Annotated in this window: 41 protein-coding genes, 1 other RNA gene and 2 pseudogenes (2 of these 44 running past the window's edge); 3 read left to right on the plus strand and 41 right to left on the minus strand. The window is 27.9% G+C overall.

Annotated features, from left to right (window positions below):
• From OIF33_RS00375 to OIF33_RS00470, 20 genes are all read right to left on the minus strand, one after another.
• A protein-coding gene (locus OIF33_RS00375) for an amidohydrolase (RefSeq protein WP_322502240.1) crosses the window boundary here: on the minus strand, positions 1 to 1,049 show its 5' portion. 286 nt of this gene lie to the left of the window's left edge; only the first 1,049 of its 1,335 coding nucleotides appear in the window; the start codon lies at positions 1,047 to 1,049; its stop codon lies beyond the left edge, outside the window.
• 117 nt (positions 1,050 to 1,166) lie between these two features.
• A complete protein-coding gene (locus OIF33_RS00380; protein ID WP_322502241.1) occupies positions 1,167 to 2,873 on the minus strand; it encodes an adenine deaminase C-terminal domain-containing protein in 1,707 nt (568 codons plus the stop codon).
• Between the two features lie 15 nt (positions 2,874 to 2,888).
• Positions 2,889 to 3,935, minus strand: a complete 1,047-nt coding sequence (locus tag OIF33_RS00385; RefSeq protein ID WP_322502242.1) for an ABC transporter substrate-binding protein — start codon at positions 3,933 to 3,935, stop codon at positions 2,889 to 2,891.
• Positions 3,936 to 3,975: 40 nt separating this feature from the next.
• Positions 3,976 to 5,007, minus strand: a complete 1,032-nt coding sequence (locus OIF33_RS00390) for an ABC transporter ATP-binding protein (protein WP_322502243.1) — start codon at positions 5,005 to 5,007, stop codon at positions 3,976 to 3,978.
• A 34-nt stretch (positions 5,008 to 5,041) separates the two neighbouring features.
• Positions 5,042 to 5,824 (minus strand): ABC transporter permease, encoded by a 783-nt coding sequence (locus OIF33_RS00395; protein WP_322502244.1) that lies wholly within the window; start codon positions 5,822 to 5,824, stop codon positions 5,042 to 5,044.
• A 1-nt stretch (position 5,825) separates the two neighbouring features.
• The gene (locus tag OIF33_RS00400) at positions 5,826 to 6,656 is read right to left on the minus strand and encodes an ABC transporter permease (RefSeq protein ID WP_322502245.1); all 831 of its coding nucleotides are present in this window, start codon (positions 6,654 to 6,656) and stop codon (positions 5,826 to 5,828) included.
• 491 nt (positions 6,657 to 7,147) lie between these two features.
• Entirely contained in the window at positions 7,148 to 8,296 is a 1,149-nt protein-coding gene (fliB, locus tag OIF33_RS00405; RefSeq protein WP_322502246.1) for a flagellin lysine-N-methylase, read from the minus strand.
• A gap of 473 nt (positions 8,297 to 8,769) precedes the next feature.
• Positions 8,770 to 9,735 carry a tRNA-dihydrouridine synthase family protein gene (locus OIF33_RS00410; RefSeq protein ID WP_322502247.1) on the minus strand — a complete coding sequence of 322 codons (966 nt, stop codon included), beginning with the start codon at positions 9,733 to 9,735 and terminating at the stop codon, positions 8,770 to 8,772.
• 111 nt (positions 9,736 to 9,846) lie between these two features.
• On the minus strand, positions 9,847 to 11,217 hold the full coding sequence (locus tag OIF33_RS00415; RefSeq protein WP_322502248.1) for an MATE family efflux transporter: 1,371 nt from the start codon (positions 11,215 to 11,217) through the stop codon (positions 9,847 to 9,849).
• Positions 11,218 to 11,697: 480 nt separating this feature from the next.
• Positions 11,698 to 13,020, minus strand: a complete 1,323-nt coding sequence (locus tag OIF33_RS00420; protein ID WP_322502249.1) for an FAD-binding oxidoreductase — start codon at positions 13,018 to 13,020, stop codon at positions 11,698 to 11,700.
• A 217-nt stretch (positions 13,021 to 13,237) separates the two neighbouring features.
• On the minus strand, positions 13,238 to 14,497 hold the full coding sequence (locus OIF33_RS00425) for a cytochrome P450 (protein ID WP_322502250.1): 1,260 nt from the start codon (positions 14,495 to 14,497) through the stop codon (positions 13,238 to 13,240).
• A gap of 492 nt (positions 14,498 to 14,989) precedes the next feature.
• Positions 14,990 to 15,601 (minus strand): hypothetical protein, encoded by a 612-nt coding sequence (locus tag OIF33_RS00430; RefSeq protein ID WP_322502251.1) that lies wholly within the window; start codon positions 15,599 to 15,601, stop codon positions 14,990 to 14,992.
• Positions 15,602 to 15,963: 362 nt separating this feature from the next.
• A complete protein-coding gene (locus tag OIF33_RS00435; RefSeq protein WP_322502252.1) occupies positions 15,964 to 16,611 on the minus strand; it encodes a cupin domain-containing protein in 648 nt (215 codons plus the stop codon).
• Between the two features lie 301 nt (positions 16,612 to 16,912).
• Complete coding sequence (locus OIF33_RS00440; protein WP_322502253.1) at positions 16,913 to 18,094, minus strand: NupC/NupG family nucleoside CNT transporter; 1,182 nt, start codon at positions 18,092 to 18,094, stop codon at positions 16,913 to 16,915.
• A gap of 543 nt (positions 18,095 to 18,637) precedes the next feature.
• Positions 18,638 to 18,979 carry a PqqD family peptide modification chaperone gene (locus tag OIF33_RS00445; RefSeq protein ID WP_322502254.1) on the minus strand — a complete coding sequence of 114 codons (342 nt, stop codon included), beginning with the start codon at positions 18,977 to 18,979 and terminating at the stop codon, positions 18,638 to 18,640.
• Positions 18,972 to 20,894, minus strand: a complete 1,923-nt coding sequence (locus OIF33_RS00450; protein ID WP_322502255.1) for an OPT family oligopeptide transporter — start codon at positions 20,892 to 20,894, stop codon at positions 18,972 to 18,974. The genes OIF33_RS00445 and OIF33_RS00450 overlap by 8 nt, the downstream gene beginning before the upstream one ends.
• Before the next feature lie 788 nt (positions 20,895 to 21,682).
• Entirely contained in the window at positions 21,683 to 25,228 is a 3,546-nt protein-coding gene (locus tag OIF33_RS00455) for a beta-N-acetylglucosaminidase domain-containing protein (RefSeq protein ID WP_322502256.1), read from the minus strand.
• Between the two features lie 367 nt (positions 25,229 to 25,595).
• On the minus strand, positions 25,596 to 26,690 hold the full coding sequence (locus OIF33_RS00460; RefSeq protein ID WP_322502257.1) for a peptidase S41: 1,095 nt from the start codon (positions 26,688 to 26,690) through the stop codon (positions 25,596 to 25,598).
• Between the two features lie 132 nt (positions 26,691 to 26,822).
• Complete coding sequence (locus OIF33_RS00465) at positions 26,823 to 26,975, minus strand: hypothetical protein (RefSeq protein WP_322502258.1); 153 nt, start codon at positions 26,973 to 26,975, stop codon at positions 26,823 to 26,825.
• A 227-nt stretch (positions 26,976 to 27,202) separates the two neighbouring features.
• Entirely contained in the window at positions 27,203 to 28,594 is a 1,392-nt protein-coding gene (locus tag OIF33_RS00470; RefSeq protein ID WP_322502259.1) for an MFS transporter, read from the minus strand.
• Positions 28,595 to 29,001: 407 nt separating this feature from the next.
• On the opposite strand from OIF33_RS00470, the gene OIF33_RS00475 reads away from it, so the two are divergent.
• Complete coding sequence (locus OIF33_RS00475; protein WP_322502260.1) at positions 29,002 to 29,751, plus strand: GntR family transcriptional regulator; 750 nt, start codon at positions 29,002 to 29,004, stop codon at positions 29,749 to 29,751.
• Between the two features lie 171 nt (positions 29,752 to 29,922).
• On the opposite strand, the gene OIF33_RS00480 is transcribed toward OIF33_RS00475, so the two are convergent.
• From OIF33_RS00480 to OIF33_RS00505, 6 genes are all read right to left on the minus strand, one after another.
• Positions 29,923 to 30,567 carry a helix-turn-helix transcriptional regulator gene (locus tag OIF33_RS00480; RefSeq protein WP_322502261.1) on the minus strand — a complete coding sequence of 215 codons (645 nt, stop codon included), beginning with the start codon at positions 30,565 to 30,567 and terminating at the stop codon, positions 29,923 to 29,925.
• Between the two features lie 168 nt (positions 30,568 to 30,735).
• On the minus strand, positions 30,736 to 31,923 hold the full coding sequence (locus OIF33_RS00485; protein ID WP_322502262.1) for a M20 family metallopeptidase: 1,188 nt from the start codon (positions 31,921 to 31,923) through the stop codon (positions 30,736 to 30,738).
• A gap of 454 nt (positions 31,924 to 32,377) precedes the next feature.
• Positions 32,378 to 34,276 (minus strand): FUSC family protein, encoded by a 1,899-nt coding sequence (locus tag OIF33_RS00490; RefSeq protein ID WP_322502263.1) that lies wholly within the window; start codon positions 34,274 to 34,276, stop codon positions 32,378 to 32,380.
• A 47-nt stretch (positions 34,277 to 34,323) separates the two neighbouring features.
• Complete coding sequence (locus tag OIF33_RS00495) at positions 34,324 to 34,731, minus strand: MarR family winged helix-turn-helix transcriptional regulator (protein WP_322502264.1); 408 nt, start codon at positions 34,729 to 34,731, stop codon at positions 34,324 to 34,326.
• A gap of 206 nt (positions 34,732 to 34,937) precedes the next feature.
• Positions 34,938 to 36,770 (minus strand): ABC transporter ATP-binding protein, encoded by a 1,833-nt coding sequence (locus OIF33_RS00500; protein ID WP_322502265.1) that lies wholly within the window; start codon positions 36,768 to 36,770, stop codon positions 34,938 to 34,940.
• 3 nt (positions 36,771 to 36,773) lie between these two features.
• The gene (locus tag OIF33_RS00505) at positions 36,774 to 38,492 is read right to left on the minus strand and encodes an ABC transporter ATP-binding protein (RefSeq protein ID WP_322502266.1); all 1,719 of its coding nucleotides are present in this window, start codon (positions 38,490 to 38,492) and stop codon (positions 36,774 to 36,776) included.
• 426 nt (positions 38,493 to 38,918) lie between these two features.
• On the opposite strand from OIF33_RS00505, the gene OIF33_RS00510 reads away from it, so the two are divergent.
• Positions 38,919 to 39,386 (plus strand): DUF1097 domain-containing protein, encoded by a 468-nt coding sequence (locus OIF33_RS00510; protein ID WP_322502267.1) that lies wholly within the window; start codon positions 38,919 to 38,921, stop codon positions 39,384 to 39,386.
• A 191-nt stretch (positions 39,387 to 39,577) separates the two neighbouring features.
• On the opposite strand, the gene OIF33_RS00515 is transcribed toward OIF33_RS00510, so the two are convergent.
• The 9 genes and pseudogenes from OIF33_RS00515 to OIF33_RS00555 form a co-directional block, all read right to left on the minus strand.
• On the minus strand, positions 39,578 to 40,783 hold the full coding sequence (locus tag OIF33_RS00515) for a class I SAM-dependent rRNA methyltransferase (RefSeq protein ID WP_322502268.1): 1,206 nt from the start codon (positions 40,781 to 40,783) through the stop codon (positions 39,578 to 39,580).
• Between the two features lie 229 nt (positions 40,784 to 41,012).
• The gene (locus tag OIF33_RS00520) at positions 41,013 to 41,843 is read right to left on the minus strand and encodes a hypothetical protein (RefSeq protein WP_322502269.1); all 831 of its coding nucleotides are present in this window, start codon (positions 41,841 to 41,843) and stop codon (positions 41,013 to 41,015) included.
• Between the two features lie 74 nt (positions 41,844 to 41,917).
• A complete protein-coding gene (locus tag OIF33_RS00525) occupies positions 41,918 to 42,481 on the minus strand; it encodes an NAD(P)-dependent oxidoreductase (protein ID WP_322502270.1) in 564 nt (187 codons plus the stop codon).
• Between the two features lie 303 nt (positions 42,482 to 42,784).
• Positions 42,785 to 43,140: pseudogene (gene tnpA / locus OIF33_RS00530) on the minus strand (IS200/IS605 family transposase); the annotation flags it as partial.
• Positions 43,141 to 43,283: 143 nt separating this feature from the next.
• Positions 43,284 to 45,179: a DUF262 domain-containing protein gene (locus OIF33_RS00535; protein WP_322502271.1), complete on the minus strand. Its 1,896-nt coding sequence runs from the start codon at positions 45,177 to 45,179 to the stop codon at positions 43,284 to 43,286.
• Positions 45,180 to 45,702: 523 nt separating this feature from the next.
• Entirely contained in the window at positions 45,703 to 47,379 is a 1,677-nt protein-coding gene (locus OIF33_RS00540) for a hypothetical protein (RefSeq protein ID WP_322502272.1), read from the minus strand.
• 604 nt (positions 47,380 to 47,983) lie between these two features.
• A pseudogene (gene tnpA / locus OIF33_RS00545) lies at positions 47,984 to 48,450 on the minus strand (IS200/IS605 family transposase).
• A gap of 72 nt (positions 48,451 to 48,522) precedes the next feature.
• Positions 48,523 to 48,883, minus strand: a transfer-messenger RNA (tmRNA) gene (ssrA, locus tag OIF33_RS00550).
• Positions 48,884 to 49,202: 319 nt separating this feature from the next.
• On the minus strand, positions 49,203 to 49,781 hold the full coding sequence (locus OIF33_RS00555) for a xanthine phosphoribosyltransferase (protein WP_322502273.1): 579 nt from the start codon (positions 49,779 to 49,781) through the stop codon (positions 49,203 to 49,205).
• Positions 49,782 to 49,953: 172 nt separating this feature from the next.
• On the opposite strand from OIF33_RS00555, the gene OIF33_RS00560 reads away from it, so the two are divergent.
• Positions 49,954 to 50,934, plus strand: a complete 981-nt coding sequence (locus OIF33_RS00560) for a tetratricopeptide repeat protein (protein WP_322502274.1) — start codon at positions 49,954 to 49,956, stop codon at positions 50,932 to 50,934.
• A gap of 84 nt (positions 50,935 to 51,018) precedes the next feature.
• Here the strand turns inward: OIF33_RS00560 and OIF33_RS00565 are convergent, their stop codons facing one another.
• The 6 genes from OIF33_RS00565 to OIF33_RS00590 form a co-directional block, all read right to left on the minus strand.
• Positions 51,019 to 51,612: a hypothetical protein gene (locus OIF33_RS00565; protein WP_322502275.1), complete on the minus strand. Its 594-nt coding sequence runs from the start codon at positions 51,610 to 51,612 to the stop codon at positions 51,019 to 51,021.
• 240 nt (positions 51,613 to 51,852) lie between these two features.
• Positions 51,853 to 52,323, minus strand: a complete 471-nt coding sequence (gene smpB, locus OIF33_RS00570) for an SsrA-binding protein SmpB (RefSeq protein WP_322502276.1) — start codon at positions 52,321 to 52,323, stop codon at positions 51,853 to 51,855.
• A gap of 680 nt (positions 52,324 to 53,003) precedes the next feature.
• Positions 53,004 to 55,262, minus strand: coding sequence for a ribonuclease R (rnr, locus tag OIF33_RS00575; protein WP_322502277.1), 2,259 nt, complete (start codon positions 55,260 to 55,262; stop codon positions 53,004 to 53,006).
• A 247-nt stretch (positions 55,263 to 55,509) separates the two neighbouring features.
• On the minus strand, positions 55,510 to 55,740 hold the full coding sequence (gene secG, locus OIF33_RS00580; protein ID WP_322502278.1) for a preprotein translocase subunit SecG: 231 nt from the start codon (positions 55,738 to 55,740) through the stop codon (positions 55,510 to 55,512).
• 138 nt (positions 55,741 to 55,878) lie between these two features.
• Entirely contained in the window at positions 55,879 to 56,436 is a 558-nt protein-coding gene (locus OIF33_RS00585; RefSeq protein ID WP_322502279.1) for a tryptophan transporter, read from the minus strand.
• Between the two features lie 1,000 nt (positions 56,437 to 57,436).
• On the minus strand, positions 57,437 to 57,671 hold the 3' portion of the coding sequence (locus OIF33_RS00590; protein ID WP_322502280.1) for a hypothetical protein. Its footprint extends 71 nt past the window's final position; only the last 235 of its 306 coding nucleotides appear in the window; its start codon lies off the right edge, out of view; the stop codon is at positions 57,437 to 57,439.

A 57,671-nucleotide genomic window follows, 5' to 3' on the forward strand; every position in this document is an offset into this window, starting at 1 on the left:
ATAGTTCCCATTTCTACTAACTCTACTGATGGCAATACTGTTCTATCATTATTGAATAATTTATGGATTTTTCCTACCTGTGACATTTGAGTTAATATATCTAAAGTGTTTCCACTCATAGGACCATCAGTTCCAAGCCCCACATTTATTCCTGATTCTTTAAACTTTAATATAGGAGCTACTCCTTTTGCTCCCTTAGCATTTGCCCCAATATTATGAGATACTTTAGCACCATTTTTCTTTAAAATCTCTATATCATAATCATTAACTAAAACTGCATGAGCTGCTATAAAATTAGAGTCTAAAACTCCAAGCTTATCTAAATATCCAACAGGAGTAAGATTATATTTTTCTATACACTCCTTTAACTCATAATCCATTTCTGATAAATGCATAGTAATAGGAACATTATATTTTTTACTGATTCTATAAGCCTCTTTTAAGGATGCATCCGTATTAGTGTATGGTGCATGAGGCGCTATTCCTGGAGTTATTAAATCATCATCTTTCCATTTTTCTATGAAATCTATTGAATAATCTAAACCACCAAAAGCCTCTTTAGAATCTGGTGAAGGAAAATCTACTATTGTTTCACATAGTATACCTCTCATATTTAATTCTTTTGCGGCCTTAGCTACCTCATCCTCAAAATAATACATATCACAAAAAGTGGTTACTCCTCCTAATAGCATTTCTGCTATGGCATATTTAGCTCCTATATAAGTTAATTCTTCATCAACTAATCTTTGTTCTAAAGGAAATAAATATCTCTTTAATCTATCCTTACAATCATCAGCTAAACTTCTAAAAGGTACCATAGAGCCATGAGTATGACAATTTATCATACCAGGCATTAAGATTCCCTCTTCTCCATCTATTACTTCAACTTTATATCCATCTCTTTTAAATATTTCCTCTTTACTTACATCATCTCCAACATATATTATTCTATTTCCTTCAAAAGCAACTATCCCATTCTCTATAATTTCTTTATTTTCATTCATAGTAAGAACCGTAATATTTTTTACCAAAGTTACTCTTTTATCCATATTTTATCCTCCAAACATTTACTAAAAATAAATTAAAAATAAGAGGCTGTATCCCCCTATGATACACCCCCTTACTTTATTTTTATCCTAATTTCCTATACTTCAAAGCAGAGTTTTTTATTTAAATAAAGAAACAATACTACACTTTTTAACGTCTATTAATCCCTTATCTGTTATCTTTAAAGCAGGGCTTACTGGTAACGACAAGGTACTAAATGACATAATTTCATTCATATGATTATATCCTAAATCTCTCATAGCATTTCTAACTTCCCCTAGTTTTTCTCCTATGATTTCAATAGGCTCATCACTAACTATTCCGCCTATTGGCAGTTCTAATTTAGCAATTACTTCATTATTATTTGAGACTACATATCCCCCCTTAGAATATATAACCTCATTAGCTGCTATAACCATATCCTTAATATTTCTACCCATCACCATAAGATTGTGATGATCATGAGCCCAAGTAGTTGCTATTGCTCCTTCTTTTATAATTTCCCCTTCTACTAATCCAAAAGCTATATTGTTACTTTTACCATATCTTTCAAAAACAGCAATCAACGCACATTTACTATTTTCCCACTGTAAAAGATTATTATGAATATCTAAAGTTACTTCTCCCTCTTCTGTAAAAGTAGTATTTTTCGCTACCTTCATAGTCCTACAAGTTACTTTATTTTCATAATTCTTCGGTACTTTAACTAACAAGCTTTCTCTAGTAACTTGACTTAATTCTAAACTATTATAAAATCTATAATCTAAAGTACTTTTCTCCTTAAAAAACTCTTCTTTTAACCCCTTATCTCTATTAAAAACCATTTCCCCATTTTTATAAACTTCATATATATTAAAATCTTCTATATTATCTAGTAATATAAAATCTGCCACCTTTCCCGGTGCTATTGCTCCCCTATCCAAAAGATTCATTCTTCGAGCTGGTGTATATGTAGCTACATATATTGCATTTTCTATTGACATTCCGAGCTTTACAGCCTCTTTTACCAATTCATTCAGATGCCCCTTAATTAATTTATCTGCCATTACATCATCTGTTGCCAAAGCAAAATGCTCATATAAATTATTTTCAACTAAAAACTTTATATTATCAGCCGTCATTGATTTGTGTTGCATTTCTATAAACATACCATCTTGTATTTTTTCTTCAAGAGAGGCTAGTGTTTGTTGAGTATGATCTCCATTAACTCCTCTATAAATATAAAGAGATAAATCCACCCCTTGAATTTTTGGACAATGACCCTCTAAAGGTACATTCTTCTTTTTGCTTACGTTTATTATTTGATTTATATTAGAATCCTCATCTTCTATTAAATCCTTAAAGTTCATTACCTCTCCAAGACAAAGAATATTATCATATTCTAATAATTTCTCTACCTCATTAGGAGTTATTTCTCCACCTGTTGTCTCTAAGGAACTTGAAGTTGAAGGAACCGAACTAGGTATGCCATAAAATATATCTAACTTTTCCTTAGACTTAATAAATTCTTCTATACCATGAACACCAAAAACATTAGCTATTTCATGAGGATCAGCTACTACTGTAGTGACCCCATGTTTTATTGCAGCCTTAGAAAATTCACTTGGAATAGTCATTGAACTCTCTATATGCATGTGTATATCTATTAAACCTGGAATAATATATTTTCCATCTCCATCTATTATATTTTTAGATGTTAATCTATCCTCATATTCTTTTCCTATATGAATAAATTTCCCCTTATTTATTAAAACATCACCTTTTATAAACTTTTTGAAATAGCTATTATACACATTTAAGTTTTTAATAATTAATTCTGCTTCCATTCTATTACCTATAAACTAGTTCATTATTCTGTTCCAGTTATTAACCCATTCATTCATTACTGAGTTAACGAATTTAAAGTCTATTACTTTTGCATTATCAAGTACTGGTCCATATGTTAAGTTCTTAGTTTCCTCTTCTGTTAACTTAACTTCCTTGTTAACTGGTGATTCATTTAAAGCCTTAGCAGTTCTTTCTTGAACATATTTACTTAGAGCGTAGTTAATAAATTCATAAGCTAAACCTTTATTTTTTGAATTTTTATTTATGTTTATTGTATTAAAGTTTAAGTAAGTTCCTGACTCTGGTATTACATTTATAACCTCTGGTTTAGCTTTTGAAATTGTTCCATAAGCAAAATCTGATGCTACTGCAGCTACTATTTCACCATTTGAAAACATATTTGCTAAATCTGAAGATTTACTATAAGTTTTAACAACATTTGGCTTTAAAGCTTCTAACTCTTTAAATGCAGCTTCTCCATTATCAGTTTTTACATCTACTCCAGCTTTCTCTGCAGCTATTTCTACCATTGCAGGCCCATTAGTTGTTGTAATATCTGGTATAGCTATCTTATTTTTAAGCTCTGGCTTCCATAAATCTTCCCAAGAATTTATTTCAATTCCTGCTGAAGGATCTACAATTATTCCTATACTGTTTAATGTGTATGCTGGTCCATAGCCTGCCTCTACTGTAGCTTTAGCTTTTTCATTCATTTCATTTGCATTAGGAATCTTTGAATAATCTAATTCATCAAATATTCCTGCTTCAATTCCTTGTTCAGCATAAGACTCAGCTAAATAAGTTACGTCAATTTGTGAGTTGGGATTATTTTTCATTTTAGTTAATCTCTCTGAGTTATTACCCACTTCTAAAACTATTTCCACTCCATGTTCTTTAGCAAATGGATCAAATACTGTCTCTTTTAATACATCTTCATTTAGTCCCCAAGTTGAAACAACTAATTTCTTTCCTGCTTCTGCTCCCTCTGTCTTTCCACATCCAACCAAGGCTGTTCCTAATACTAATCCTGTTAATAACGTTGCTAAAATTTTCTTTTTCATAAGCTACTCCTTTATAAACATATTTTTTTATATTTAAATTTTATAAAACTACTATTTTATCTGCTGGCAATTGAAGTTTTATCTTTTGCCCTTTTTCATATACAATGCTGTTTTCACTGTTTACAATTAAATTTCCCATATCAGTTTTAACATCATATTGATATGCTTTTCCTAAGAAAGTTCTTATTTCTATAACACCCTCTACTGTATTTTCTAAATCCTCATTTACAATTTTTATATCATCTGGTCTTATAGTTGCTTTTACTTCATTTTTATCTTTCACTTTATTAACTCTTAACTTAATTCCAACCTCACTTTTATAAGTGTCCTCTGATATCTTAGTTAAATCTATAAAATTTTCAAAACCTACAAATCTTGCAACGAACTCTGTTGCTGGATTTGAATAAATATTTTCTGGAGTATCAAATTGCTCTATTACTCCCTTATTAAGAACTGCTACTCTATCTGAAATTGAAAAACATTCTTCTTGGTCATGAGTTACGAATAATGTTGTTATTCCAAGCTTTTGTTGAAGCTTTCTTATTTCAACTCTCATTTTTAGTCTTAATTTAGCATCTAAATTACTTAGAGGCTCATCTAATAATAAAAGGCTTGGCTCTATTACTAAGGCTCTTGCTATTGCAACCCTTTGTCTTTGTCCACCAGATAACTCTTTTGGATATCTCTTTGCTAAGTGGCTCATATCAACAACTTTTAATATTTCATCAACCTTTGTTTTTATTTCTTCTTTATTCATCTTCTTCATTTTTAGTCCGAAAGCTACATTTTCCTCTACTGTTAAGTGTGGAAATAATGCATAGCTTTGAAATACTAATCCAAAGTTTCTATTATGAACAGGTATATTTGTATAATCTTCATCTCCTAATAAAAACTTTCCTGCTGTTGGCTCTATAAAGCCAGCTACAACTCTTAATGTTGTTGTTTTTCCACATCCACTTGGTCCTAAAAGAGATACTAACTCTCCTTTTTTAACCTTTAAATTTAAATTTTCTAATATGTTATTTTTCTTATCATAAGAAACATTTATATTCTGTAGGTTTATTAAATCCATATCTTTGTCCTCCAAATAAATTTTTAGCTAGATTTTATCCTGCAAAATTATTTAATCCTAATGTTTTTTCTAATATATACATAATTCCAATAGTTAATATCATTAATATCACTGATAAAGCCGATACTGTTGGATCGTAATTATATTCAACGTAATTCATCATTGTTGTAGGTAATGTGCTTACTCCTGGTCCAGTTAAGAATATGGATACTGGAACATTATTAAATGAATTTATGAAGGCTAAGATAAATGCTGCCATTACTCCTGATGTTATATTAGGTAAAACTACCTTAAAGAAAGTTTTTGATTTCTTGCATCCTAAACTCATAGCTGCTTCTTCTATGGAATAATCAAAGCCTTCTAAGCTTGATCCTACAACTCTTATAATGTAAGGAATTATTATCAATGTATGTCCAATAAATAAACTAGCATATACTGAAAGATTCATTTTTACTAATAAGAATTGGAATAATGAGAATCCAACTACTATTCCTGGGACTATTAATGGTGAAAAGAAAAAGCTTTTAACTATACTCTTTCCTTTAAAGTTATATCTACTTAATCCGTAAGCTGCAGGCATTCCTATAACTAGCGCCGCTAATGTAGCCACTGTAGATATCAGGAAGCTTGTCCCCATACTCTTTATAAATGATTCTGATTTAAATACCGTAGCAAACCATTGCAAGCTAAATCCCTTTGGTGGAAATGCTATATAGTTTTCCGTTCCTATACTTGTCATAGCAATAATTACTAGTGGTGCAAATAGAAATATATAAACTAAAACGACGAAGGCTGTTAGAACTTTACTCTTTTTCACTTTAAGAAACCCCTCTCTTATCTAATCTTGATGCTAGGAAGTTAATTCCCTTTATTACTATTAAAGTAACTATAATCATTATTGTTGCTACAACTGCAGCCCCTTGCCAATCTCCTAATGTCATAGTCTTTTGGTATATTAAAGTTGCTAAAACCGTATTTTTATTTCCTCCTAATAATTGAGGTGTTGTATACGCTGTTAAAGAACCTGTGAATACTAAAACTGTTCCAACAATTAAACCTGGTAAGCTAAGTGGAAATACAACTTTAAAGAAAGCTTTTAACCTATTAGCTCCTAAGCTTTCAGCTGCTTCTAATAAGTCATTATCTATATTTTCCATAACTCCTACTAAGGAAATGATCATTAGTGGTAAGAAAATATAAATTGTACCAACTATAATAGCTCCTTCTGTATATAAAAGGGATAGCGGTTCTTGTATTAAGTTAAACTTCATTAACAAAGTATTGATTATTCCATTTTTCCCTAAGATACTCATCCAAGCGAATGAACGAACAACTGAATTTGTTAATATTGGGAATACTGTTAAGGCTATAAGTAAGCCTCTTACCTTTTTAGAAACTCTTGATATGTAATAAGAAACTGGTACACCTATGAACATACAAATTATAGATGATACTAAAGATATCTTAATTGTTCTCCAAAATATTGACATCATATAAGAATCCGTAAAAAACTCCTTATATGCACTAAACATGCCACCATTGCTATTAGTAAAAGTAGGAATTATTACATCTAATAGTGGAACTATCATAAAATATGCTACTAATACTATGCAGGGTATAAATAATAAATAATGACTTATTTTCCTCATGCTTTTCCTCCATTTTAAGTAATATGTCTTGAATCATATTTAAATTTTTCTACATAATGTAATTTTATTCTACTTATTACTACGTATATTGTCAATTTATTCTTTTGTATTTTTCGTGTTTTTTCTCTTTAAAACCTTTTATTTTTGATTAAATTTAAAAAAATATTCACATTTCCATTTATTCACGAACAATATTAAAACTCTTAAAAAATTTTATTTTTATATAGAAATTATCTGAAGTCACGCAAAAAAAAGACAATAGTAAGTTGTTTAAATCCTCTTAACTATTGCCTCAATTTTATTTATTATGGTAAGATATTTTAAATTATTGTTAATTCAAAGATAAATAAATTATTTTTAACTACCAAACGATTTTTTATTAAGTTTTATTTATAATTCGGAAAATTACCACTCTCTTTTAAATCAAAAAATCTATTAAAGTATTCCATCATCAACATTATTTGTAGAATATTTAATATTATAATTTATTCCTAAAATAAAGCTATAAAACATAAATACCCTATTTCTAAAATAGTATCCTCAAAACCATCACTTAAAAAGTCTAAAACTGCTTCAGTGTTATTTCCAATAATTCTTGAAAAAGCTACAATATAATCTTTTACTTCTTCAATATTTATTTCCTCCTCATTAATACAATATTTTAGAAATAGTGCATATCTTATTAAGAGATATTCTAATATAATCATCTGAAAAGCAAGTACCATTTCCTCAATATCATCACTAACACAATTACTTAAAATTTTAGATATAATGCACTTTTCAATTAATTTATCATATTCTTTAAACTTCTCTTTATAAGTGCTCCATTTATTCTGAAGACTTTTAACCTCAACATTTTCTGCAAAATTAGAAATCTGTTCTAAAATACATTTAAAACTAGAAACCTCTTTGTAGTTCTGTATGATATCTAAAAACAAATAATTTATTTCCTCAATTGAATCTGTTTTGTTTAATTCTATTTCACTATAAACATTTATAACTTCTTCTATGTACTCTCTATCACTATATTTTTCTAACTCTTCTAACAAATTTTCCTCATTTGTATAAATTTCATTCTCTAAGATATTTAGCAACATTTCAAAGCCTATAATTAACCTTTCTTCTAAAGAAAGTCTCTCCTCATAAATTATATCTATTAAGGTTTCTCTTATTCTAAGCTCTAACAAATTTTCTTCTTCATAAATACTCTTTTCTGAAATCATCTCTACTTTGCCCTTAAGATTATTTAAAATTTCTACTACCTCTGGACATGCACATGATAATGAAAGTTCCTTTTTATTTTCAAATACATTCTCTAGTCTAGGAAATGTATGACATGTTAAAGATAGATACTCTTCCCCATGACTTTTAACTATATTACATAATCCTTGTCCATCTAAAAAAGCACATGCTTCATAGATTTCCTTATTTATAAAATACTCCGTTTTCTCATTACATTTTTTAATTTTCACATTATTTAAAAGATACTCAGAATCTTTCTTATCTCTTTTCCATTTATCATAGGTATTATTATCTACGTTAATATCCCATCCCTCACAGCATGTAAACTTACATTTATCCGCTATACACTTAAACTTATCATAATTCGTAATTTTTAATATATTTATATCCTTATTCATATATAAATAGCTCCAATCTTCTTAATATATTTAAATCTAAAACTCTCATAAAGACTATATTTTAATTCTAACATTAAAAACATCTTTTCATAATCATAACTTTTTTAATATGTAATATTTATAGTAAAAAACACTGAAATCTAAACTTAAAATATATAAATCTATTCTTATAATATGTAGCTATATAATAGACTTCTTTTCTATTCTTATTAAATCCTAATATCTACTCTTATTTTAGGTTTAAGTCTATAAATTGTAAAATTATAGAATGAATCCTTTAATAAATTTCTATAAATAAAAAAATCGTATTGCTAATAAACAATACGATTTTTTAAACATATTAGTTTAAAATTAACTTTAACCTTTAAATGCAAATCAAAAGTTCCCATATCTTTTAATAATTAATTTTAAAGGTTTAGTTGAGATACACTATATTCCCAAAGCAGAGCCTTCAATTAAAATATAACTTATATTTACTCTTGATTATTAAATAGTCCGGCTCCCTTTATTATTTCCTGCTCAGCAAAAAGACTTGTAACAGCTTGGTTATAATCAATTATTTTCTGAGCTTTTTTTATCTTCTTAGCATATTTTTTGTTATTGGAGAACATATAAATCATATATCCCCATAATTCTTTCATTCTAAACATTGCATTTCTATCTTCATTAAATACTTCTTTATATTTATTAAAAATTTCATCATGAAATTCTTTTAAAATCCTTTTATCTATGAACTTATCATCCTTTATCTCATTCATCAACCCAGGATTAGCTAAAACTCCTCTTCCTAGCATTATTTTATTAACTTCAGGAAAGATTTCAATTAATTTATTATTATCTTCTACAGTAAAAATATCACCATTATAACAAATCGGATTCTTACTTAAAGAGATTGCATCCTTAAATACCTCTAAATTAGGTTTATTTCCATAGAAGTCCTGTCTTGTTCTAGGATGAATAATAAGTTCTTCCATAGGATACTTATTATAAATTTTAATAAGCTCATAAAACTCTTCTGGCTTGTCCATTCCTAATCTAGTTTTTATGGAAAGCTTCATATCATCTATTTTAAATATCTCTTTTAAAAACTTGTCTAGTTCATCTCTATGAGCTAAAAATCCTGATCCTCTTTTCTTACCAACAACAGTTCCAGAAGGACATCCTAAATTCAAATTAATTTCATTATAACCTAATTGTTGTAACTTTCTAGCAGTATTAATAAAACCTTCTGAATCATTAGTAAGTATTTGAGGAACTATATTCATTCCTGTATTATTTTCAGGTAAAACATCTCTTAGCTCCTTAGTTTTAAGACTTTTGCTGCTATTTGGAACAACAAAAGGTGCAAAATATTTATCAATACCTCCAAAAAACTTTTCATAAGAATTTCTATATATAAATCCAGTAATACCTTCCATTGGTGCTAAATAATACTTCATTTGTTTACTCCTTTTTTAAAAGATTCTAAAAAATATTATATCAGCCTTTCTTTCTTTTATCTACTTAACTATATAAAACTAATTTTTTATACAAAAAATTTATTTAATTAACTAAGTTCTTTGTACTCTACAAATTAAGTCATCAGTATCTCTTATGTAAAATTCTTTTATTAAAAATACACCTATTATTATAGTAGCGCCAATATCTGCTACTGGTTGTGAAACCCACACTCCATTTAATCCGTATACTCTGGGTAGTATAAGTATAGTAGGTATAAATATTATAACTTGTCTTAATAAACTTAATATAACTGACTTCTTAACATTTCCTATAGACTGGAAATATACCGCTCCCAATATTGAAATTCCTAAGGTTGGCAAAGTAAAAGAGTATATTTTTAGTCCATTAATTGCTATATTTATTAGCTTATTATCCTTTGTAAATATATTAATAAACGTCATTGGAAATATTCTAATAAGTATAAATCCTATAGTTAAAATAATTGTTGCTAATATTATAGTCATGAACAATGTCTTTTTGGCACGATTATATTCCTTTGCTCCATAATTATATGCTACTATGGTTTGCATCCCTTGACTCAATCCAAAAACGGGCATCAAAAATACTAAGTATATAGAGGTTATCGAAGTCATTGCTCCTATTGCCAAATCTCCACCATAGTTTTTTAACACTCTATTTGTTATTAAATGTATAAATCCTGATGCAAGCTCCATGAAAAATGGAGTTAAAGCAATTAATATTATTAATTTTAAAATTTTCTTATTTAATATGGTGTCTTTAACTTTTAACTTTAAATTAGATTTTCCTAATGTAAAATAATATACTGCCCAAAGAAAAACTATTAATTGACAAATTATAGTGCCTAAAGCAGCGCCTTTTATACCCATATTAAATAAAAATATAAATATTGGATCTAAAATTAAATTTAAAACACAACTTATTATCATCATTTTAGCAGCCAATCTTGGATTTCCCTCAGCTCTTATTGCATTATTTAGGGCAAATCCTGGAAAATTAAACCATGAACCTACAATTATTAAACTTATATAATCTTTTGCATATATAATAGTGTCATTGCTTGCGCCAAAAAAATATAGTATTTCTTCTAGAAAGAAGAATCCTCCTATCATAATTATTAAAGCAACAACTATTGATAGGATAAAAGTATTTCCTAATATTTTTTCAGCCTCTTCTCTATTTTCCTCTCCTAGCTTTATTGATATATTGGTACTTCCTCCTATAGCAATTGCCACACAGAAAGCACCCAGTATCGTAAATAATGGCATAGTTACCCCTAACCCAGATATGGCCAATGCTCCTATATCTTTAATAGAACCTATAAAGGCTCTATCTACAGTATTATATAATGAAGTTACCATCATTGATGATATAGCCGGTGCTGAATATTTTAAAAGTAATCTACCTATTTTTTCATTTCTTAGTTCATCTTGATTTTTCATAATAATATACCTATTCCATAATGTCATATATTTTATTTGATGAATAATCATTTCATTTGTTATTAATAATTATTATCAAATCCTGTTTATTATATCATCTCACTAAACTTAGTCAATATTTTTTTTATATATAGTTTTAAAAATATTAAATATTTCTAGTTTTAAATTAAAAAACTTAATAACTATCAAAATAACTGTACTCTTTACAACTAAGAAAGTTTCTATTTTAATCTATTGATATAAAATATTACCTCTATTTACTCATCAAGAAGTTCACATTTTAATCAAACAAAGAAATTATCTAACTTTTTAAATCAAAAAAGAGATGCCTATTAGACATCTCAATAATTACTTTTAATTATTAAAAATCAATTTCTCATTTATGCACTCATCACTGTAACAAAAAATTAAATTGCTGTTATCACTCCTAATGGAGTCATTACACATTTTTATTTCTTACTCCTATAAATAGCATTCATATTATAAATTTATTCCTTGAGGATAGTAAAATAAGTTATATGGATCATATTTTTCTTTTACAATTTTTAACCAAGATACATTATTACCAAAATAATTATATAAATAATTAGGTATATTAATATCACAATAATTAAGGTATCCAAAGTTTGCATATGGAATTAAGGATTCTCTTAAATTATTTACCCATCTAACTGTATTATTAGCATACATACTATACTGAGGAGTCCATTCTGCATCAATTTGTACTAATACTTTAGCATCTCTATGAGGATAAGCGCTAGGTAAACTTTCATTTTCTGCAATCTTTCCTCCTAATAGAAGGAATCCAATATCTATAGGTGGCTTTATAGGCGGGGAATTATCTAAATAGTCAAATAATATTTGACAAGGTGCTTTTCCTAATGGATTGTATGCCAATAATCCTGTAATCTTAAATCCTGTTGGCTTAGACACAAAATCTTGATATTTCTGCATATATTCCTTAAGACCAATCTGCTTTGTTGTATAATTCGTTTTATTAGGTATTTTTAATAAAACACTCAAAGCTTGTTCCATTTCTTTTTCTGTACTTCTTAATCCTACTCCATACAATTCAATAGCATCTTTAGTCATAGAAACCTTAATAGTGTACCTATTATCTAAATGTTCGCCTACTCTTTGAAATACTTGAATTACTTCATATCGCCTATCTTTAGGCCATTCAGCAGTTAATACTGTTACTTTATCAATGGGATATACTTTAAAAGTAAGTGACACCACTACTCCAAAATTATTACTACCCGCTCCTCTTAATGCAGCAAATAAATCTTGGTTTTGATGTGAATTAGCAGTTATTATCCTACCAAAGGCATCTACTATTTGTGCTTCTACTAAGTTATCGCATACTAGACCATATTCTCTTTGTAAAAATCCAACACCTCCTCCTAAGGTAATTCCTGAAACACCAATAGATCCACAACTCCCTCCAACAAATGCAAATCCATATTTAGCTATCTTAGGATAAAGTTGTCCTAGAGCATACCCTGGCCCTATTCTTACATAGCCTTCTTTAGTATCTATTTTAAAATCAATTAAATTAGAAACATCTATTACAACAGCATCATTTGCCACAGAAAATGATTCATAGTTATGACCAGCACTTCTACAACGTATATTTAATCCTTGCTTTCTTGCCCAATTTACTGCATTAATTACATCTGTTATGTTATTAGGATATATTATTACCTTTGGATAATAACTAAAATATAAATTTTTATTTCTGCGAACAATATTATAACTTTTATCTTCTTTAGTTATAACAAGTCCTGTTAACCCCTCTATCATATTAAATTCCTCCAAATTTATTAACCATATATTATAACATGACATGTACTGTTATAATATATGGTTAATTACTTAGAAGCTATTCTTAATATTATAATATTACCTATGAATGTTTCACTAAACTCCCTGTTTATATCTGAAAATGAATTAGTTAAATTTTCAGTAAGTAGTTTTTTGTGAACACTATCTCTTAAAAAACCATTAATTCAACTATTTGTTATCTCTTTTCTCTTATGTTACTAATTATAAATCTACTTTCAGGTAATGTAGGTATCTTTGCCATACTATATCTTAAGTCTTGATTTGGTACATCATACTCAATCTTATTAACAAGAAAATCCAGGCTAGCTTTCATTATTTCTATAGTTATACCTTCTCCTGGACATCTGTGTCCTTTGGAAGGATCATCTCCGCCTTGTGGTATAAAATCAAATAGGTTATCCTTTCGTTCCTTGAAACGCGCTGGCCAGAATTTATCAGGATTCTTCCATATCTTCGCATCATGATTAATACCATAAACATCAAGCAATACAAGCATTCCTTCTTTGAATTCATTTTTATTCCAGATAAAATCTTTTCGAACTCTTGCACCTAAAAAAGGGGTAAATGGATAGTACCGTCGAACTTCCTGTACGAAGAACTCCAGCTCATCCCTATCCCCTGTTGAAAATTTTTCTTTACATTCTGGATATTCAAACAGTGCTAAGGCCTGGAAGGTAATAAAGGTTGAAATAGCAACAACAGGACGTAGCACATTAATAAGCTCTATCCCAGCTATATTACTATCTAATTGATTACCATCTAAATCTTTATAAAAAGCTATAGAATGAAGTGCAGTTTCTTCTTTAGCTTTAATATTACCAGAACGAGCATCTTCTATGATTCCCGTTATCCATTCTTCCGCCCTAATTCTAGCTCTTCTTCCCTTCCAGTGTCTAGGTCCAACTGCACCAAAGGCATCAACCATGGAACTAAAGTCTTCAGCTCGTCCTTTTACCTCAGATTCCTTCAATGGAACTCCAGCCCACTGGCACACTACTCTACATAAGATTTCATTCATTTCATCAAAAAGAATAATCTGTTCTTCATCTTCCCATTTTTTAATAGAACTTTGCAACTTCTCCATTACAAGTTTTGCAAGTTGATTTTGATATGAGGAAGTCATTAATGACATAAATAACTTCTTTCTATGAATATGTGCTTTACCATCCATAGACTGAATAGCACCAACACCAAATAATGTTTTTTGTACTCGTTTAGGAGTTGCATCCTTTCGATAGAATAATTCTGGATCATAAAAAATTTTTGCAGCCTCTTCTCCACTAATACAAATTACTTTTTCTCCAAGTAAGTGAGTTTCGAATATATCTGATTTATACTTACTAACTCCACTTTTAATAAATAAATAACCTTCCTGCAATAAATCAAGAGTACTGTCTAACCCTTTATCACGTGGAATCTGGCTTTTAAGTGACATACATATTCTCCTTTATTTGATATTTAAAAATATACTTAAAATCTCTTTAGATATTATTTCAATAGGATTGAACTGAAATAATTTTATATTTTATCTTGTAAAGATTTCCTGTATCCCTTTAATTAGTATGTCAATTTTTATTCTTATTTATTACAATAGATAAAATAATATTTAGACTAGGTAAAGAAGTCATTCCATTATTATATATATCAATATCTTTTCCTAAATGTTATGCTCTAAGTATTTTATATATGTAATTAATTTTTTAATAAAAAATACATATACTGTCTACAAAATAAAAAGCCGTATGAGGAAAGACATCCTAAAATACATTGTAGAATATATCTTAACCATACAGCTTAATTGTTTATATTTTCTGCAATAATCCGTTTTTTAGAACGGTTTATTTGACATGCAAAATTTCAAATAAAATATTTTTAATATTTTACTTGACTTTTATTAGCTGATCTTATTTTAACTTAATTTCTATACTTAACGACTTAAATATCTAAATTCTATACTAGTTAAAAGTAATGCACCAGTATAGTCATTATTAACTGGTATACGAGAAACGCTCAACAATGCAAAATCTTCAGCTCTAATAATATCATTTAAGTCAAACTCTAAAACATAATGATTATATTGGAAATTACCTGGTGAGTTTTGAATTGGAATATTGCCGCTATTATTAACAATTATATTAGATGCACTTACTACACCATTAGCTCTAGCGAATAATGATGAAAGTCTAATTGCAAAGGTATTCCCAACTGGTGTATTTGAATTATCAGTTAATAAATGAACAAATACTTTAGCTCTTTGCCATTCATTACGAGCATCTTTTGGCACATTAAAAGTTAATGAAAACTCACTTGTATTATTTTGAGGTATAAGCCACCCCAATATCCTAATATTAGAATTAGCATTTCCAAGTGGTACAGTATTAGGTGTAGTCAAAGCACCATTATTCATGCTTCCAGCGTTGAATACTAATGATCTGAATTCTTCTTGTTCACGCTTTGGACAACAACACCAATCGCGTGATTCATTCCTTGGACACCAACAATCGCGTGATTCATGATTTGGACAACAACAATTTGACATATTGTGTTACCTCCTATTATTCTAAATTTTCTTCATAATATAATATATTACAAATTAATAATTATGTTATTAAATTTTTAATGTTTTTTCAGATAACGCAATGTAAATAAACTCTAATCTTTAATATTGATAATCTAGATAAGCCTAAAACCAATGCAACTTAATCATTACTAAAAATTTATAGGAGCTATCATCCTAAAAATAATTAAGCTAGTACAGATAAATACAAAAAAATACCCTGAAGTTACTATTTCAGGGTACTAAATGATATATTTTGACGGATACATGTATGATAATTTTTCAACCAATAATAAATCTACATAAATTCTCTTTGTAATGATCTTGCATATAGATTATCTTAATTAGTCGCGGTTCTTTTCAGCAGCTTCTGCATCTACTTTAGTTTTATGAATTGTACCCTGTGGATGGTGAGGTGGTGCATAGATAGAATACACTTTAAGTGGTTCATTACCTGTATTTATAATATTGTGCCATGTACCAGCAGGTATCATAATTGCAAAATCATCAGAAACTTTTGCTTGAAAATCCACCCTATCCTTATTACTTCCTGTTTGAACAAGTCCTTCACCTTCTTCAACACGTATAAACTGATCAGTATCTGGATGCATTTCTAAACCTATATCCTCACCAACATCGATACTCATTAAGGTAACTTGTAGATGCTTTCCTGTCCATAAAGCAGTACGAAAAGTTTCATTCTGCTTAGTAACTTCATCGATGTTAACTACAAAGGGTTGTGGACCATAATCCTTTAATTCAATTACCCTATTGCTATTTACTAATTGTGGAGAAACAAACCTTGAACCATACTCGAATTCATCAGTAAAAGGAATATACCTATCATTAAACCTCATAAAATCATCTGAATAATTATAACTTGTTGTATCAACGAAATAAGGACATAAATATGTGTTATACATACCATATGAGTCATACATTGATATATCAGCACAATAAGGACATGTGTACATCCTATAAGTATTATACATATTACTCTCTCCCTTTATAATCTTATAAAATTATAATATGTTCTAAATTTTTGAAGTGTGCTTCTATCATTATATTTCAATAATAGGAAAAATCATAAAAATATACATATATTTTCAAGTCCTAAAATAAAAAGAAAAAAGTAAGATTAGTAATTGAAAAATAAAAATCTGTTATTCCACGAAACGGAAAATACTTTTAATGAAATGCTTAAATCTAAAGATGAATTTTATAAAGATTTATAAATATAAAATAATAAGTAAAACCCACCACAAATCTGTGGTGGGTTTTCATAACATATGTTTATATAATTAATCCAACAATAGTTGCTGTTAACATACTTACTAATGTTGCACCATATAGTAGTTTTAATCCAAAACGTGCAACCACGTTTGCTTGCTCTTCATTAAGTCCTTTTACAGCTCCTGAAATAATTCCAATTGAAGAGAAATTTGCAAAGGAAATTAAGAATACAGAAACAATGCCTATTGATCTTGCTGATAAATGTATACTTCCACCTACTAAGAAATTCATTGCAACAAATTCATTGGATACTAATTTAGTTGCCATTACACTTGCAGCTTGTATTGATTCATTTAAAGGTACGCCCATTAAAAATGCAAATGGAGCGAATACATATCCAAGCGCATCTTGGAAAGTAATACCAAAAATTCCTTTGAATAATATATTAATCATAGCAATTATTGCTACAAATCCGACTAACATAGCCCCTACTATAACAGCTACTTTAAATCCATCCAAAATATATTCACCAAGGACTTCAAAAAAAGTTTGTTTCTTTTCTTCATTAACTTCTAAAATATCTTCTTCTTCTGTTACCGTATATGGATTTATAACTGATGATATAATAAATCCACCAAATAAATTTAAAACAAGTGCTGTTACAACATATCTAGGTTCTAAAAGAACCATATAAGAACCAACTATAGACATAGATACTGTTGACATAGCTGATGCACAAAGAGTATATAATCTATGTTTAGGCAATAAACCAAGTTGTTTTTTTACTGAAATAAATACTTCAGATTGACCAAGTATAGCTGATGCTACTGCATTATAAGATTCTAATTTACCCATTCCATTAATTTTGCTTAAAACTAATCCTATATATTTCACTATAACAGGAAGTATTTTTAAATATTGTAAAATACCAATTAAAGCAGAAATAAAAATTATTGGTAAAAGAACACTAATAAAAAACGAAAACTCATTAGCATTAACTAATCCACCAAATACAAAATTCACTCCTTCTCCGGCACATTTAAGCAATACTTCAAAACCATTTGCTATACCACCTACTAAATAACTTCCTAATTCAGTATTTAGTAAGACAAAGCCAAGTATGAACTGTAAAATAAGCATTATAATGACAGGCTTATATTTTATATTTTTCTTATCACTACTACCAATCCACGCAAGTGCTAAAATAACAACTAATCCTATGACTCCAATAATATATTTCATTTTTATTCTTCTTCTTAAATACGACAAGTTTAATATTATTATGTTCTATATATAGTACAATAAATACACTTTACTTTTAGTAGATTGTTTTTTTATTTTTAGTAACCTTTAGTCCAAATTTGTAATTATATTTTTTAATCTTAGAATAATAAAAATGTGGATAGATATCTTTCACCACAATTACAAACATACTTATTATAAATTCCTTATGAACATTTGTAAAGAAATATTTAAATTTTATTCAAATATCGCTTTTGAAATACTATTCTTACACTCCTTTATTCTACCTGCAACCATAGAAAACAGAACTTGCTAAAGTTAAACTCAACGAATATATAATGCTAAAAGAATAATTTGTGCCTATAAGAATATTATCATTAGTAAAAAAATCAAAATAACCTATATACCATATAATTTTAGAGACTTATGAAATTCTTTAATAAAAAATAATAGAGTGTTGACTTTATTTAAATATCAACACTCTAAAACTAATAAACTTTTATTTAATATAAAAACTTTTTATATTAAAACCCAAAGTAATTTTTACTCTATTTTTTCAATATACTTGCAGTTTAAATATATGTGATTTAAAAAAACTAATAATCTTTCATAAAGTGGTTGTACTTTATCACCAAATTTAGCTTCTAACTCTTCACCAATTTCTTTAACAGTTTTAGTTCCATCAATTTGGCTAAATACCTCACTACTATATTCATCAAAAGTAATTTTTTTATACATAGGAATTTTAACTTTTAACTTTCTAAAAAATCTTTGAATCTTATGATCCTGTTTTTCTAAAACAGTAACTATTCCATTCTCATCCACTTCATATTTAAGATTATCACATATCTTAAATCTCATATTTAAAAGTTCGTCATTATCCATTATCTTTCACCTTAGACCTCATAATAGGTAATACAGTTGATAAAACTAAAAGAATTAGCACAATTATTGCCATTCCATTACTAGCTACAAAACCAGTAGGAGTTCTTGGTGTTATTATTCCTGTTACTTGTAGAACTATTCCTATTAATCCTACAATAGATCCTCCTGCTACAAGTCCTGAAGATAAACTTATACCATTAGAAACCTTAACTTCTTTTTCATGATCACTCTTGCTCATTTTTTCAATAACTACACGTATTAATGCACCTACTAAAATTATAGAAGTTGTTGATATAGGTAAGTAGAATCCAATTGCAACAGTCATTATTGGTAAATCTACTAAGAATAAGAATAAAGCCATAACTACTCCTACAATAATCATAGGCCATGGTAAATTACCTTCCATTATACCTGAAGTTAATGTTGACATTAAGTTAGCTTGTGGTAATGCGAAAGGTGCATCTGCTCCAGTAACTGCTAATTGGCTAGAAAGTACTAATATTGTTGCAGTAACAACAACAACACCAACTATACTTGCAAGTACGAAAGAATTTTGCATTTCTTTTTTGCTACCACCAATTATGTAAGTTACTTTTTGAGATTGGCTGTATCCACCTGCTACTGATATAGCAACAACCATAAATGTAGCAAATAAAAGTAATGTTTTATTATCAGCTTTTCCAGTCCATCCCATTATAACGAATACTAATGTTAATATTACTAATGAAGCTATTGTCATACCTGATACTGGAAGGTTTGATGTTCCTATTGTACCAGTTAGACGACCTGCAACTATTACAAATAATAAAGATAATATTAATGAAACAACTGCTCCAGCTATAGCCATACCAATACTATTAGAAATAAAGAACCCTGCTACGAAAGCTATTACAGCTCCTGCTAAAAGTATTACTATAGCACCACTATTTTTCTCAGTATTTCCCTCATTAGCCGGACTTGCTTTTAATGTTTCTTTTATGGAAACTATTATAGTTGGTATAAGTTTTATAGCACCTATTATACCACCACAAAGCATCATTCCTGCTCCTATGTACTTAACATAACTTCCTGATATTGCGTTTACATCCATTTGATGAATTAATATTGAAGCATCATTCCATGAATGCATACTCTTTTCTGCCATATCACTGAAATATCCTATTAATGGAGCTATTCCAAAGTTAGCTAGTATAGAACCTGCAAACATAGTAAGTGATACTTCCAATCCAACTATAAATCCTATACCAAGTAAAAGTGGGTTTACTTCAGTAGAAAATTTCCACTTATAAAATTTACTTCCTAAATATGTAACAGTATTATTTATTACATTAAAAAATGATCCTGTTAAAACATTTATGATACCACTTATAACAAATCCAATTCCCATAAACTTAATTGAATCTTCGCTTCCTTCTGAAGCAACAAGAGTTTCAGATATTGCCATTGATTCAGGATACATAAGTTTTCCATGTTCTTCAATTATTAGATAGTTGTAAACTAAAGATAGACATCCTACACCAAATAGAACTCCACCTACACCTACAGCTAGACCTTCTAAGAAAGTAATATTACTTCCTATTAATATTATTGCTGGCAGTACAAAGATCATACCACTTGCTATGGATTCTCCCCCACTTGCCATACCTTGAGTTATATTTTTTCCAAGAATACCTTTACTACGTGCAAATATTCCTACAAATACTGAACCTATAATTGCACCAGGTATACCAGCAGCAACAGTTAAACCTGACTTCATTCCTGAATAAGCAGTAGATGCTGCAAAAACAGCAGCTAATATTATACCTATTATTAATACAGGCAGATTAACTCCATTTTTTGATTTACCAGTGAAATATGGAACATAATCCTTTCCACTTACACCGCCATAAGCCTCTTTAGGTAATTTCTTTTTCATATACCTAATCTCTCCTTTCGTTTATTTATACCAATAGAATAATACTGTATCCATTGATATATCCTAATGTTATATTTTCTATAAAATGCACAAATATTATACTATATCCATATAAAACAATAACTGCTTGGCTTTATATAATTTATTTGTACATGTTATATTTAAATTCTTACTTAAAAATTAACTTAAATATAAAAGTCACCTTTTAAGTATATTATTTTGTATAGTAAAACCTATTGTCACTATACTTGTTAATTTTTTCTCTTGAAATTTTATTAACTGTATAAATAAGAAATGTAATCTGAGAAGTATTTTTTAGTTTAAATCAATTGATACCTTACTTAAATTCATCTTTAAGCATTAAAATCTTTTATAACTTTTATTGAATTAAAATATAATAATTATAAATTTTTTATTATATTTATTATGATATCACTTCACCTTTTAAAAATCCATGATATTTTTTCCATATATTCAAATTTATCAAAGAATAATTATACAGCATAATCAAACCAAAAACAATTTAATTATATACATTATAAGTTTCTTGTTATTAGATAAAAACCTCATCAATAATTTATTTAAGGCTTTTTTAATGAATGATTTTAATATGTTTCTTTATATTTATAAGTATAAATATATTGTAACTAGTTCTAGATATTAATTCTTTAAACTCACGAAAAATTTAGATTATTTGTTATTTTAACTTATAAAAAAAACTGCGTAGATTATAAACCTACGCAGTTTTCTTATTACAAATTTCCTTTTTTATCAATCAACAAAAGTTATTACTTTTTCTTTCTCTTTAAAACAAAAGTTCCTGATGCCATCATAGCTAATCCTAATTGTAAGAATACTGATGATGAAGCTCCTCCAGTGTTTGGTAAGCTACCCTCAGGTTTTTCCGGATTTTCTGGTTCTTCAGAATCTCCTGGATTTTCTGGCTTCTCAGGTTCTTCTGGTTGTTCCGGTTTTTCTGGCTCTTCAGGTTCTTCTGGATTTTCTGGCTCTTCAGGTTCTTCTGGATTTTCTGGCTCTTCAGGATCCACAGGACCTTCAGCATCATCTTTTTTAACTAATCCAGTAATTGCTTCACTTAAAGCTTTTACTGTATTATCTACTTCTTCTTGAGTAGCATCCTCTTTACCTAAAACTCCTTTAGCTAAATTTAATTTTTCTTGTAAGTTAGTCCAAGATTCTTTTGTATAATCTTCCTCTTCAAGATCTTCTGCTTCCTTAATTACCTCTTCTAATTTAGACTTATCTACCTGAACCTCTTCTTTAATTGTTGAAAGTCCTATTTCATGAAGAGTTGGTGCAAAACCATCCCACTCAACTTTTATTTCAAATACATTCTCAAATGCTGCTGTACTAAATTCATTAAAGCTCTTATCTAAGCTTCCTACTTCTGCCCATCCATTTTCATTTCTTACAGATACTGTTGCATTAGAAATTGTATTTGGATTTTGTATTATTGTAAAGTTTTTAATATCTGTTCTGTCAGAAAGTCTGTAAGTTAAGTGACCTGTTTTAGGAGCACTTCCTAATGGCTTAAATGCAGTATTTAACTTTCCATCAATTAAATTCTTGGGTTCAAACTTGGCTTCTGCTGTTGGTCTAATATCAAAATTAACATCATTATTTGAATACTCAACTTCTAATTTATTTAAATCAAAAGTTATATCATTATCTGTATTATTTAAAATACGAACATAACGAGCATTTATAACTTCAGATAGATTTTTTATTTCTGTCCATTCTACTCCATTAATTGATGACTCTAATACTAATTCATCATTTTTTGTGAAGTCAGCAGTTATATTAGTAATTTCTCTAAGTTTATTTAACTTAATTCCAATATATTGGCCTTCTGATAATTTAACATCATTTAATTCTACAAGTGAAGCTTTTTCCTCTGATACACTTACTTGGTTTTCTTCTAATTCTTCTACATTAGTATAAGCTTCTAACTTCATATTGCTTTCATCTTTTTTATTAACAGAGAATTCTCTAACAGCTATCCAGTTATTTAATATTTCCTTAGTAGGAATAAATCTTAAATATTTAGCTGTTATGTCTAAATCTTCTACAACAATCTTATGCATCTGTGGTCCATAATCAACACCATCTACATCTGTCCAATTTTCACCATCCATTGAATATTGGAACTTTCCATAGTTAAATGCATCTCCTTCGTCTTGACCTTGCTCAAATATAATACTATTAACCTCAGTTACTTCATTTAATTCTACGGCAACATAGTCTCCCTCTTTAGCTGCATTACGTATCCACATACATGAATATCTAGTATTATCTCCATCAGCTATACTTTGAACATGTCCCCAATATAATGGACTCATATTCGTATAAGGACGAAGTGTTAACTTCTTAGTGTCTGGATTTATAACTTGATCAATATTATCTCCTATAATTTTAGATAAGTCTTTTGCAAAAGGTATTAAATGTCTTGTACCTGGTTCTGGTCTAGATTGTCCATTTAATACTGGTGTTCTATGAGATCTTGAAGCAGTGTACTCATCTTCTCCTAAAACATAATACTTTATAGCTTGCTCATAGTTACCCTTTTCAAAGGCTACAGCAGCATTTATATATGCTATAGTTGATTCTGCTAAATCTCTTAAAGAATCAACCCACCCTTTAATTTCACCTTTTAATAATTCATTCTTAGATTTAGTTGCAAAATTATTAGTTGCATCTAAAATCTCTTGATATTCATCTAAAATAACTTTACTATAGTCTATTATAGACTCATTAGCCCATAACTTTCTTGTAAACTCTTCTATTGTTGGTCTTAATTCTTCAGATTCTTCTAAAGATAACCCATGCCAGTTTGGAGCTGGATCACTCATATGTTTTGCAAATGTATGTAATTCTTCACTTGCATCTGGATCTATATATTTGAAAGAATCTTCCCAACTCTTATCAACATCAAAATCTGCTCTGTTCCAACCATAATCAGCTATAGCGAATAATGATACTTTTGAAGCTTGAGCTTCTTGCATTGGGTTAGTTACAATCCCTTTAAAGTTTGTAACTGTTGGATCTAACATTTCTCCCTTACCCATTAATAAACGCTTGTTGTTTATATCATTTACAGGCCAGTTTAGCCACATAAATGCTTGACGCCCTACAGCTTGTTCAAAGAATTCAAATGTATCTTGAGTTACATATCCAAGTATTACATCACCAGTCCACATGATATCAATACTTTCTGGCATTGTACCAATAGTATTTAAGTATTCGTTATTAACATCTCCACCTGCTGATTCCTTTGTGTAAACTTTAGGAACAAATATGAATTCATATACATCTTTTTTTTCTAAACGCCACTTTTCTAAGTCTTCCATAAGTTGTACTTGATTTGAAGCATCTCCTTCAGCATCATCTGCAAGAACACCAAACTGACGTACTCCAACACTGTATAATTGTTCAAACTTAGCTATTATTTTTTCTAAGTCAGATTTATAATTTTCTTCAGAATCAAAATTCATTCCATCTTTTAAGAAAGGATGTATTGTCCATATAAACTTATTCTTTGTTGCAGCTCCAACTTCAACCATCTCTTCAATTTCAGCTAATTTTTCTGCTGGATATGGTTCTCTCCATTTAAGACTGTGATATTCATCATCCTTTGGAGCAAAGATGTATGCATTCATCTTAAAGTCTCCACCAAATTTCATTAAGTCCATACGGTTTTCATTACTCCAAGGAATTCCATAATATCCCTCAATAAATCCACGCCATTGACCATCTGAATAATCTTTAATAAATAATTCCTTTAATTCATTTCCTTCTAATTGATTAAATATTGCTTTTAAAGATGTAATACCATAAAATGCTGAATCAGTATTTTTACCTAATACGGCAATTACATTTCCCTTAACAGATACCATATGTGCATCATTCTTTTCAAAGTGAGCATCATCTACTAAATTATTTTCTGTAAAGTATTTATCTACAATCTCTTCTGAGTTGTTTATTCCAACTAGGAAGTTTGTTTTATCTTCTTTTATCTCATTACTTACTTCATGATTAATTCCCTTAATTGATAAAACTTCTATTAGTCTATTTTTTGTAGCCTGATCAATTCCCTCTTCAAATATGACATTAGCATCATTCGTTAAATTTACTACACTACTTCCATATTCTATACTTTGAGGAATTGGATAGATTTCATATTCTGAACCCTTTGTTTCCTTCATCTCAGTAGCTAGTACATTTTTAACAGGTAAGCCTGATAATAAAGTTACCATCATGACTAAAGTCATAACTCTACTAACAAGCCAAATTAGTTTGTTACTTTCTTTCCGCATTCTTTTTCCCCCTTAATTTCCCATTTTCAATTTTTAATTATACTTTACATCAAAACCACTTTACCATTTATATACTTTTATGTCAATATATTAATTTAATTGTAGATTTATACTTTCAGGATAATTTCCTAACCTTTAATACGACATAAATTTTATTCACAATAAGGATACTAATACTATTAAAATTCATAAAAAAAGGCTATATCAAAATAACTCACCAATAAAACTTATAGCTAGTATTAAGAGAATCTTTGAATAAACTTTAGAAATTGAATAATTAAAAAAATTCAAATAAAAAAACACACGAAAATCTTAATCTAAGATATTCATGTGTTTATACTTAAATCTATTTCACTAAATTATCTAATTACTTAATGTAGTCTTCTATTGATTCTAAAATAATTTCATCTGGATAAAGAGCCATAACTGAATCATCCTCAATAAGTTTATAAAATCTTGTAGAATAAGTAACTACAAACTTACTATTCGGTAATGTAATTCTTAAAATTTCACCATAACAATTAGGCTTTCCTCCACTAGGCTCCCCAATTATTTTTGCATTGGTGTCATTTTTAAAGCTATAAGCATTTAAAAGAGCTGAAGAAAAGGTTTCTCTTCCTATTACCACTTTTAAATTCTCCTTATTATTTATCTTTTCATTATTCTTTATATAATTTATTAATAGAGTGAGTAGGGTTGAATCTCCACCTAAATTGTTTCTTATATCTACAGTTACTCTTTGTATATTTTTCTCCTCAATTAAAGCTATTATATTCTCAATTTTTTTATCTATACTTTCCTCTCCATACTCCCTACAACTATTATATTTTATATATAACTCTCCACTCTCTAAAATTTCAAACCAAAGATTCTCGGAATCATGTTTAGCATATATAGGGAGTCTCTCATTTGTATAAACTAAGTTTTCAATAGAGCATGTTAAAACCTCATAGTCTCCATCCTCTAAGGTTATTTTTATTTTATCCATATTATCAACAATCAAAAGTCCATACAAAACTTCTGCTATTTGGAGATATTTCATACTTTGTGCCTTAAAGAAATACTCATTTTCAAAGGAAATAATATTAGAAAGCTCCTCTAATGCCTCTTCTATTTTCATACCTTCTATGGCTATAACCTTTTTAAATAGCAGATTTTCATAGTCCTTAGAAGTATTTATAATATATATTCCATCATTGAAATAATAAAATTTTAATGGAATAAATCTTTTAGCAGGAAATATTAGTGAAGTATGCGCATCCTTAAGAGAAGCCACAACTCTTGATATTTCCACCTTCATTTCCTCATAATCCAACTCATTAACTATTTTCTTTAAATCCTCTATTTTCTTATTAAAGACTTCTTCCTCTGTATAAGCAAATAGATTTTTATGTTTTTTCTTAAGTTCTTCCTTTAAATAATCAATGTCCTCTATCCACTTTTTCTCCCATGTACTTTCCATAAATTCTCCTTTATGCTTTAAAAGCTAATTTTCTTTGCTATAAATTTTATCCTTAAATTCTTCTCTATATTATAATAAAAGAAAAACCTCCACAATACATTTTTGTATTGTAGAGGTTTTTATGTATAATTATTAATCCTTTAGAGACTTTGACATCTTATTTCTTACTGGAACAAATTCTGAAGTTGTATCATTAGGATCAATATATTTATAATCTCCATTTTCATCTTTTCTGAGTCCTAAAGATGCCATTTTCTTTTTACTATTTCTATGTTTATTACCCATTTTTCTCACCTCCTATAATATTTATATTTATCATTCAATACTATATTATTCTTAGTGTTATAGCTAAAAATTATATATAAAATTTAAATATTAATTTAAATTTGTTTTTTCCTTGTTATTTATCTTACTAAATCCTCATTCTTCATAAGGGCCACCCAACAATAGTAGATATAAAAGAAGAACCTCAATAATACATCTCTGTACTATTGAGGTTTTATGATAAAAATTTATTTATTTTCAGTCTTCTCTCTTCTTCCAATTAAACTCCAATATAATAAAAATGCTACTGCAGAAATAACTGCTAATGCTAATAATACATTACTATATTGTATAGCTATTGCATTATTGAAAAGACCAGTAATATTTTTTCCTAAAGATTTAGATTCCATAAATACTGCTACATATGTTATACCTATTGAGGCAGCTATGTTTAAACAGAAATTATAAAATCCAATAGCAGTTCCTGTTTTTTCTTTAGGTATTGTTCTTGTTAATGTATCAATCATAGGTGCATACATTAAAGCAAATGAACATGAAAATAGTATCATTACAAAAACAAATACTAATACTGATGTTTCTATGAAGAAGGCTCCTAAAACAAGACTAATTGCTATTCCTATTATAGCCATTTGAATACATTGTTTACTTCCAATTTTCTTTGCAACTTTTCCTGATAAAGCTCCTACAGTAGCTGCTAAAACATATGAAGGAACTAAAAGTAATGAAATTTGATCCAATCTATAGTGATATATAGATTCAACTAAAAATGGGAACATAAATATAAATGCAAGTTGTACGCTATATATAACAAAAGCTACAAATAATACTGATATAAAGTTTCTGTTTGTAAAAAATTTAATACTGATAAAAGCATTTTTATTTTTACTTATGTATGTAAGGAATAATACAAGTGCAATTATAAATCCAACTAAGAATATCCATTGGAATTCTGAAACAAAAAGCATTAGTGTTGCTGCAACTGATGCAACTAATATAAATCCTATAAAATCAATATTCCCAGCTTTAGCTTTTTCTTTAGGAATATACTTTAAAATAAAAGGTAATATTATTAAAGTTAATAGTGGAATTAAAAATAACACTTGCCAACTTAAATATGTTGATATATATCCACCTGTAATAGTACCAATTACTTGTGAAATAGCATAACTACTTGTACTAAATCCTAAATATTTCTTATGTTCACTCTCTTTAAAATATTTTGCTACAAATATTACATATAAGGTTTCTGCACTTCCTAATCCTGCTGATTGAATTATTCTTGAAATAACTATCATTAAAAATGACTTTTGAAAAATAAAACCTAGCAATGAACCAACACATATTAATAAAATTCCTATTGATAATAGTGTTCTAACACTTATTGAATCTGATAAAGAAGCATATACAATTGCTCCAATACCAATGACTAATCCAGCTAAAGTTACTTGCCAACTAACAGTACTAGCTGATATATTAAAAGCCTTAGCTAAATCTGGCGAAATAATTTTAAATGAATTATCAATAACCAACGCAAAAATCATTAAAGACAATACTGCTGGTACCGCTTTTTTAATGTTTACCTCCTCAACATTATTTGACGTATTAAGTGAAACTTCCATTTTGTATCCCTCTCTTTTTCCTTTTCATTTGTGTTTCTGAACAATCGTTTACAAATTAATTTGTTTAAGCTTGTCTATTTTTCTTTAACTTCATCCTTTCCCAATAATCGTTTACAGATTAAACAAAGAAAATCTTGTTTAATCTCAAATAGAACTTGTCTAATTTTTATTAATATTTTAGACAAGTTAATACTAACACATATTGATTTCGATTTCAACACTCTTTTAAATCCTTATTTTAACATAGTTACAATGCTTTACACTGGAAAATATATTTTTTCTAGAATCAACTTGTCTAAAATACTTATATTCACCCTTATATTATCTTTGCTTTATTCAAAGAAATGTGAATATATGATATACTATTTTTATTAAGTATAAATTTTTATAATAAGTAAGGTGTTAAAATGAAAATCACTCCAAAAGATATTAAAAATTCAAAAAAATTACTATATACATTTGTATATGATGAATTATATAAGATGATTATTGGTGGTAAATTCCCTTTAAATTCAAAATTACCATCAGAACCTCAACTAGCAAAAATGTTTGGAGTTAGTCGTATGACTTTACGTCAAGCACTGGCATTATTACAGGATGATGGTCTAGTAAAAAACATACATGGTAAAGGGAATTTTATAACTTCTCCTGAAAAATGTACTCAACAAGATTTTTTAGAGTTAATAGGTAACCCCATATATAAATGTCATAACGAAAAAATTGACGATGTTGAATTGATATTTCGTTTAGAACTTGAAAGTGATTATACAAGACAAGTCTTAGAAAAAGAATCTCCAGCGGTTGTTGCTTGCGAGCGTTATTATAAAGGTAATAACAAAGTTTTAGCTTATGCATTTACCTTTGTATCTGTTGAAACAATAAAAGAAATGAATATAGATTTAAATGATGAAGCTCAATTATTAGATTTCCTTGAAAATAAGTCTTATGAAGTAGCAGAAAGTTCTATTCTAGAAATAAAACATTCATCCGCTGGTAATCCACCAAATCAAAAATATAAACTTATTGGTGGAGACCAATGTGATCTAATTTTAGAAACATTATATCCTAATGATTATTCTCCACCAATATTATTCAACAAATACTATATTCCTTCTCAATACAGTACTTTTAGAATAAAGGCAAAGAAGAAAGAATAATTTACACTATTAAAAATGTATTGTATAAACTAAGATATAAAAAAGATGATTTCAGAAATTTACTGAAATCATCTTTTTTTGTAGATTTATACCTTGTCTATTACGATAGTTTATGTAATTATTAAGCTTGTCTACAACTATCATGTTTTATTCCCTTACTTTTTCATTTAATTAAGAATAAATTTTTATATTTTCTTCATATTTAATTATAGATCCACTGTAAACTTTTTTACACTCTGAAATATTGGATATAATATCTATTAAAATTAATTTATATTCAATATCATAACAATATAAATATAACCCTTCATTTTTTAAAACATAAGAAATTGGAAAAACCTCAAATATTGATCCATTAATATCTAATACTATAAAGTTTTTATTATCTAAAGCTTTATTAATAATCTCATATCTACTATCTTTAATTTCAAAATTCTCTTTTTTTAAATCTATTATAAATCTATTCTTTACTTCATCTAATACTTCAGTACACTTTTTATTATTAACAAGTTTAAATTTTTCAATAAGATCTGCTTTCTTTAAATTTTGTATTATATTTTCAGAAATATATAATGATAATATTAAATTTTTATAATCACTTTCTGTAAGAATATACTTAGCTATTATATAATTTTCGTCTAATTTTATTCCTCCATTTACTCCTCTATATGTAATTATAGGAATACCTAAAATAGATAGCTTGTCTAAATCCCTTTGTATAGTCTTAGGTGATACTTCAAACATTGTTGCTAATTCTTTTATTGTAACTTTAGAATTACTTTTTAATAAGAAAAATAATATTTCTAATATCCTCATTTGTATATTACCTCACTATAAATTATTATCTAGTTAATTTCTTTTAAATCAATTAACCAATGTACAAATAATTATATTAATGTGCACATTGGTTAATCTTAAAACAAAACTTTATAACTATTTTTATTATAGTTTATTTATCTTATATTTTATCTATTGAAAAGATTATTACTTATTATTTTTTAACCACATAATTGCGCTATATGCATAAATAGCTGCACCAGTAACTAATATATCTTCATTAAATGTAACTTTATCATTATGCATTGGTAACCCATATAATTCATTTTCTTCTTTTGTACCTGCCCCTAGCATAAAGTAAGCACTAGGTACTTTATATGAATAAGATGCAAAATCTTCTGATCCCATTCCACCACCTTCAAAAGAAATAATAGAGTTTTCACCAACTATATCTTTTATGTAGCTCCCAAGTTCAGTAGCTAGAGTTGTATTATTTTCTAAAGGTGGCACTGATGATAATTCAATCAATTTAGCTTCACCTCTAAACATTTTTGCCGTTGATATTACTATATCATTCATTCTATCAAAAATAAATTTACTTAATTCTTTATTTAAACTTCTTATCGTACCTTCCATGATCACTTCTTCAGGTATTATATTTGGTGCATCTCCACCAGCAAACTTTCCAATTGTTAATACTGCTGGTTCAGTAGCAGATGTCTCCCTAGCTAAAATTTCTTGTAAAGATATGTATATATGTGCAGCTATGTTTATAGGATCTACTCCTGTTTCTGGCATTGCTCCATGGCATCCTTTTCCTTTTACAACTATTCTAAACCTATTGCATCCAGCTATACTAGGTCCTCCTAGACCATATAACACTACATTTGAAGGTGTTCCTGAGTGAACATGCATGGCCATTGCCACATTAACCTTAGGATTTTCAAGTACTCCCGCTTTTATCATTTTTTTAGCCCCAGTGAATCCTTCCTCATCTGGTTGAAATACTAATTTAATACTACCTTCAATTTTATCCTGATTTTCTTTAAGCAATTTAGCAGCTCCTAAAAGCATAGTAGTATGCATATCATGTCCACAAGAATGCATACAACCGTTAACTGATTTAAAATCACATTCAGTAGATTCTTTCATAGGTAATGCATCCATGTCTGCTCTTAATAAAAATGTTTTCCCAGGATTATTTCCTTCTATAGTTGCCACTATTCCGCTTTCACAAATTTCTTTTGGTTCATACCCGAACTCTTTTAATTTATTAATTACATAAGCTTTAGTTTTAGGCAATTCTGAACCGACCTCTGGATTTCTATGTATTGTTCTTCTATACTCTATTAAGTCTTCTTTTATTTGTTCAGCTTGTTTTAAAAAACTATTCATTTCTACACTCCTTCCTTAACTTAATTATTGATTTATAAATACATAAAACAATAATATTATGTATTCATTTCATATATTAAACTCTAAACTAGTCATATATAGTCTTATTTTATATTTATGAACCTTAATTTTTTTTACAACAATTATATTTTATCCTCAATATATTCATATATTCTATATACACTTCTTTATGATCTACAAATATATAGACTTAACTATTTATGTTTTTAATAAACTATCCTTTTATCATTTTTAAATTTTTAACTTAATTACCTACTTACAAAACAAAAAAATTCACAATAAGATTATTGTGAATTTTAGACTTCATATATTTTTATTTTTTTATCTTTCCTATTTGACTCATTACCATCTCATAATAATATACATTCAAATTAAAAACACAGTATAATTTTCTTTAATAAGAGCACTATATTTTACATAAACTTATATTCTTCTAGTAGCCACTTTTTATAGTCAGTGCTTCTTGAACTGCATTAAATTCTTCACAAATTTGAGATATTTCTTCTATATTAGAAACTTTTTTAGGTTTTATATCTATTCTCTGTTCAATAGATATTGCTATTTTCTCTAATACAAGTAACATTTGTGATAATTCCTCATCAGCTAGGCTTAAATATCCCTTGGTTGTGCAATATTGGTCAAGTAAGTAACTAATATGCTCTAATGAAAAAAATACAGGCCACATCATTTCAAGCATTTCCTCATTACGAGGTATCTCACCTAATGCGGTATTATATGCAACCTTAAGATTCATAAGGTCTAATCCCATTTTTTCTTTCATATCTTTTGTCATATCATTCTTACTTTCTTTATTATTAGTTGATAAAAGAACTAGTAATTTCTTCTGACTATCTATTAATTTTACTATTAAATCTGGTAATCTACTAGAAGCTGAACGACGTCCAATAATATAAGTACCAATTAATCCAATAGCAGATCCAACTAATATATCCGTAATACGTGCTGTTGCAAAATAAGTAACATTATGTATTTGAGTTGATGCTTCTGCTATAAGTAAAGCATTTGGCGTGACAAACATTACTGCTATGCCATAATTTTTCACAATAAAAAGCTCTATTAGTGCTGTTAAAAGCATATTAATTATAGCTATCATAAAGCCTTCTGGTTGAATTTTCAAAATAATAATAGCTATGATTAATCCAATAATCGTACCAAAGGATCTCTGGATAGATTTATGAAAGGTTGATATAACAGTTGAACCTGACATGACGGCAGCACAGGATAGAGGTATCCAGTAAGGTCTTGAAAATGGTAAGCTAAATGCTATTATGCCTGATATGGAAAGAACAGCTCCATATCTAACTGCATTAATAAATACTATTGAATCCTTATTGCAAGCTCTCGTAAATTTCCTAATTATTGAAGTTTTTGAAATCTTAATACCTCTTCCAATGTATGTTAATGGTAGATTAATAATAGCTTCAGTATCATAGATTATTTGTAAAAATTTATCATAATCCTTATCTAAATTCTTATAAGGAACTATTTTAACTTTTTCTTCATCCTTAAAATCAATTGCCATAGATAATTTTCTTATCATATCACTAAATTCTTTTGGTAATTTCTTATTTTTATTGACATGTAACTCAAGCATTTCTAAAAATAATTTATTTGCCTCTTCATTTAAAAGAGATAATCGATTAAATAAGAATGAATTCTTCCATGGAATATATCCTGTTAAAAGAATTTCTTCTGCTTCCTTTAAAGCATTTACAGTTCTATTTCGCATATCATTAATATTTTCACTACCAATAGCTTCGCTAAAATCTGCTAAGGTTAAATAAAGTTTTTTAATCACTTTTATTTCAGGACCATGTGGATTTAAAAAATATCCTTTCATACTCATTAACCATGAAAAAAGCCCACCCATAAGTACTACAGAAAATCGTATAAAGACTTCTGATTGATTAATAGGCATTCCTGTTGATACTAAAAAACTTAATACAAAAAACATTGCAGAAGGACCTTGTATTTTAAGAACACCAAATATAAAAATTGCAATTCCTCCAATAAAACCTACCATTAAGATAATAAGTATTGGATATGGTGCTAATAAAGTTCCTAATGCAACTGACAAGCTAATACCAAGAGCACAAAAAAATATTTTTTTTGCACGCCGAGCATATGGTTCATTTATAACGTATAAATATGAAAAACTTCCTATTCCAGCCAATAACCCTAAGTGAATTTGATTTATCAAAACACCTATAATTACTGGAAATCCTGCACATATTCCAGCATTTATTGCTCTTTGCCAAGGAAAAGGAGTTTTATTAATTTTAAACAATTGTTTTATTATAGTTTTATCCATGTACACTCCTTTTTTATTAATTTATAATTTCTATTAAATTCATATTATTAATCTAAGTTATTCATCATTTTCTCTAAAACACTATTAAAAGTCTCTAGTTCTTCTTTATCAATATTATTTATAGCCTCTATTTCTATATTCTTAGCTTCTTCATTCCATTTAGGAAACATTTCATAAGCTTTTTCTGTTAACTTTATAATTCTTTCACGCTTATCCTTTCCTTCATTTCGGATTACTAATCCCATTTCCTCCATTCTAGTTAATGTCCTAGTAATTGTTGGAGCCTCTACCCCAAGATATTGACACAGTTCAATTTGGGTACACTGATTTTTTTCATGTAAGTATAATATAATACCCCACTGTGATGAATATAGACCAAGAGGAGCAATCTTTTCATTTAGTTTCTTTGTAAAATTTCTAGCTAACTGATTTACTTTATGTCCGTACAAATCCATTTTTATTCCACCTTTCATTTAATTACCTAGGTAATAATTACCTAGGTAATTATATCACCTAAATTTATAATAATCAAATTCTAGCCCTATGAATCTCTATATTGCTTATAATATGCCTATAAATCTTTATAAATAAAAAAAACACATGAATGTATCTTAGATTAAGATATATTCATGCATTTATAATTTATCTTTTCATGATTCATCTAATTTCCCATTTGGCTTATTACCATCTCATAATAATATCCCTTTTTATCCATTAAACTCTTATGGTTTCCACTTTCAAGAATCTTTCCATCTCCAACAACCATAATATTATCAGCATCTCTAATAGTAGAAAGTCTATGAGCAATTAAAAAGCTCGTTCTATTTTTCATTAATTTAACTAAAGCATTTTGAATATCCTTCTCTGTTTTAGTATCCACACTACTAGTTGCTTCATCTAAAATAAGTATAGGACTATCACATAAAACAGCTCTTGCAATAGCTATAAGTTGACGTTGTCCTTGGCTCAAATTATCATTAGATCCTGAAACCATAGTGTAATACCCCTTTGGTAATTTACTTATGAATTCATGAGCATGAGCTATTTTTGATGCTTTAATTACATCCTCATCAGAAGCAGAACTTTGAGAATATCTTATATTATCCATAATTGTTCCTGTAAATAAACATGTGTCTTGAAGCACTACAGAAAAGCATTTTCTAAGACTATTTCTCTTTAACTTTCTTATAGATTTATTATCTATAAGAATATCCCCACTATCTGCATCATAAAAACGTGTAAGAAGATTAACAATAGTAGTTTTTCCTGCTCCTGTTTCTCCAACTAAGGCAATTACCTCACCTGGCTTAACATCAAAACTTATATCATTTAATATTGGTTTTGATTTATCATAAGAAAAACTTACATTTTTAAACTCTACATTTCCCTGTGCTGATTGTAATTCTACTGCATCTTCTACATCCTTTATCTCTTCTGCAGTATCTAAAATTTCAAAAACCCTTTCAGCTCCAGCCAGTGCAGATTGAATTGTATTAAACATTCCTGCTAAGGAGTTTAAAGGTCTAGAAAACTGTTTTGAATAGCTTAAAAAACTTACAACTGTTCCTACCTCTAATCCAAATGCTACTGATAAAACTCCTCCTACAATGGCAACTACAGCAAATATAAAGTTGTTGATAACATTCATTAAAGGCATCATAAACCCTGACCATATTTGTGCCTTACTACTACTTTTATATAACTTTTCATTAATTGCTTTAAAATCTTCTAATACATCCTCTTGCTTTCCAAAGGCTTTAACCATTTTTAATCCTGAAATATTTTCTTCAATAACTCCATTTAAAGTACCAAGACTTCTTTGTTGAGATAAAAAGTAAGCTTTACTTTTAGAGGCTATTATTTTAGTTAATAAAATTACTAAAGGAATACATAAAAGTACAACTAATGTAAGATAAAAATTTAAGTTTATCATTACTAAAAATGATCCAATCAAGATTAAAGCACTTGATATAAGTTGTGTAGTAGTTTGAGCTAAAGTAGAACTAATATTATCTACATCATTAGTAATTCTACTCATAGTATCACCATGAGACCTCTTATCATAAAAATCTAAAGGAAGATGCTGCATTTTACGAAAGAACTCTGTTCTCAAAGCATGTACCAACTTTTGAGATACTTTTAACATAATTATTTCATTAACACTTGATATTATAAAGTTAGATAAATAAAGAGCTACTATAATAATTAAAATCCACATAATTATTTTGGTATTTACAGTTCTTGTACTTATATCAAAATAATTAAATGTTTTACCAACAAAATAAGGAATACTTACTGTTATAATTGATGAAATAACAGTTAAAAATATAGCTAAAAATATAGTTTTTCCCCATCTCATATATATTTTAATTATTCTAAGTAAAGTTCCTTTAGCATTTTTAGGCTTAGCTTTAGGAGCAAACCTATTAGGACCTCCACCACCTTTTCCCATAGAAGGCATTTTTGCTTGTGATTTGTTATATGTTTCTCCCATAATTTATGCCTCCTTGCTACTTTCTATTTGAGTTCTATAAATGTCTCTATAAATATCACAGCTTTTCATCAGTTCACTATGAGTTCCAAATCCAACATTTTCTCCATTATCCATAACTAAAATTTTATCTGAAGCCATAGCTGTTCCACATCTTTGAGTAATAGTAATAACAGTTTCATCCTTCATATAGGAATTAATATTATCTCTAACTTTACTCTCCGTAACTGCATCTAAAGCACTAGTGGCATCATCTAAAATAAGTATCTTGGCATTTTTAATAATTCCACGTGCTATAGAAATTCTCTGTTTTTGTCCTCCAGATAAATTAACTCCTCCACTACCTAAGGTAGATTGAAATTCTTCTGGCATATTATAAATAAAAGATGCCTCAGCTTTTTTTGCTGATTCTTTTATTTCCTCTTCTGAAGCATTTTTATCTCCCCATTTGATATTATCACTAATAGACCCTGAAAATAACATTGGCTTTTGAGGCACAATAGAAATGCTTCTTCTAAGAAGGTCTACCTCCTTGTCTTTTATATTCTTTCCATCAATTAAGATTTCTCCTTTATTTACATCATAAAATTTTAATAATAACCAAACTATTGTGGACTTTCCACTTCCTGTTGGTCCTATAATAGCTAATTTTTCTCCAGCATTTAAAGAAAAGCTTAAATCATTAATAGCCGGTATTCCACTTCCATTAGGATAAGAAAAAGTAACATTTTTAAATTCTATTTTTCCTTTTAACTCTGAAACTTTTCCCTTTTCAGTAAAATCATCCTCACAATTAAATATTTCTTTAATACGTGCAGTAGATGCCTTTGTTCTAACAAAAGTATTAAATATGTTAGTTATCATTATTAAAGAGGTAAGAATTTGTGCCATATATATTGTAAAAGCTGTTATATCTCCTGGATTTGCAAGATTTAAAGAGAAAAGCTTACTTCCAATCCATATTACAATTACTGTTCCTATTCCAACGGTGAAAGTAATAAGAGGGGATACTATTGTTATAATCATCTGAGAAGAAACGCTATTTTTCATTAATGTATTATTAGCCTCTCCAAATTTCTCTTCTTCCTTATTATAAGTTGAAAATGCCTTAACTAACCTAACTCCTATTAAGTATTCTTGAACTACAGAGTTAACCTTATCTATTGATTTTTGTAACTTATAAAATCGTGGGTAACTAAGTTTCATACTAACTACTATAAGTCCCACAACTATGATTACAACTCCATAAATAATTAAAGAAAGCCTGAAATTAAGTATTGTTGCAAGAACAATACTTCCTATACAAGTTATAGGAGCTTTTAGAAATATACGCATAATTCCATTTATAAATTGTACAATCTGCGAAGTATCATTTGTCATACGTGTAATAAGAGAACCACTTTCTATTTTATCTGATCCATTTTCCGAAAAATATAATATTTTTCTAAATAAATCATACCTTAAATCTGCACCAACTCTTTGAGAAACCTTAGAAGCTAATATATTACGAGTTATAGCAAAACAGGCACCAAGCCCCGTAACTATAAGCATTAATCCTCCCCAGTAATAAACACTTGAAAGGTTTGCTCCATCTATTCCTAAATTAATTATGTTAGACATAAGAGTCGGTCCAAGTAAATCACATATAGCTTCCATAGTTACACAAATTATAGCAGTTAAAAAAGGAAGCTTATATCTCTTAAAATATTTGCTATAAAAACTCACTTTTCCCTCTCCTTTTCTTTATTTCTTTTCCACTTATCTATATTTTAAATAAATATTGATTATATATATCTAAAATAAATATTAGTTTAAAATATAGTCTTTTTTTTATATTAACTAATATTATTTATTAATAACTTATTAATCTTATTACTATATAATTCTTGCATATTTTTAAGCTTTGTGCCAGTAAAATATATATTTTCTCTATCACTACTAATTGCTTATGGCCTTTATTCATTATAATAGTTTTAAAAAAAATTAATAGCTAGTTTAATATTACTTTTTAATAATTTCCAATAAAATTATATATTAAGCTTTTGTAAATTAATTAGTTGATTAAAGGTTTACTTTTGGATAAAATATTAAGGTATGATAAAAAACACTAGGATTAAAGTTTAGGAGATACTAACAGGAGGATAAAGTTTTATGGACGTACTTTTTTTCGTAGCAATTAGCGTTGGAGTACTATCTGGAGTTTGGGCATGGATGGCAGCAGTATTTGGAATGGTAAGTTGGACTGGATTTGTTGGGTGGACTAGTTACTATTCATCAGGTGGAATGGCTAAAGGTCTTTTTAGATCTCTTTGCTCAAATGCAACAGGTATTATTTACGCTTTACTTATTATAAAGGGATCATCTATTTTCCCAAATGAATATTGGTCTTATTTTTTAACAGCATTCTTTTCTTTTATGATGGTAATACAAGCAAAGCTTAAGAAATTCGAATTTATATCAGGAGCATTTTGTGGTTGTTTCTCAACCTTTGGATTAAACGGAAATTGGCAAGCAGTTGTACCAGCATTGCTTTGTGGTAATGTGTTAGGATATATATCACAAAAGATAGGAATATACTGTCATGATGTATTTAGTAAAAATCCTAAAAGATCTAAATAAATAATACTAAAAACCTCAGCATTAAATTATATTAATACTGAGGTTTTAAAATTTATGTTTATTAATTACTTTTTACTTCCACATTATCTCAATACCTTCATAAAATGTACAGTTAACACTATATACTCAAACGAATTTTTTAAATTTCTCCAACTCAATACTTACTCTATATTAAAGTATCTAGTATTCTATTAAAAGTGACCCCTGATTTTCTTAATAAATACAACCTTAAGATAATCACTTTCTTCATATTCCTTTGAAATTCTAAAATCTGATGGTAATGAGTACTCTTCTAAAATTTTGTAAGTACCATACATTTCTCTAAATGCAGTAGCTATAAATTCTTTGAATCTTTTCATATTAAAATTACTACAATTTGTAGAAGCCACTATTACTCCATTATCTTCTGTTATAGCAATTGCTTCTTTAAGAAGATCCTTATAATTATGAGCCGCGCTAAATTGGAATTTCTTTGACTTAGCAAAACTAGGTGGATCAAGTATAACTAAATCATATTTTACTCCTTGCTTAACAGCATATTTAAAGTAATTAAATACATCTTCTACGACTATATCCTGAGCTTCATAATCTATTCCATTTATACTGAATTGTTCGATTGTTTTTGGTAAACTTCTATTTGCAAGGTCAACACTTGTTGTCTTTTTTGCACCCCCTAAAGCTGCATACACAGAGAATGCTCCTGTATAAGAAAATGTATTTAAAACATTCTTTCCTCTTGAATATTTATCTCTAATAGTTCTTCTTACATTTCTTTGATCTAAGAATACTCCAACCATTGCACCTTCATCTAGGTATATGGCAAAATTAACTCCATTTTCTTTTACTATAATCGGGAAATTTCCTCTTTCCCCCATTATAAATCCATCTTCTTCTATGTAAGCACCATTCTCATCAAATCTCTTCTTCTGATAAATAGCCTTAAATTCAACTATTCTCTTTAATGAATTTAACACCTCATCTCTAAACTTATAAATACCTCTACTATACCAGTTTATTAAGTAATAGCCATCAAAGTAATCAATAGTTAAACCGCCTATACCATCTCCTTCTCCATTAAACACTCTAAATGCGTTTGTATCCTTACTTCTATAAAGCCCCGCTCTCTTATTTAATGCAGATATTATCTTTCTCTCAAAGAAACTTATATCTATCTTTGTATTTTCTTTAGTACTAAGAATCCATCCATAGCCTTTATTTTGCTTTCCATGATATCCTCTTGCAACGAATCTGTTTTTTTCATCTACTAATTTAACTAGCTCTCCTTCTTTATTAAAAGCATCAAAATTTATTATGGCTTCCTTGAAAATTAATGGATATCCACTTTTAAATTTATCTACATATCTTGATTTCACTTTTATGGTAATTTCTTTTTTCATCTTTTCCATCCAATCTTTTGTTTTTTATTTTTCATTTTTTCTTAATGTAATAAACTTAATTTTTATAAAAAATCTATTTCTTAAATATTATATCATTAGTAATATCATTTTAGTATTTTAATAAATTCTCACTCTATCCTAAATATATTAAAATAAAAAAACCACGATTTTATATCATGGTTTATATGGTGGAGGCGAGGCGTTACTATTAGTATCCTCGACCATCTTTTTATTTACATCTTGCCCAACTTTTATTATTTAGTTTATAATCTGATATCTTAAAATAAGGTTCATTAGCTCCATTTTCTAAAAAACTTGCAAATGCTCTAATAGAGTGAGATTCTATCTTTTTTTTAATATCCCAATATCTAGGTTTTATTACCTCATATTTAAACATATTCCACCCTGGTATTTCTTTTCTCTTTGGTTTAACTCTTTTTCCTAATTCATCACAACACCCTATATATATTTCCTTATTATTATCATCTAATAAATAATACACTATATTTTTTACTTCTTTATGCTTAAATAATTCATCTATTGGTATCCATTCTGATGAATACTGAATAATATCTTCAACAGCTTCATTAGTTTCACTTTGTTCTAAATCTAATACATTCCATTGTATTATCTTTTTAAAAAACTCATCATATTCTGTTTTAATTTTTAAAAATGGTATTATCTCAATTACACCGTTTTTGTTAGACTTTAATTGTAGCACTTCTCTATTGATTCCATCAGTAGTTATATAATAATTACTATTCTCATCATATGGTATTTCTTCTGTTTTAATCGCTAAAAAGGTATGGATAAATTCTTTTTTTAATGCTTTATTCAAATCTTTATAATAAGATAATTGATAGTATGGATTACCTTTTTTTCTACCCCTATAAGATATTTTACCATCATATATATTATTATTAAATTTCAATTTAACTTCTTCAACATGACCTATTTTCCATTTAGAAATATCAATTAATGCATCTATCTCATCATTAGCTATTGTTATCTTTCCACTTTCTAACATAGTTTTATTTATTTTTACACAATATGTTCCCATAACTCCTCCATAAAACTAATTTTATCTTTAGTATCTATCAAACTATAAACTTATATACAATATTAGTATCCTTTTTACTTACATTCTTTATCATAAATCCAGTTTATTACAGGTTGTCCTACGTATCCTTTTTCCCATACAAACCAAGCATATGCAGTTGTTCCGCTATTCTTAGGTTTTTCTTCATTTTCTGGATACATAGTAACTCTTGAAGAAAAAACATATATTGACTTTAACGGTAACGATGATAATAACTCTCGCCTTCCTTCACCTTCTAAGAATGTTAATCTCAATAATAAAGCCATCTTTTTTACATATATCGTTGATAAATGCTCTACTATTTTATTTAGTATATTTCTATTATACGGAGGATTAGTAATTATATTATCACTTACCTTATTTATTAGTAATACATCTATTCCTTTTTCTCCATAAATATTATCTTCAGCTGCAATATCTGATGACTTAACTTTATAACCATATTCCTCTAAAACCTTGCTTATAGCACCTTTTCCACAACATGGTTCTAAAATCATACCATCAAATCCTTCTCTCTTTAATAAAGCTTCTATTGCCCATTTTGGAGTTTCATAAAAATCTCCTTGTTTTTTTCTTTTTGTACTAGAATCTCCTACCATAATATCCTCATAAATTAAATGTTATATAATTTAATCAATATGACACAATTAATTATTATATGAATTAAATTTATATAAAATACTATAGATATTTACATAACTCCTTTATTAAAATCCACTAATCCAAGCACTTTCAATTTTCAATTATATAGCTTTGTTCTTTCAATCTTAGTTATCAGTAAAATATTATCTTTAATAAAAATCCACCATCTTAGTTGGTGGTATTTACTTAGCCCTATAAGGGCATAGCTACCTCCATTGCGTCTTAAGATGCTTAAATTGGACTACCAACCGCATACTTCTTTACTTACTACTCTTAAAAGTATCAATATATTCCTTTATACTAATTTGATTAGCTATCATATCTTCTTGTTCTTGATTATATATATTCTTCAATTGCCTTCTTATTTTTTCCGACAGTATAAACGTAAAATCCCCTGCACCAGAAATGCATATTTATATTTTAAATTTGCAAGTTTCTCAAAAATCATAAGACTACTATTACCTTTTAAAAATCCAACAAAGCTTGAAACACTCATTTTAGGTGGTATTTCAACAAGCATTTATATGTGGTCTATGTAAACGTGCGCTTTTACTATTTTAACGCCTCTCCATCCACAAAGCTATCTTAATATCTTACCTATTTCTTGTTTTTTCTTACACCACTAAAGCTCATATGAACACACTCGCATAACGAGTGATTTTCATTAACCAAAAAAAATCCACGATATTCGTATCGTGGATTTATAATTAAGGCAAATCATGACATTTGAAATCTATCGTTAGACTTATTTAATTATTTCTATTCTATGCTTTTGCAACAATTATGAACTTTATGGTCGTGTATATTGCCATCAATAAATCCCCCGCAAATTGAACATCTTGGTACTGTTGCTATAAATAATTCGTAATTTTTTTCAAGAGTCTTTTCTTTTGCTGTTTTAGCTTTTTTCTTTTCAAAATCTAAATAATAATATTTTTCTTTTAATTCTAATAAATCTTTACTTTCGCATGATTGTAAAACAACTTTATAATAATTTCCTACTTCTTCATATGCATTTTTAGCTTGTCTTTTTTTACGAGCTATTATTTGAATATTTCTTTCATTATTAACTAAAAATTCTTCAAATTCCATTCTATTTTTTATGAATAAACGTTTTAAATTTTCATTTTTACTTAATTCTAACATAAAGTATATTAATCCATAAAATGAATTAGTTTTGAATTTCTTAGTAGCACCATAAAAATAGATTTTTTGACTAATATTTAATTCATCTTGTATTAACATTAAAATATCTAAAACTTTTTCTTGCAATTGCTCAATATTAAAACTGTTTCTATCATCAATAATTTTAACAGCATTATAAATTTTAGAAATTACAAAGTCCTCATTTAATGAACCCGCTAACGGATAATTATTTAATTGATGTGATAGATATGGTGTAAAAAATCTTTCAAATATTAATTTAGTCTTTGATGATTGATTTTTTGATACTTGTCCTAATCCATGAGCTAAAATAGCACGACTTAATTTTGATGTAGGCAATTGATCGTTTTCAATTAATTCTTTTTCATCTTGTGATATAACTACTCCTTGTTCATTTATTCTTATAAATGATTCTTTTGCTTTTTCATAGTCTCCAGTTACCCACTGTACTGCAATAGATCTTTTAGCAATAATTTGTTTTGACTTTTTATATTTTATATCTTTTGACTTTTTTATTTCATCATAACTACCAATTTGAAAATTAATATATTCTTCTATAGCCTCATGATGACTATCATTCAATTCGTTTTCTTTTCCATAATCTGAATTTACCCAAGCTATTAAAGAGCTTAATCTGTGAGCTCCATCTATAATATAAATATCACCATCTGAATTTTCCCATAAAATAACTGCTGGGATTAAACCATCTTCTAAAAAAGTACCAATTAATTTTTCAACCCTAGCTACCGTCCATTGATTTGTATCTCTTTGAAAAAATGGTTTTCTAAGTGATTGATAAAAAAATTGTTCTTTTTCCAAATCCGTTAAATTTATACTACTCCTTCTATCGGTTTGAGCAACCCCTACAAAATTATCGTTGTTATCTATATCACCTCTAGGTATTAAATGCTCTAGATTACATTTTACACTTTTATTAAACACTTTTCTTTTCACCTCATAATATATAATATGTCTAAATTCTTCCTCAGTAATATTCTTTTCCAAATATAGAATTTGTGCATCTTGTATTATTATTATATCTTTAATATAGAATGTAGTAAATTTATGTAATAAATCTATAAATAAATTTAAAGCTGTACGCTTATTTCCATCATCAAATGCATGAATATTATGATGCGAAATAAATAGACTCACAATAAACTCTAATTCAGAATTAAAATATACCTTTTTAGCAAATGATGCTTCATAACTATTAGCTTCTACATATATTCCAGGATTAAAATCAGCATGTCTCATGTTTAATAGTTTAGCATAATTTATATACATATTAACTTCATCTTGTGTAATATACAGTTCACTACTTCTACACTTGACTGGTTTTAAATTGTATCCTAAAATTTCTTTTATTTTTTTATAATTCTTTATATTATATATTCCACCATCATATTCTTTTAAATTCTTATAAGCTTGTTTTTCAGATGGTGTAATAACTCTATTAAATACAGTTCCTTTTAAATGACTTTCATCCAATTATACATTCTCCTCTATTTTTAGAATATTTTACATATATTTTATCATTATATTACATATATGTATATATTTCATTTAAAATACACTTATATAAAAATTCCCACTATTCCTTTCAAATAAATCTTACCTCGTAATGCTACTTGCAATCTCAATTAATACTTCTCTATTTTTAAGAAAAGAAAAAACCACATTGAATGTTACTTCAATGTGGTCTTTAAACACTAATATTTCTTTTAAAAATCTATTATTAACTTCTTACACTCTGGTATATTTCTACTTATTACATATTCACTAAAATCTGATAATAAATTTCTTACATCAGCTCTGTAATAACCTTATTAGCTTCTCTTGATTATATTTAATTTTAAATATTACACTGCTCCATAACAATAAAAAAACACAACTATCTGTAAGTAGCTATTTAAGCTACTTACAAGTAGTCGTGTTTTTTGGTGTAGGCGAATCACGACCTTTAAAATCCACCATGTTATACATATAAATGTAATAAGCTACATATATAATACTAGTTGTGAATACCCAATACATTTAAAATAGGAATACCTAGTGTAACTACATCAGCTGCAATAGCTAATGCTTTTAGTCCACCATCACTTAACTTACTTCTTAATTCATTCCAATTGATTATACTTTTTTGAGTTCTTGATTCATCATTTGTTTCTTTTGCCTCTATTATCTCCGATATTGAGCCAACTATCTTAAATTTTTCCGAATCGTTTATTAGTATCTCTTTATTATTTAATATACATTCTTTAAAGTCCTTCAATTTCTTTAAATCTTCATTACTCAAATTTTGTTTATTATCAAAATTACCATAATTAATTGTATTATCGTGTAGATGATTATTTCCTCCTGTAATCACTGTTCCATTAATTGTTCCATTAAACGTATTATTCACTATATTACCCTCCTGTTTATTATTTTTATACTTAAGTAATATATTGACTCTGGCTTCAGATGCAATATAAATTCCCTTATTTACTATATCATTAAAAGATTTGTTTTCTCTTATTTTTTGTACTACACCTGTTATTACATTTATTATATCATTATTATCAAGTTCCTTTAATGATATAATTTTATGATTTTTTATACTTTTTCTCCAAATCACTAAACAGGGCATTTTTTCAAAATCTATCTTATTTAACTCTTCTATCTTATTAATAACCGCATATCCAGTTACATTTTTTTTCAAATCATCTTTACTATAATAAATATCTAAATAATTTTGTGTCATATCATCTAGTAGCTTCCAATTTCCATCCATAAAGTTCATAAATCCATCTTCATTACTAAACAATAATAATGCATGCACTTTTACTTCATTATATCTTTTATATGTAAGCATATGAATGTTTTTAAATAATGTTAATTTTAGTTGAAGCTTAGTTATCCAGTTACTTTCATAATTTAAAGCTTTTTTTATACTTTTTCCAAGTATCTTATTTCCTTTGGAAAAATCATTAATTAGCATATCTAAATCTTCTTTTTGTATTTCTTCTTGTGCATAATCTTCTATAAAATTAATTAAATTTTTAAAATTCAATTCATCATTAGGCCTATTAACAATAGATCCATATATGTTATTATCCTTGTTAGATAAATAATCATTAGTTGAATTTACAAGCCTATCTATTTTTTCATCTAAGCATTCATATTTATTACTTATTAATGAACTTGTTTCATACTCATACTTTAAATTACTTGCACTTCTATAGTAGTCTTCAAATGTTCCTAATAATTCCATTCTATGCTTTGTTATATATTCTTTTATATATAACTCTATTTCATTATCATGTCTCCTAGTATTCCGAGAATATTTTAGTTTATTTAAAAATTTATATTTGCTTTGATTAATATTTATGAATTGAATATACATAGATAGCCGTTTACTTAGTCTTACGTCATGATATATAACATTATCTCTTAAAACTGCTCTTAAACATAGTTTACATCTAAGAATATGTATAATATTTTCAATTACATCTCCTTGTTCATTCTTCAGATGTGATTGAAAAACAGATAACATAAGCTTAATCATATCATCTAAATTATTTAAGTTATCTAACTGATATATATATTCTTTTGCCAAATTTTCTATATTGTCGCTTTTTCTTTCATAATTCATATCATTAATCCATTCTAAAAAAGCTATTATTTCATATTCTGGAACTCTAATCATTATTTCTCTCCTACTCTTCACTAAGTAATATCTTTCTTTATGTTACCATTATTGTCTTTCTTATTTTTACTTGTAAAAATTACATTATATAGCACCAATAGCTACTGTGCCTACCACATCAAAAAACATTTATTTTATGTGTTCATCTACTACTCTGATTCCCTTTTTGAAGGTAAGCTAATATTTAATAATTCAAACCATATAATTATATTCTACACAAATTTGAATTTTCCTACAAAAACACTTAAAATTTTTCTCATATTAAAGCTAATATAAATTTTTCTTTTACAAGTATGCTAAACATAACTCTAACGTATTTCACAAGTTATTCACTAGGACTTAACCTATCTATTCATATATTATTATACTTTTTAAATGAAGCATTTACTAAGAAACATTTATATAAAAACTATTACCATATCTTTCATATAATCGATTCCTTTTAATTTTACTTACAACTTCTATCTCCCCACTATTTTTGAACAAAGAATAAAAATCCACCAGATTAGCTGGTGGTATTTCCTCAGCTCTATTATATAAGTGCACACTACCTGCGTTGCGCCTTAAGACGCTTAAATCTGTCTGTCAGCCGCCGTATACTTCTTTACTTTCTACTACCCTTAAAAGGGTCCATATATTCTTTTAAACTAATTTGATCAGCTAACATATCTTCTTGTTCTTGATTTCTTATATATTCTTCAATTGCCTTCTTATTTTTCCCGACAGTATCAATGTAAAATCCCCTGCACCAGAAATGCCTATTTCCATATTTAAATTTGCAAATTTCTCAAAAATCATAAGACTACTCTTACCTTTTAGAAATCCAACGAAACTTGAAACACTCTTTTTAGGTGGTATTTCAACAAGCATGTGTATGTGGTCTACGCAAGCGTGCGTTTCGACTATCTTAACTCCTTTCCATTCACAAAGCTGTCTTAATATCTTATCTATCTCTTATTTTTTCTCTCCATATATTTCTTTCCTTCTGTATTTTTGTGCAAAAACTATATGATATTTACAATTCCATTTTGTATGTGCTAAACTGTTTTTTCTTACATCGCTAAAGCTCATCTGAACACACTCGCATAGCGAGTGGTTTTCATTAAACAAAAAAATCCACGATATTTCTATCGTGGATTTATATGGTGGAGGCGACGGGTGTCGAACCCGTGTCCGAAAGCAGACCAGTAAGACTTTCTACGAGTGTAGTCTTGTGTTTTAAAATTCCCTCAGAAGACGTCCACAGACAAACTTCCTCTTTGGTAAGCTTCATAAATTCCGTTCCTAGCTCAAAGCTTTGCTAAGCTCGGTTCCCCACTTTAAAATGACACCCTTGATCTCAACCGTGGGCAATTGAGGAAGGATGAGCAGCGCTAAATTAAGCTGCTAATGCAAAATTATCTTCTGCGTTTATCTTTAATGCATACTTGATTAACGAGGGACCATGCTTTCCTCGACCCGCTTATCAAACCCATCTTACCCCCGTCGAAGCCAAAACGCCCCCATGTATGAGATAATAATATGGTCTAAACGCTAATTCCATATTCAATTTTTAAATTCAAAAGTTTTTAATCAAACTTATGTTCTCATTATATATCAATTAATTAATTTAGTCAAGGGACATATATGTTTGTGTTTGTAAGAGATGAATTCCTTGACTAATTAATTAACTTTTAACATTCTAAAATAGACAATTTATATAATACATAATTCTATTCAAAATATCAATGGTTATTTTTACCTAAATCAAAACTTTTTATCTTTTGTGCTAATTAAGTTTAAAATACTACTTATTATTGCTCTCTAACTTTTTAAATTATTATTTATTTAAAGTAAACTTCTCCGTTTTCTATCTTATCTAAAGTAACTAAAGACTCAACTCTTATTCCTTTATCTTCTAAGTGAGTTCTTCCACTTTGGAATCCTTTTTCTATAACTATTCCTACTCCAACAACTTCAGCACCTGCTTGTTTAACAATATCTATTAATCCAAAAACAGCACATGCATTTGCTAAGAAATCATCAACTATAAGAATTTTTTCTCCTGGTTTTATGAATTTCTTATCAACAACAACATTGTATATTGTTTTTTTAGTAAATGAATAAACCTCTGAGTTAAATACGTCATCTCTTTTGTTTCTTGGTAATCTTTCTATTTTCTTACCAAAAACAACTGGTACATTATCAAAGTACTGAGCTGTTATTATTCCAAGACCTATTCCTGTTGATTCTATTGTAAGTATTTTATCTACTTGATCGTTTTTAAATCTATCTTTAAATTCTTTTCCTACTTCGTTGAAAAATTCTACATCCATTTGGTGATTTAAAAAAGAATCAACCATTAAGATATTATCTTCTGTAACTCTGCCTTCTTTTTTTATCTTATCTTTTAATAGTTCCATTTGGTTACATCCTTTCTTACTATTAATTTATAGTATTAATTTCCTATATTATATCATAATAGAAAAACTTATTGCTATCTAATTTTATTATACAGTATTCTTATTATTCATGTAATCCTTTTGAAATATTTCTTATATAATAATAGTAGAAAAATATTTTGGAGAGATGAATATGAAACCACTTCACTCACTCATAATAATACTCATATGTATTTTATCCATAATAATAATTTTATATTTAATAGAATCTGATAATTTTTTACCAGAAAAACAGATCAGAAAATATGTCTCTCTAGGAAAGTTTGAACGGGCTCTTTATCTTTTAAATAAATATGCAGAAAAATTAGACCCTTTATTTTTCTATAATAATAAAATTCTAGTACTCTCAAAACAAAAAAAATTTAATGCAGCCTATGAACTTTCCATAGAGGCAATGAAAAACATTAAAGAACCAAACTATCAACTTTACAATAATATTGCATTTGTATATTATAATTTAAGACTTTATAACAGAGCTATAGATTTTTCTGAAAGAGCTCTTAATTTAAATCCTATAGACCTCTACGCTTTAAACAATAAAGGTTTCTCTCATATTGAAACAGGTGAACTTTCTAAAGCTGAAGAAGCCTTTGATAAAGCTTTAGAATTTAATCCTTATTTCAAAAATGCTTTATCTGGAAAAGCACATTGTGCTTATGAAAAAGGAGACTACCTTCTTGCTTCTAAATATCTTGAAGATTTTATATCAATAGATAAAAGTGAAGCTTCAGCCTATAAAAAATTAGGAGAATGTTACTTCTTCTTAAATGATTTGAAAAATAGTTCTAAAATGTATGAAAAATCCTTAGAATTAAACTCAGAAAGTGATACTTGCTATTGTGAATATGCTAATGTACTAATCTACTTAGGCTTATATGACAAGGCTTTAGAAAACCTAAATAAAGCCCTATCACTATCCCCTTTTAACTTCATAGCATTTTACTATAAAGCTAGAGCCTATGCCTTAAAGAAAGATTTTGACAATGCATTTTACTATTTAGAAAGAGCCTTGCATTACTGTGTTTGCCTAAAAGAAATAGCTTTAGAAGATGATATGCTAAACAACTTAAAGTTCTACTCTAAATTTAGAGAACTTCTTAATTTAGATGAATAATATTTATTTTAATAAACTCTATTATAAAAGATAAGGTTGTCCAATCTTACAACCTTATCTTAATTATTTCATAAAAAATAAATTTTAAAATTCCTTTAAACTTAACTTAAGAAAAATATTAACCTCATTATTTTTTAATATTTCATTTAGTATATTTGAATCAGTATTCATACCAAGTACACTATTCTGGATATATTCTCCGGAATTTGCATGATAAATATACACACTTTTCCCTTCTTCTAAAGTTATATCATTAGTGAAATATGCCTGAACATACTCCCAAAGATTTTCCTCTATATCATGACTAGCAGTACTATATGTTCCTTCGTCTCCTAAAACACATCTTATTTTATTACCATCTTTAAAATTTATTCCTAAAGTCTTTTCTTTTGATTCTTCATGTCCCTCTTCACTAATACTCCCCATGATAATTTCCTCTTTTATTTTCTTACCCTCTCTATATACTTCATAAATCAAATTAATCTCATAGCTTTTATCTTTTGGAATATTCTCTATTTTATACGTTAAAATTTTGTTATCTGTTAAGTTTAATAAATACTCTTCTTTTTGAGAAAGTTTTTCGTAAACCAATTTAGTCTCATTTTTTTCTATTGATTCACAACCTACTAAAAATAATAAAGGTATTAAACTAAACACTATTCCCCTTAATTTTTTCATCCCCTAATTCCCTTTCACATAATCTTGATTTAATATTTTTATATATTATATATTTTCTCAAAATATTATTCCATCTAAAACCAGTTAAAAACTTGTAAAAATATTAAAAGCTAAACAAAAAAAATTTATAAATAGAGCAAAAAGAACCATGGAACAATTGATATAAACTCTTAATACATTTCCGTAATTCTCAACATCTATTTATAAATTTCTTAATTTAGTCTTTAATCTACTTACAACCTAATATCTATTTCTTTCCTTAAGCTGTCTATCCATTTCTCTCTTATGAGCTTTTTCAAGCATTGTATCTCTCTTATCGTAGTTCTTCTTACCTCTACAAACACCTAAGTTAACCTTAACTCTTCCATTCTTTAAGTATAAAGAAAGTGGTATTAACGCAATACCCTGTTGTTGAACTATTCCAATCAATCTTTGTATTTCGCTTTTATGAAGAAGTAACTTTCTCTTTCTTAATGGATCAACATTAAATATGTTTCCTTGTTCATAAGGACTTATATGCATATTGTTAATATAGATTTCTCCATTATATATATCTGCATAACAATCCTTTAAATTAACTCTTCCATTTCTAATAGATTTAACCTCTGTTCCAACTAAAGCTATACCTGCTTCCATAGCTTCATCAACAAAGTAATCATGTCTAGCTTTTCTGTTCTCTGCTAATGTTTTATTGTCTTTTCTCTTTGCCATACTTCTCACCTACTATGGTTATATTGAAAGCATATCCATTCTAAAAGAACGATACACCTTTTATTTCTTCTTTTTTTACTATTTTAACATATTTACTATTTAAATGTAAATTCATAAAACTCTACTTGTTAGCACTCTCTATACTTGCCCCTGTAAAAATCTTCAACTCACTTTATCCATTACCTAAATAGCTTTTCAATATACTAATTTCCCCAAATCAATAATTCTAATGTATATTAAGCTAATATATAAAACCTATAAATAAATAGAAAAAATATTGGTATGAATTTTTAGAATTTAAGCTATTGTTAAAAAGAATTCCCATAAAAAAAATTGAATTGTTTTTTGAAATAATTAAACCCTACTACACTAAGCACCAAAGCTCTTAATATAATAGGTAGATATTATTAAAACTTATAGATAAGATGCAGCTAATATCTGTATGAGTTTTAGAATTTAAGCACTCATGGAAAGAGGTTTACGTTAAGAAGATTGAATTGTTTTAATCAAGCACCTTTTCGTTCAACTCAAAGGTGTAAGTTCAAGCTTCCAAATTTAAAATTTGGGCTTTCACTTAAGTTTTCAATCTTTAGTAAACCTCTCGTAATGATTGCTATAAATTCTTAATGAGATACAGTAATTATCAAAATCCATCTATAAGTTTTTATATCTACCTATTATTACAGTTCTTCCTCAGCAGATGCTTCTCTTGGTTCTATTATTTCAACCTTTCCTTCTGCCTCAAGCTCTTTTTTTACTTCTTCAAGTAAATCTTCTCTTTCTTCTGTTTCTTCTTCTTTTTCTTCAATAGTATACTTATCTTCAACTATTTCGAAGTAAACTTCTCTAGTATCCATTTCTACTTTTGAACAAATAACCTTAACCTTTTCTCCAAGCTTATAAACCTTCTTAGTTCTTTCTCCTATTAATTGAAGATTTTCTTCATCATAGATGTAATAATCGTCTTTAAAGCTTGTTACATGTACAAGACCCTCTATTGTATTTGGAAGTTCAATAAATGCTCCAAAACCAGTAACTGAAGAAATAATACCATCAAAGATTTCTCCAATTCTATCTTTCATGTACTCTGCCTTCTTAAGATCATTTGTCTCTCTTTCAGCTTCTTGAGCTATTCTTTCCATTTCTGATGATTGTTTAGATGCAGAATCAACGATACTTGTTAATCTCTTCTCTCTCTTAGAATCTATCTTTCCATTTATATATTCTTTTATTATTCTATGAATTTGTAAGTCTGGATATCTTCTAATAGGTGAAGTAAAATGGCAATAATACTCAGCAGCTAATCCAAAGTGACCTGCACATTCTGGTGAGTACTTAGCTTGCATCATACTTCTTAAAAGCAATGTATTTATTACCATTTCTTCATTCTTGCCTTTAACCTCTTCAACGATCTTTTGTAACTCTCTAGGTTCAACCTCTTCTCCAAAGTTAAATGAATATCCTAAGCTATATGCAAAGTTCTTAAATCTTTGAAGTTTTTCATTATCTGGTTCCTCATGTATTCTATAAACAAAAGGTATTTCAGCCTTATTCATATATTCTGCTATAGTTTCATTACATACTAGCATGAATTCTTCTATAATTCTGTTTGCTATAGCTCTTTCATATGGTTTAATTTCTATTGGCTTTCCTTTTTCATCTAATATGATTTTACATTCTGTAAACTCAAAGTCAATAGCTCCTCTTCCCATTCTTCTCTTATTTAAGATTTTGCAAAGCTCTTCCATAGCTTTAAAGTCATCTACTAAATCTTTATATCTTTCAATTAACTCTTGATCATTATCTCTTAATATCTTAGTTACATTAGTATAAGTCATTCTCTCATCAGTCTTAATTACACTTTCATGTATTGAATGATTAACTACATTTCCCTTATGATCTATTTCCATAAAGCAAGTTAATGCAAGTCTATTAACCTGTGGATTTAATGAACATATTCCATTTGATAACTTCTTAGGAAGCATAGGAATAACTCTATCAACTAAGTAAACAGAAGTAGCTCTTTGGAATGCTTCTTTATCTAAAGGATTATTTTCCTTAACATAGTGAGTTACGTCCGCAATATGAACTCCTAATTTGTAGTTTCCATTTGGAAGTCTTTCTATAGATACAGCATCATCTAAGTCCTTAGCATCTTCTCCATCTATAGTAACCATTCTTACATCTCTTAAATCTGTTCTTCTCTTAATTTCTGATTCTGGGATTTCCTCTGAGATTTCTTCAGCAAAGGCTAAAACCTTTGGAGGGAATTCTTCTGGAAGGGCATATTTCTTAATTACAGTTATTATATCTAAGCCTAAATCTCCTCTGTTTCCTAGTATTTCTACTACTACTCCTTCTGGATTTTTTCTTTTACCACCATCTGGCCACTTAGTTATTTCAACAACAACAACGTTTCCTTTTTTAGCTCCATTTCCATCCTTCTTAGATATGAATATGTCATTTTGTATTCTTTGATCTTGTGGAAGCACAAATCCAAAGCTCTTATTATCTTCATATATTCCTATAATCTTTGTGTTAACTCTCTCAGTTATTCTAACTATTTCACCTTCACGTCTTTTGCCTTCAGCACTTTCTTTTACAACCTTACCTAATACTCTATCTCCGTTCATAGCACCCTTTAAAGCATTTTTAGGTATAAATACATCTTTCATGCCTTCTTCATCTGGAATAAGGAAACCAAAACCCTTTTGGTGTATTTGAATTTTACCAGCTATTAAGCCAACCTTATCTACTAATCCGAATCTATCTTCCTCATCTCTAGCTATTAGCCCTTCAGCTTCCATATCTTTAAAAACTTTCTTAAACTGTTTATATTCAGCTTTATTTATATTAAATATCTTTGATAATTCTAGCATTGTCATTGGTCTATATGCCTCTTCTTTCATAAGACCTAAAATTATATCTTTTATTTTCATGCTTTTTTCCTCCGTTCTATATATAGATTTTAATGCAACATTTTAATTGATTTATAGGTTATACCAAAGCTCTTTTTTCTTAACTTCCTAATACATAAATAATCTAAAGCACCTAAGACTTTTGCCAAGATATATTAATTTATTCTCTTATTAATATGATATGTCTAAATCGTCTCTTTGATTAAGGAAATTCAATCCAATATAATTCAAAAGCCACCCTAAAGTATATGGGTGGCCAAATAAACAACTATTTAACTAAATTTATAGCTAATGTATTTATAGCAAATAAGACAGATGATATAACAGTAACTTTTATAAGTCTAGCTTCTCTAGTTCTACCCTTGTTTCTTGAAAAGAAACTATCTTGACTTCCTTGAATTAATCCACTTAATGCATCTGCTTTACTTGGTTGCATCATTATTGAAACCAAAATTACTATAGCTAAAATAGTTTCGACCACTATTAAAATTGTATTCATAAGAAAACCTCCTAAGCTTTGTATAGTTGCATAATTCCATGAAATTATCATATCACACCAATGAAAATTTTACAATATTTATATTATTTTGTACACATAATTATAACAACCTACATATTATATAGTTTAACTACTTTCTTATCTCCTTATACTATAAGATGCCCTTCTTAAAGCGCTTTCAATTACTCTATATAATACTAATCCTAAAACTGTATTTAGTGCAATTGAAGGTACCACAACAGTTAAAAATAATATAGAAAAATTAGCTGGTAATCCTACAATTATTTGAGCAGATCCTAAGAATAAAAGTCCACTTATTAATGTTCCTAAAGGTAAAATAATTGTCATTAATATCTTATTTCTTTTTTCTAAAGATAATCTTCCTAATATATTAGATTTTTTTATTAATTCTATAAACATAAATATTATGAAAGCTGTAAAAAATTTATCTATTATATTTGGTAATTGTCCTCCTGGAAACTTAGTTGTCATAGCAGTAAATACTCCCATTAAAGTTCCTGAAATCATTGTAATCTTAAAGTTGTCATTTAATATAATTATTATAAATAACATGGTAAGTGCAAAATCTGGTTGCATAGGCAAGCCTAAAGCAGGTGTTATTTGATGTAATATTACTCCTATTGCTAGTAATAAGGCATTTATTGTTATAATTCTTGTATTATTTCTTATATTCATTTTAAATCCTCCTAATAATATCTCTTAGATAAAGTTTTTTCTAAAAATTATCTTTTAAAATAATATTGCTTTTTATATAGGTTTAAAGTACTACTCTGAAATTAAATTTACTTTAACCACGAACTTATAAACTAGTTCTTCTCCACAAGGGAGCTTCTAACTTTAAAACTTTTTTCTTATTTTCATATTCACTTTTAAAACTTCATTTCATCTTTAAACTCCCTCCTTTAATTTTTTGTAAAATAAAAAAACTCCGTCCTAAAAATAGGACGAAGTTGAATCCGCGATACCACCTAATTTATATTAGTTATTGTATTTTAATTATGATTAAAAATACCTAGCTAGGGTTTAAACTTAAAATACTTACTAATATCTCTCATTTTCAAGTACTAACATACTCTATCTGCTATAAGGTGCAGCCCACCATTCCACTACTTTCTTAAATAGATTTCATTTCATTCCTCCAAGGTCCATTCACTAAACTCTTTCTTGCCAAATTTCCACCATCATTGACTCTCTTTATTGAAGCTAAGTTTACCTACTTACTCCTTTTCAAAGGATTATTGAATATTATCTTTTTTTTTATATTACTTGATTAATGTACTATTTTCAATAATTAAAATTATTTTATCGTTTTTTCTTTATAATTTATATTATTATATTATATCTCCTTAATAAATGTTCATACCTTTTTTTACATATTTTAAGTAAAGCTTATTTTTAACCTACTTTTTATTTCTATCCTATTTTAAGGGCAATTTTTAAAATTAACTATTTCATTTTCATCTTAAAATCAACACTCAACTAAAACATAACCTAAAATTAATATTTATAAAAATACTTATAAAAAACAAAAAGATTTTGTATGAAAACAGAATCATTAAACTTATAAATAACCATTCATTTATAAATCTATTAACCTATTCTCATACAAAATCCTTTTATTAACTTATTTTTTCAAAGTAACACAGATTACCTCTTAGTTCTATAATTTTTAAAGTTATTTACGTCTTTTAAGTACAACCTGTTGAACTGGCACTAGACCCCAATTTAAATTTCTATCAAATAATAAATACTTTTTTCCATCTATTAATAATGTTCTAGAATCAAGAATTTCACATCTTTTACCTTCCGCTCTTAAATGCTCTACTGTAGCATTTCTTAAATCATTTATATTATAGTATCTATAATCCAACTCAAAGACCTTACTATTTTTCTTATAAATTGTTGGAATA

Source organism: Clostridium sp. LIBA-8841 (assembly GCF_034439435.1).
Classification (GTDB): domain Bacteria; phylum Bacillota; class Clostridia; order Clostridiales; family Clostridiaceae; genus Sarcina.

Excerpts from the sequence above, each read along its gene's own strand:
- OIF33_RS00390 (WP_322502243.1), bottom strand. The coding sequence starts at position 5,007 with ATGGATTTAATAAACCTACAGAATATAAATGTTTCTTATGATAAGAAA.
- OIF33_RS00490 (WP_322502263.1), bottom strand. The coding sequence starts at position 34,276 with ATGGATAAAACTATAATAAAACAATTGTTTAAAATTAATAAAACTCCT.
- OIF33_RS00565 (WP_322502275.1), bottom strand. The coding sequence starts at position 51,612 with ATGAAAAAATTAAGGGGAATAGTGTTTAGTTTAATACCTTTATTATTT.
- OIF33_RS00460 (WP_322502257.1), bottom strand. The coding sequence starts at position 26,690 with ATGGAAAGTACATGGGAGAAAAAGTGGATAGAGGACATTGATTATTTA.
- OIF33_RS00585 (WP_322502279.1), bottom strand. The coding sequence starts at position 56,436 with ATGAATATAAGAAATAATACAAGAATTATAACAATAAATGCCTTATTA.
- OIF33_RS00465 (WP_322502258.1), bottom strand. The coding sequence starts at position 26,975 with ATGGGTAATAAACATAGAAATAGTAAAAAGAAAATGGCATCTTTAGGA.
- OIF33_RS00515 (WP_322502268.1), bottom strand. The coding sequence starts at position 40,783 with ATGAAAAAAGAAATTACCATAAAAGTGAAATCAAGATATGTAGATAAA.
- OIF33_RS00555 (WP_322502273.1), bottom strand. The coding sequence starts at position 49,781 with ATGGAACTATTAAAAGATAAGATAAAAAAAGAAGGCAGAGTTACAGAA.
- OIF33_RS00510 (WP_322502267.1), top strand. The coding sequence starts at position 38,919 with ATGGACGTACTTTTTTTCGTAGCAATTAGCGTTGGAGTACTATCTGGA.
- OIF33_RS00525 (WP_322502270.1), bottom strand. The coding sequence starts at position 42,481 with ATGGTAGGAGATTCTAGTACAAAAAGAAAAAAACAAGGAGATTTTTAT.
- OIF33_RS00430 (WP_322502251.1), bottom strand. The coding sequence starts at position 15,601 with ATGTCAAATTGTTGTTGTCCAAATCATGAATCACGCGATTGTTGGTGT.
- OIF33_RS00520 (WP_322502269.1), bottom strand. The coding sequence starts at position 41,843 with ATGGGAACATATTGTGTAAAAATAAATAAAACTATGTTAGAAAGTGGA.
- OIF33_RS00470 (WP_322502259.1), bottom strand. The coding sequence starts at position 28,594 with ATGGAAGTTTCACTTAATACGTCAAATAATGTTGAGGAGGTAAACATT.
- OIF33_RS00410 (WP_322502247.1), bottom strand. The coding sequence starts at position 9,735 with ATGAAGTATTATTTAGCACCAATGGAAGGTATTACTGGATTTATATAT.
- OIF33_RS00540 (WP_322502272.1), bottom strand. The coding sequence starts at position 47,379 with ATGATTAGAGTTCCAGAATATGAAATAATAGCTTTTTTAGAATGGATT.
- OIF33_RS00495 (WP_322502264.1), bottom strand. The coding sequence starts at position 34,731 with ATGGATTTGTACGGACATAAAGTAAATCAGTTAGCTAGAAATTTTACA.
- OIF33_RS00455 (WP_322502256.1), bottom strand. The coding sequence starts at position 25,228 with ATGCGGAAAGAAAGTAACAAACTAATTTGGCTTGTTAGTAGAGTTATG.
- OIF33_RS00440 (WP_322502253.1), bottom strand. The coding sequence starts at position 18,094 with ATGAAATATATTATTGGAGTCATAGGATTAGTTGTTATTTTAGCACTT.
- OIF33_RS00480 (WP_322502261.1), bottom strand. The coding sequence starts at position 30,567 with ATGAGGATATTAGAAATATTATTTTTCTTATTAAAAAGTAATTCTAAA.
- OIF33_RS00435 (WP_322502252.1), bottom strand. The coding sequence starts at position 16,611 with ATGTATAATACTTATAGGATGTACACATGTCCTTATTGTGCTGATATA.
- secG (WP_322502278.1), bottom strand. The coding sequence starts at position 55,740 with ATGAATACAATTTTAATAGTGGTCGAAACTATTTTAGCTATAGTAATT.
- OIF33_RS00400 (WP_322502245.1), bottom strand. The coding sequence starts at position 6,656 with ATGAGGAAAATAAGTCATTATTTATTATTTATACCCTGCATAGTATTA.
- fliB (WP_322502246.1), bottom strand. The coding sequence starts at position 8,296 with ATGAATAAGGATATAAATATATTAAAAATTACGAATTATGATAAGTTT.
- OIF33_RS00560 (WP_322502274.1), top strand. The coding sequence starts at position 49,954 with ATGAAACCACTTCACTCACTCATAATAATACTCATATGTATTTTATCC.
- OIF33_RS00385 (WP_322502242.1), bottom strand. The coding sequence starts at position 3,935 with ATGAAAAAGAAAATTTTAGCAACGTTATTAACAGGATTAGTATTAGGA.
- OIF33_RS00420 (WP_322502249.1), bottom strand. The coding sequence starts at position 13,020 with ATGATAGAGGGGTTAACAGGACTTGTTATAACTAAAGAAGATAAAAGT.
- OIF33_RS00425 (WP_322502250.1), bottom strand. The coding sequence starts at position 14,497 with ATGTCACTTAAAAGCCAGATTCCACGTGATAAAGGGTTAGACAGTACT.
- rnr (WP_322502277.1), bottom strand. The coding sequence starts at position 55,262 with ATGAAAATAAAAGATATAATTTTAGGTCTTATGAAAGAAGAGGCATAT.
- OIF33_RS00415 (WP_322502248.1), bottom strand. The coding sequence starts at position 11,217 with ATGAAAAATCAAGATGAACTAAGAAATGAAAAAATAGGTAGATTACTT.
- OIF33_RS00380 (WP_322502241.1), bottom strand. The coding sequence starts at position 2,873 with ATGGAAGCAGAATTAATTATTAAAAACTTAAATGTGTATAATAGCTAT.
- OIF33_RS00485 (WP_322502262.1), bottom strand. The coding sequence starts at position 31,923 with ATGAATAGTTTTTTAAAACAAGCTGAACAAATAAAAGAAGACTTAATA.
- OIF33_RS00450 (WP_322502255.1), bottom strand. The coding sequence starts at position 20,894 with ATGAAAAAGAAATTACCTAAAGAGGCTTATGGCGGTGTAAGTGGAAAG.
- OIF33_RS00445 (WP_322502254.1), bottom strand. The coding sequence starts at position 18,979 with ATGGATAATGACGAACTTTTAAATATGAGATTTAAGATATGTGATAAT.
- OIF33_RS00475 (WP_322502260.1), top strand. The coding sequence starts at position 29,002 with ATGAAAATCACTCCAAAAGATATTAAAAATTCAAAAAAATTACTATAT.
- OIF33_RS00500 (WP_322502265.1), bottom strand. The coding sequence starts at position 36,770 with ATGGGAGAAACATATAACAAATCACAAGCAAAAATGCCTTCTATGGGA.
- smpB (WP_322502276.1), bottom strand. The coding sequence starts at position 52,323 with ATGGCAAAGAGAAAAGACAATAAAACATTAGCAGAGAACAGAAAAGCT.